Source organism: Micromonospora sp. NBC_00860 (assembly GCF_045207375.1).
In the GTDB taxonomy this organism is placed as follows: domain Bacteria; phylum Actinomycetota; class Actinomycetes; order Mycobacteriales; family Micromonosporaceae; genus Micromonospora; species Micromonospora vinacea.
Window position 1 is genome coordinate 5,550,218 of sequence record NZ_CP108825.1, and the last position, 55,739, is coordinate 5,605,956.

Annotated in this window: 56 protein-coding genes and 1 pseudogene (1 of these 57 cut by a window edge); 22 read left to right on the forward strand and 35 right to left on the reverse strand. The window is 71.6% G+C overall.

Annotated features, from left to right (window positions below; translation table 11 throughout):
• From OH804_RS25490 to OH804_RS25520, 7 genes are all read left to right on the forward strand, one after another.
• Positions 1-260 carry the 3' portion of a hypothetical protein gene (locus OH804_RS25490; protein ID WP_231392493.1) on the forward strand. 151 nt of this gene lie to the left of the window's left edge, so only the last 260 of its 411 coding nucleotides appear in the window; its start codon lies off the left edge, out of view; its stop codon occupies positions 258-260.
• Entirely contained in the window at positions 253-1,545 is a 1,293-nt protein-coding gene (locus OH804_RS25495) for a WXG100 family type VII secretion target (protein ID WP_406059986.1), read from the forward strand. Before OH804_RS25490 ends, OH804_RS25495 begins: the two co-directional genes overlap by 8 nt.
• 206 nt (positions 1,546-1,751) lie before the next feature.
• Entirely contained in the window at positions 1,752-2,126 is a 375-nt protein-coding gene (locus tag OH804_RS25500) for a hypothetical protein (protein ID WP_406059988.1), read from the forward strand.
• Between the two features lie 159 nt (positions 2,127-2,285).
• On the forward strand, positions 2,286-3,104 hold the full coding sequence (locus OH804_RS25505; RefSeq protein WP_406059990.1) for a hypothetical protein: 819 nt from the start codon (positions 2,286-2,288) through the stop codon (positions 3,102-3,104).
• 33 nt (positions 3,105-3,137) lie between these two features.
• A complete protein-coding gene (locus tag OH804_RS25510; protein ID WP_196920781.1) occupies positions 3,138-3,479 on the forward strand; it encodes a YkvA family protein in 342 nt (113 codons plus the stop codon).
• Positions 3,480-3,511: 32 nt separating this feature from the next.
• The gene (locus OH804_RS25515) at positions 3,512-3,919 is read left to right on the forward strand and encodes a pyridoxamine 5'-phosphate oxidase family protein (RefSeq protein WP_196920780.1); all 408 of its coding nucleotides are present in this window, start codon (positions 3,512-3,514) and stop codon (positions 3,917-3,919) included.
• A gap of 223 nt (positions 3,920-4,142) precedes the next feature.
• Positions 4,143-4,787 (forward strand): C39 family peptidase, encoded by a 645-nt coding sequence (locus OH804_RS25520; protein WP_196920779.1) that lies wholly within the window; start codon positions 4,143-4,145, stop codon positions 4,785-4,787.
• Positions 4,788-4,797: 10 nt separating this feature from the next.
• Here the strand turns inward: OH804_RS25520 and OH804_RS25525 are convergent, their stop codons facing one another.
• A complete protein-coding gene (locus OH804_RS25525) occupies positions 4,798-6,192 on the reverse strand; it encodes a terpene synthase family protein (RefSeq protein ID WP_231392492.1) in 1,395 nt (464 codons plus the stop codon).
• Positions 6,193-6,285: 93 nt separating this feature from the next.
• Here OH804_RS25525 and OH804_RS25530 point away from each other — a divergent pair, with 93 nt between their 5' ends.
• Positions 6,286-6,891, forward strand: coding sequence for a hemerythrin domain-containing protein (locus OH804_RS25530; RefSeq protein WP_406059993.1), 606 nt, complete (start codon positions 6,286-6,288; stop codon positions 6,889-6,891).
• A gap of 69 nt (positions 6,892-6,960) precedes the next feature.
• Here the strand turns inward: OH804_RS25530 and OH804_RS25535 are convergent, their stop codons facing one another.
• Entirely contained in the window at positions 6,961-7,131 is a 171-nt protein-coding gene (locus tag OH804_RS25535) for an antitoxin (RefSeq protein WP_231393380.1), read from the reverse strand.
• A 213-nt stretch (positions 7,132-7,344) separates the two neighbouring features.
• Between OH804_RS25535 and OH804_RS25540 the strand changes: the two genes are divergently transcribed.
• Entirely contained in the window at positions 7,345-8,445 is a 1,101-nt protein-coding gene (locus tag OH804_RS25540; RefSeq protein WP_196920777.1) for an AI-2E family transporter, read from the forward strand.
• On the opposite strand, the gene OH804_RS25545 is transcribed toward OH804_RS25540, so the two are convergent.
• Positions 8,446-9,099, reverse strand: coding sequence for a dienelactone hydrolase family protein (locus OH804_RS25545; RefSeq protein ID WP_196920776.1), 654 nt, complete (start codon positions 9,097-9,099; stop codon positions 8,446-8,448). It lies immediately after the preceding gene.
• A gap of 190 nt (positions 9,100-9,289) precedes the next feature.
• On the opposite strand from OH804_RS25545, the gene OH804_RS25550 reads away from it, so the two are divergent.
• Positions 9,290-9,484, forward strand: a complete 195-nt coding sequence (locus OH804_RS25550) for a hypothetical protein (protein ID WP_091395197.1) — start codon at positions 9,290-9,292, stop codon at positions 9,482-9,484.
• A gap of 72 nt (positions 9,485-9,556) precedes the next feature.
• Here OH804_RS25550 and OH804_RS25555 read toward each other — a convergent pair whose 3' ends face one another.
• From OH804_RS25555 to OH804_RS25600, 10 genes and pseudogenes are all read right to left on the reverse strand, one after another.
• Positions 9,557-11,929, reverse strand: a complete 2,373-nt coding sequence (locus tag OH804_RS25555; RefSeq protein WP_196920775.1) for a glycoside hydrolase family 65 protein — start codon at positions 11,927-11,929, stop codon at positions 9,557-9,559.
• A complete protein-coding gene (locus OH804_RS25560) occupies positions 11,926-12,729 on the reverse strand; it encodes a beta-phosphoglucomutase family hydrolase (RefSeq protein WP_406059996.1) in 804 nt (267 codons plus the stop codon). Before OH804_RS25560 ends, OH804_RS25555 begins: the two co-directional genes overlap by 4 nt.
• Before the next feature lie 59 nt (positions 12,730-12,788).
• On the reverse strand, positions 12,789-13,253 hold the full coding sequence (locus OH804_RS25565) for a DUF4442 domain-containing protein (protein ID WP_406059998.1): 465 nt from the start codon (positions 13,251-13,253) through the stop codon (positions 12,789-12,791).
• Positions 13,254-13,314: 61 nt separating this feature from the next.
• Positions 13,315-14,325 carry a hypothetical protein gene (locus OH804_RS25570; RefSeq protein WP_196920772.1) on the reverse strand — a complete coding sequence of 337 codons (1,011 nt, stop codon included), beginning with the start codon at positions 14,323-14,325 and terminating at the stop codon, positions 13,315-13,317.
• 94 nt (positions 14,326-14,419) lie between these two features.
• Entirely contained in the window at positions 14,420-15,775 is a 1,356-nt protein-coding gene (locus tag OH804_RS25575; protein ID WP_231392490.1) for an ABC transporter ATP-binding protein, read from the reverse strand.
• Between the two features lie 70 nt (positions 15,776-15,845).
• Positions 15,846-18,056 (reverse strand): CDP-glycerol glycerophosphotransferase family protein, encoded by a 2,211-nt coding sequence (locus OH804_RS25580; protein ID WP_406060001.1) that lies wholly within the window; start codon positions 18,054-18,056, stop codon positions 15,846-15,848.
• 14 nt (positions 18,057-18,070) lie between these two features.
• On the reverse strand, positions 18,071-20,131 hold the full coding sequence (locus OH804_RS25585; protein WP_196920770.1) for a DUF5941 domain-containing protein: 2,061 nt from the start codon (positions 20,129-20,131) through the stop codon (positions 18,071-18,073).
• Positions 20,128-20,733 (reverse strand): annotated as a pseudogene (locus OH804_RS25590) (ABC transporter ATP-binding protein); the annotation flags it as partial. The pseudogene OH804_RS25590 and the gene OH804_RS25585, both read right to left, overlap by 4 nt.
• Positions 20,734-20,875: 142 nt before the next feature.
• A complete protein-coding gene (locus OH804_RS25595; protein WP_091395221.1) occupies positions 20,876-21,703 on the reverse strand; it encodes an ABC transporter permease in 828 nt (275 codons plus the stop codon).
• 71 nt (positions 21,704-21,774) lie between these two features.
• Positions 21,775-23,145 (reverse strand): L-serine ammonia-lyase, encoded by a 1,371-nt coding sequence (locus tag OH804_RS25600; RefSeq protein ID WP_196920768.1) that lies wholly within the window; start codon positions 23,143-23,145, stop codon positions 21,775-21,777.
• Between the two features lie 645 nt (positions 23,146-23,790).
• Between OH804_RS25600 and OH804_RS25605 the strand changes: the two genes are divergently transcribed.
• The gene (locus OH804_RS25605) at positions 23,791-24,000 is read left to right on the forward strand and encodes a PspC domain-containing protein (RefSeq protein ID WP_030486383.1); all 210 of its coding nucleotides are present in this window, start codon (positions 23,791-23,793) and stop codon (positions 23,998-24,000) included.
• 382 nt (positions 24,001-24,382) lie between these two features.
• Here OH804_RS25605 and OH804_RS25610 read toward each other — a convergent pair whose 3' ends face one another.
• The 7 genes from OH804_RS25610 to pdxH all read right to left on the reverse strand — a co-directional run bounded on the left by OH804_RS25610 (position 24,383) and on the right by pdxH (position 30,505).
• Positions 24,383-25,231 (reverse strand): DUF4230 domain-containing protein, encoded by an 849-nt coding sequence (locus tag OH804_RS25610; protein ID WP_406060005.1) that lies wholly within the window; start codon positions 25,229-25,231, stop codon positions 24,383-24,385.
• A 99-nt stretch (positions 25,232-25,330) separates the two neighbouring features.
• Entirely contained in the window at positions 25,331-26,494 is a 1,164-nt protein-coding gene (locus OH804_RS25615) for an acyl-CoA dehydrogenase family protein (protein WP_406060007.1), read from the reverse strand.
• A 44-nt stretch (positions 26,495-26,538) separates the two neighbouring features.
• Entirely contained in the window at positions 26,539-26,844 is a 306-nt protein-coding gene (locus OH804_RS25620) for a type II toxin-antitoxin system VapB family antitoxin (protein WP_030329612.1), read from the reverse strand.
• 189 nt (positions 26,845-27,033) lie between these two features.
• Positions 27,034-27,636: a nitroreductase family protein gene (locus tag OH804_RS25625; RefSeq protein WP_196920765.1), complete on the reverse strand. Its 603-nt coding sequence runs from the start codon at positions 27,634-27,636 to the stop codon at positions 27,034-27,036.
• Positions 27,636-28,565: an aldose 1-epimerase family protein gene (locus OH804_RS25630; protein ID WP_406060009.1), complete on the reverse strand. Its 930-nt coding sequence runs from the start codon at positions 28,563-28,565 to the stop codon at positions 27,636-27,638. The genes OH804_RS25625 and OH804_RS25630 overlap by 1 nt, the downstream gene beginning before the upstream one ends.
• An 18-nt stretch (positions 28,566-28,583) precedes the next feature.
• Positions 28,584-29,879 (reverse strand): MFS transporter, encoded by a 1,296-nt coding sequence (locus tag OH804_RS25635; protein ID WP_406060011.1) that lies wholly within the window; start codon positions 29,877-29,879, stop codon positions 28,584-28,586.
• On the reverse strand, positions 29,876-30,505 hold the full coding sequence (gene pdxH, locus OH804_RS25640) for a pyridoxamine 5'-phosphate oxidase (protein WP_406066665.1): 630 nt from the start codon (positions 30,503-30,505) through the stop codon (positions 29,876-29,878). The genes OH804_RS25635 and pdxH overlap by 4 nt, the downstream gene beginning before the upstream one ends.
• Before the next feature lie 279 nt (positions 30,506-30,784).
• On the opposite strand from pdxH, the gene OH804_RS25645 reads away from it, so the two are divergent.
• The 3 genes from OH804_RS25645 (at position 30,785) to sepH (ending at position 34,478) form a co-directional block, all read left to right on the forward strand.
• Positions 30,785-31,891, forward strand: coding sequence for a citrate synthase 2 (locus OH804_RS25645; protein ID WP_091395245.1), 1,107 nt, complete (start codon positions 30,785-30,787; stop codon positions 31,889-31,891).
• A gap of 194 nt (positions 31,892-32,085) precedes the next feature.
• Positions 32,086-33,213 carry a phosphoserine transaminase gene (serC, locus tag OH804_RS25650; RefSeq protein WP_196920762.1) on the forward strand — a complete coding sequence of 376 codons (1,128 nt, stop codon included), beginning with the start codon at positions 32,086-32,088 and terminating at the stop codon, positions 33,211-33,213.
• A gap of 185 nt (positions 33,214-33,398) precedes the next feature.
• A complete protein-coding gene (gene sepH, locus OH804_RS25655; RefSeq protein ID WP_196920761.1) occupies positions 33,399-34,478 on the forward strand; it encodes a septation protein SepH in 1,080 nt (359 codons plus the stop codon).
• A gap of 53 nt (positions 34,479-34,531) precedes the next feature.
• Here the strand turns inward: sepH and OH804_RS25660 are convergent, their stop codons facing one another.
• Positions 34,532-35,353, reverse strand: a complete 822-nt coding sequence (locus OH804_RS25660) for an alpha/beta fold hydrolase (protein ID WP_406060014.1) — start codon at positions 35,351-35,353, stop codon at positions 34,532-34,534.
• A gap of 15 nt (positions 35,354-35,368) precedes the next feature.
• A complete protein-coding gene (locus tag OH804_RS25665; protein WP_406060016.1) occupies positions 35,369-36,034 on the reverse strand; it encodes a DUF4097 family beta strand repeat-containing protein in 666 nt (221 codons plus the stop codon).
• A gap of 238 nt (positions 36,035-36,272) precedes the next feature.
• Between OH804_RS25665 and OH804_RS25670 the strand changes: the two genes are divergently transcribed.
• Positions 36,273-37,040, forward strand: coding sequence for a helix-turn-helix domain-containing protein (locus OH804_RS25670; RefSeq protein ID WP_196920758.1), 768 nt, complete (start codon positions 36,273-36,275; stop codon positions 37,038-37,040).
• On the opposite strand, the gene thpR is transcribed toward OH804_RS25670, so the two are convergent.
• The 5 genes from thpR to OH804_RS25695 form a co-directional block, all read right to left on the reverse strand.
• Positions 37,010-37,588, reverse strand: a complete 579-nt coding sequence (gene thpR, locus OH804_RS25675) for an RNA 2',3'-cyclic phosphodiesterase (protein WP_406060018.1) — start codon at positions 37,586-37,588, stop codon at positions 37,010-37,012. The two genes, OH804_RS25670 and thpR, sit on opposite strands and share 31 nt — an antisense overlap.
• Before the next feature lie 13 nt (positions 37,589-37,601).
• On the reverse strand, positions 37,602-38,111 hold the full coding sequence (locus OH804_RS25680; RefSeq protein WP_196920756.1) for a hypothetical protein: 510 nt from the start codon (positions 38,109-38,111) through the stop codon (positions 37,602-37,604).
• Positions 38,112-38,209: 98 nt separating this feature from the next.
• A complete protein-coding gene (locus OH804_RS25685) occupies positions 38,210-39,493 on the reverse strand; it encodes an MFS transporter (RefSeq protein WP_406060020.1) in 1,284 nt (427 codons plus the stop codon).
• 72 nt (positions 39,494-39,565) lie between these two features.
• Complete coding sequence (locus tag OH804_RS25690; RefSeq protein WP_030486369.1) at positions 39,566-40,015, reverse strand: MarR family winged helix-turn-helix transcriptional regulator; 450 nt, start codon at positions 40,013-40,015, stop codon at positions 39,566-39,568.
• 119 nt (positions 40,016-40,134) lie between these two features.
• A complete protein-coding gene (locus tag OH804_RS25695; RefSeq protein WP_196920754.1) occupies positions 40,135-41,613 on the reverse strand; it encodes an NCS2 family permease in 1,479 nt (492 codons plus the stop codon).
• 88 nt (positions 41,614-41,701) lie between these two features.
• Here OH804_RS25695 and OH804_RS25700 point away from each other — a divergent pair, with 88 nt between their 5' ends.
• Positions 41,702-41,947: a DUF2530 domain-containing protein gene (locus tag OH804_RS25700; RefSeq protein ID WP_196920753.1), complete on the forward strand. Its 246-nt coding sequence runs from the start codon at positions 41,702-41,704 to the stop codon at positions 41,945-41,947.
• 36 nt (positions 41,948-41,983) lie between these two features.
• Here OH804_RS25700 and OH804_RS25705 read toward each other — a convergent pair whose 3' ends face one another.
• Positions 41,984-42,823: a DUF3027 domain-containing protein gene (locus OH804_RS25705; protein WP_231392488.1), complete on the reverse strand. Its 840-nt coding sequence runs from the start codon at positions 42,821-42,823 to the stop codon at positions 41,984-41,986.
• Positions 42,824-42,911: 88 nt separating this feature from the next.
• Between OH804_RS25705 and OH804_RS25710 the strand changes: the two genes are divergently transcribed.
• Positions 42,912-44,513, forward strand: coding sequence for an MFS transporter (locus OH804_RS25710; RefSeq protein WP_406060023.1), 1,602 nt, complete (start codon positions 42,912-42,914; stop codon positions 44,511-44,513).
• Positions 44,510-45,160 carry a futalosine hydrolase gene (locus OH804_RS25715; RefSeq protein ID WP_406060025.1) on the forward strand — a complete coding sequence of 217 codons (651 nt, stop codon included), beginning with the start codon at positions 44,510-44,512 and terminating at the stop codon, positions 45,158-45,160. The genes OH804_RS25710 and OH804_RS25715 overlap by 4 nt, the downstream gene beginning before the upstream one ends.
• A gap of 43 nt (positions 45,161-45,203) precedes the next feature.
• On the opposite strand, the gene OH804_RS25720 is transcribed toward OH804_RS25715, so the two are convergent.
• The gene (locus tag OH804_RS25720) at positions 45,204-46,073 is read right to left on the reverse strand and encodes a helix-turn-helix domain-containing protein (protein ID WP_406060027.1); all 870 of its coding nucleotides are present in this window, start codon (positions 46,071-46,073) and stop codon (positions 45,204-45,206) included.
• A 333-nt stretch (positions 46,074-46,406) separates the two neighbouring features.
• On the opposite strand from OH804_RS25720, the gene OH804_RS25725 reads away from it, so the two are divergent.
• Entirely contained in the window at positions 46,407-47,255 is an 849-nt protein-coding gene (locus OH804_RS25725) for a 1,4-dihydroxy-6-naphthoate synthase (protein WP_196920748.1), read from the forward strand.
• Here the strand turns inward: OH804_RS25725 and OH804_RS25730 are convergent.
• The gene (locus OH804_RS25730) at positions 47,216-47,602 is read right to left on the reverse strand and encodes a cold-shock protein (RefSeq protein ID WP_196920747.1); all 387 of its coding nucleotides are present in this window, start codon (positions 47,600-47,602) and stop codon (positions 47,216-47,218) included. The two genes, OH804_RS25725 and OH804_RS25730, sit on opposite strands and share 40 nt — an antisense overlap.
• A gap of 27 nt (positions 47,603-47,629) precedes the next feature.
• Entirely contained in the window at positions 47,630-48,253 is a 624-nt protein-coding gene (locus OH804_RS25735) for an HAD family hydrolase (RefSeq protein WP_196920746.1), read from the reverse strand.
• Between the two features lie 83 nt (positions 48,254-48,336).
• Here OH804_RS25735 and OH804_RS25740 point away from each other — a divergent pair, with 83 nt between their 5' ends.
• The gene (locus tag OH804_RS25740; protein ID WP_196920745.1) at positions 48,337-50,820 is read left to right on the forward strand and encodes a helicase-associated domain-containing protein; all 2,484 of its coding nucleotides are present in this window, start codon (positions 48,337-48,339) and stop codon (positions 50,818-50,820) included.
• A gap of 30 nt (positions 50,821-50,850) precedes the next feature.
• Here the strand turns inward: OH804_RS25740 and OH804_RS25745 are convergent, their stop codons facing one another.
• Both OH804_RS25745 and OH804_RS25750 read right to left on the reverse strand, forming a co-directional pair.
• Entirely contained in the window at positions 50,851-51,087 is a 237-nt protein-coding gene (locus OH804_RS25745; protein ID WP_357709610.1) for a hypothetical protein, read from the reverse strand.
• 97 nt (positions 51,088-51,184) lie between these two features.
• The gene (locus OH804_RS25750) at positions 51,185-52,063 is read right to left on the reverse strand and encodes a L,D-transpeptidase family protein (RefSeq protein ID WP_196920743.1); all 879 of its coding nucleotides are present in this window, start codon (positions 52,061-52,063) and stop codon (positions 51,185-51,187) included.
• A gap of 172 nt (positions 52,064-52,235) precedes the next feature.
• On the opposite strand from OH804_RS25750, the gene OH804_RS25755 reads away from it, so the two are divergent.
• On the forward strand, positions 52,236-53,915 hold the full coding sequence (locus tag OH804_RS25755) for a DNA repair helicase XPB (protein ID WP_091395299.1): 1,680 nt from the start codon (positions 52,236-52,238) through the stop codon (positions 53,913-53,915).
• Between the two features lie 293 nt (positions 53,916-54,208).
• On the opposite strand, the gene OH804_RS25760 is transcribed toward OH804_RS25755, so the two are convergent.
• Positions 54,209-54,418, reverse strand: coding sequence for a winged helix-turn-helix domain-containing protein (locus OH804_RS25760; RefSeq protein ID WP_196920742.1), 210 nt, complete (start codon positions 54,416-54,418; stop codon positions 54,209-54,211).
• Between the two features lie 447 nt (positions 54,419-54,865).
• On the opposite strand from OH804_RS25760, the gene OH804_RS25765 reads away from it, so the two are divergent.
• Complete coding sequence (locus tag OH804_RS25765; RefSeq protein WP_406060032.1) at positions 54,866-55,123, forward strand: hypothetical protein; 258 nt, start codon at positions 54,866-54,868, stop codon at positions 55,121-55,123.
• 10 nt (positions 55,124-55,133) lie between these two features.
• Here the strand turns inward: OH804_RS25765 and OH804_RS25770 are convergent, their stop codons facing one another.
• Positions 55,134-55,706: a TetR/AcrR family transcriptional regulator gene (locus OH804_RS25770; protein ID WP_406060034.1), complete on the reverse strand. Its 573-nt coding sequence runs from the start codon at positions 55,704-55,706 to the stop codon at positions 55,134-55,136.
• Positions 55,707-55,739 lie beyond the last annotated feature (33 nt).

Below are 55,739 nucleotides of genomic sequence, written 5' to 3' on the forward strand. Positions count from 1 at the left end.
TGCAGTGCCGACCGCCGGCGCTGGGCTCGTTCTTCGACGCCACCGACAAGGCGCGTCGCTACAGCGAGGTGCACCAGTCCTATGTCGACCAGGCCGAACGGATCCGGCAGGCGGTGCTGGCGGCGCAGCAGGCGACCAGCACGATCCTGAGCAACTACCGCACCGCCGAGGCGCGTAACGCGGCCAATGCCGACGACGTCACCGCCGCGCTGACCCCTGTCGACCGGGCGTTGCAGCCGAAGGAGGACGGGCGTGTCTGAATACACCCAGCGCTACCAGGGCAACAGCCACCAGCAGCTGTACGACGGCCTGATGGCGGGCAAGCCGGAGCAGATCGAGGGCGTGGCCACCCAGTGGGCCGAGCTCAAGGGCATCCTCGACGGCCTCGGCCGGGAGTTGAGCGGCGACCTCGACAAGCTGGCCAACACCTGGACGGGTTCGGCAGGTCGGGAGTTCCACCGGCGACTCAGCTTCATCGTCGCCCACACCGACGCGTTGGGTGAGGGGATGGCCGGCATCAAGCAGGGGTTGACCATGATGGCCGACCATCTGCGCGCCGCCCACAAGCAGGCCGAGAGCCCTGAGGAGACCGACGACAACGACAAGGCGATCGGCGGCGCGATCAAGGGTGGCGCGGTCTTCGGTCTGACCGGTCTGATCGTCGGGGGGATCGCGGGTCACCAGCAGGACAAAGCCGAGCAGGAGAAGGCCCACCAGCGGATGGTGAACCTGGTGGCCGATCTGGCCAGCAGTTACGACATCTCCGCCTACGACCGGGTGGTCGAGCCGCCCCCGCCCGACCCGGATACTCCGAGCACCGCCAGCAAGGATCCGACGACGCCGCAGAGTGTCTCGGCCATCGCCAGGGTGAGCGGCGGCCCCGGCACCGGCACCGACACCGGTCGCACCGGTGACGCGACAATCTCGACGCCCGACAGCGTTTCCCAACTGCCGGGCGACGGTTCGACGTCGGACGAGGTCGGCTCGGGCCCCGGTGGCAGCCCGGCTGTCGTCACCGGCCCGATCGGTGCTGGCAGCGACCCCACCAACCGGGGCACCTCGCTGGCCGGGGCGGCCCCACTGCTCGGCGGCGCGCTGCTCGGCGGCGGTGCCGCCGGGCTTGTCGGCCTGTCCGGGCCGGGCGGCGCACCCGCCCCGGCGAGCACCGGTCCCGGCCTGCTCTACGGAGGACAGGGCGGGTCGCCGGCCGGCGGGGTGTTGCGCAGCGGCGCGCTCGCGGGCTCGGGCAACGCGGCCCCCGCCTCTGCGCGGCCGACCGGTGGTGGTGCCGCTCCGGCGGAGAGCCGCGCCGCCAACGGGGTCGGGCGCAGCATCGACGGCCAGCGCGGTGGGGGCGGCGGCCGTGCGGCCGTGGCCGGTGGCAACGCGCGGCCGGGGTCCGGCGGCCGTCCCGGGGTGCTCGGCGGGCACGGTCGCGCGCAGGACGACGACTCCGACGATCGGCTGACCTGGTTGACCGAGGACGAGATGGTGTGGCAGGGCGACGACAAGGCCGCACCACCGGTGCTCGGCACCGGCGACTGACCACTGTCCGCCGCTGGCGAGGCCGCACCACCGGCGGAGCCACCAGGACGATGTGCGGTGCCCCCGATCGGACGTGATCCGGTCGGGGGCATCACCGTCTTCGGGCCCTGGTCGGCGGCGTCCACAGTGCGCATGGTGGTGGCGGTCACGCCCGGGCGGCCTCTCGCCGTGCTGCGGTGGGCAGGAACGGGCGATAGGTTGGTCGGGTGTCGTCCGTAGCGTCCGTCCGCCCAGCCCGGTGGGTTGTGCTGCGGTCACTGCGGGAGCTGACCCGCCTGGCGATCACCGCGCTGGTGCTCGCGGTCGGCCTCGGTGCCGCCCTCGCCGCGACCCCACCGCCCGCCCCCACGCAGCTGCGGCCCAGTGCCGTGAGCAGCCGGGTGGCAAGTGTCCGGCCCGACGCCGGCCCGGCCATCGAGCGGGCCGGGCAGCCGGCTGTCGCCCCGCCGGCTGGCACGCGCGAAACCGCCACGGCTGATACCGCCACGGCGACCGGTCTGGTCGCGGCGAGCCCGGTGCACGTCCCGGCCATCGATCCCGGCCGTGGCACTCCCGCGCGACGCGGCCCGCCCGCCAGCTGAGCCAGGCCCGGTGACCCCCGGGGCCCGATCCGGCTGATCCTCCCGCACCGCACCTGACGTTCGCCGTCGACGGGACGACCCCGGCCCCGGGCCGACCGGCGCTACCGGGCCCTTCTGCCGCCCGTCGATACCCGCCTTCGACCGCGAGGTGCTGATCTCATGCAAACCGTCCTCTCCGCCGTCCTGCCGGACCTCTCCCGGGCCGCCGTCATCTGGCTGAGCCTGCTCGGGGTGGTCGCCGTCGCCGTCTCCGCTCTCCTGCTGCGGCCCGGCCGGCTCCGCTTCGACCCCGGCGCCCGGATCCGTCGCGCGGCCATGCCGAGCCAACTCGAGCAGGCGCAGGAGGAGCGGGAGCAGAGCCGCTACGCGCAGGAGGTCGCTGTGGCCGCGGAGCGGGCGACCACCACAGTGCGGCGTCGCCGGGCGGAGTGGGTGGCCGCGCAGGAGGCGGTCGAGGCGGCCTGGCTGGCGTACGAGGCGGCTGAGGCTGGCGTACGGCGGCTCGACGCTGCGGCCGCGATGCCGCTGCCGCACACCGCACGGACCCCCGCCGAGTACGCGGACCGCGAGCGCTACCTGCACCGGGCCGCGCTGGATGCGTACTGGCGGCGGGAACTGTCGGTGGAGCAGCTCAGCGACGTCTTCGCGCACCGCGACGGTTGGGACCCGCGACTGCACCCGGTCGAGCAGGAGTTGGTGCTCCAGCGGGCGATCCGGGACAACCTGGCGGCCAGGCACACCGCAGCTCGCGAGCGGGAGCAGGCCGCGTGGCGGGCCGCGGAGTTGGCGGTGGCCGCGGCTCGCAGTCTGCGCGAGGAGGCGCACGCCGCGACCGGACGACGGGTCGCCGAGTCGGCGTCGGTGCTGCCGCTGAGCGAGGTTGCCCGACCGTTGGGCGTACCGGCCCGGGAGAACGTCGAGCAGACCCGGGAGAACAAGGTGACCGCTCGCGGCCGGGCGACGGTGCCCGCGTTCTGAGCCCCACGGTGTCGGGTGGGTTAGCGTGACGGCATGTCCCGACAGGCGTGGGTCCTCGTGGTGATCGCCGGCATCCTGGCGCTCGCCACACTGGTGGGTGCCGTGGTGCTGGCGGTGCGGGTGGTGCGGACGCGGCGGCTGCTGACCGGGCTGGGCGCGGGCGGCAAGGTCGCCTTCTACGGGGCGCTGATCTACACGATCTTCCCTGTCGACGTGCTGCCGGACCCGATCTACCTGGACGACATGGGGGTCCTGGCCGCCGCGCTGATCTACCTGACCCGGCTGGTGCACCAACGTCGGGCGGCGGGTCGCCAACTGCCCGGTCAGCCGGACGCCCCGCCGGATCGGGACCGGGTGCGCCGCCGCGTGCCATGATCGAGGTCGGTTCGGCGGACAGGGGACGGGCAATGGCGGGCGATCATCGGTTGGACGTGCACGATGAGCGTGTTGTCGCCTTCTGCACGGAACGACACCTCGCGACGCTGACCACACTGCGGGCGGACGGCACCCCGCACGTCGTACCGGTCGGGGTGACTCTCGACCCGGCGGCCGGACTGGCCCGGGTCATCACCTCGGGCGCCTCCCGCAAGGCCCGTCAGGTGGCGGCGGCCGGCGCGGCGGGCGCGGCCGTGGCCGTGTGCCACGTGGATGGCCGCCGCTGGTTGACGATCGAGGGTCGCGCGGTGCTGCGGTCGGATCCGGCCGCGGTGGCGGAGGCGGAGCGGCGCTACGCCGAGCGGTATCGGACCCCGCGTCCGAATCCGGAGCGAGTGGTCATCGAGATCACCGTGACCAGGCTGCTGGGGAGCCTCTGAGCTGACCGCGTGTCCCCGCTGACCGGTTCGATCCGGGCCGGGATGCCGCGCACCCCCGGTGCCCCCGGCCGGCGGAATTCTCGGTGGAGCAGAGCGGTTACGCCCTCGGTACGCCCAGGGCCGAGACCACCGATGGTCGGCCCCCGTGTTGCGCCGAGCGCCATTCCCGGTGCTGCCGCCCTCCGCTGGCCGGAGGCGCCAACCCCCGAACGGAGACTCGACCATGAACCCGATCGTCCAGAAGAGCGGTCTGTCCGTCGTCGGCCTGCTCGTCGCCGGCGGTTGCGCCCTCGGCCCGGCGGTTGCCGCACAGGCCGCCCCGGCAGTGGCCACCCCGACCTCGTCGAGCCAGAACGACCGGCACGCCGAACGGATCCTCGGCGTCGACTACCAGGCCCAGCCGAACTTCTACTACTGCGGCCCTGCCGCCACCCGGATCGCGTTGTCCGCCCAGGGCAAGGCGCTCTCCCAGGACGAGGTGGCCCGACTGCTCGGCACCACCGAGGCGGGTACCCCGTCGGCCCTGGACACCACCCGGGTGTTGAACGAGCTGACCGGCGGCAAGTACCGGACCACCGAGATCCGTGATTCGGTGGCCCGCCCCGACCAGGTCGAGCAACTGCGCCGCGACGTGTTGGCCGCTGTGGACGCCGGCCGGCCGGTGGTGGCCAACATCAAGGGCACGACAGTGGACACCGACGGCAACCCGCACTCGTACGAGGGCGGCCACTACCTGACCCTCGTCGGCTACCGCGACGGTGGTGACCTGATCCGGGTCGCCGACCCGGCCGACCCGGCGTTGGGCGAGTACTGGATGAGCCTGCCGAAGGTCGCCAACTGGATCGCCGAGCGCGGCTACTCCTCCTGAGCAGAACGGTTCACCGGGCCGGCCTCTCCCGTGCGGGGAGGCCGGCCCGACCGTCGTTACGGGCCCGGGCGGCGATGTGGGCGCGTCGACGGGCTCGGGCGGCCCGCGTCGGTCGGGCCCGGTGCAGCTGTCGGCGGACCGGCGGGTGGATCTCCGCCTCGCCGGCCCCGGCCGCCCGGCGCACGATCCGGTTCGCGTCCTCGGGTTCGGAACCGGCTGCCCGGAGCAGGTCGCTGGCCGCGGTGCGCAGTCCGGTGACAAGGGATTCGCCGAACGATTTGACCCCTCTCGCGGCGGCCCGCCCGGCCAGCTCGGCGCACTCCTCGACCAACCGGCGGGTGCGCCGGGGGTCGTCACCGACCCTGCACTCCACCCGCATCTCCGCCACCGCCTGACCCAACCGGCCCATCGCATCCGGAAGCTCCGGCGGAATCGGCTCGTCGTACTGCAGGGCGGTGGTCGACCAACGGGCCATGGCGCGGGTGTCCAGCAACAACCGCTCCAGGTGACCCGCGCTGCGGGCGTAACGGTGGTACTGCTGCCGGCGGTGCCAGCGCACCGGGGCGATCGTCACCACCTCCTCGGCACCGCTGAGCGCGTCGTGCAACCGGCCCAGATCGTCCTCGGTGCCGCGGAGCCGCTCCAGGACGCCCATGGTCCGGGCGCCGTCGCGCTCGCGCATCGCACGCGCCAGCTCGGCGAGTTGCTCGCAGAGGACCGCGAAGATCGGTGCAGCGGCACGGTCCAGCACCCGCATCGGGTTGATCGGCAACAGGAGCGCGACCACCACCAGGCCGACCACCCCGCCGACGAGCGCGTCGAAGATCCGGGGCACCTCCAGGCCATGTTCCATCGGGGCCAGCGTGGCGATCAGCACGGCGGTACCGCCGGCCTGACCGACCAGCGGACCACCCTTCCCGGCCACCAGCAACGCGGCGGCGATGGCCAACGCGACCACCACGCCGGTCTGCCACGGGCCCGAGCCGAGCAGGAATCGCAGCGTGTCGCCGATGACGATGCCCAGGCCCACGCCGCCCAACAGCTCGAAGGTCCGGCGGGCCCGCTGCCCGATTGCGGTGGCGATCGTACCGACGGCGGCGGCGGGCGCGAAGACGTGCGATCCGGGGCCGAGCAGGTTCTTGGCGAGCAGGGCGGCGATCGCAGCGGCCAACCCGGCCTGGATGGAGATAACCAGGGTGACCTCCCACTGCCGGGCCCGAATCCGGCCGGCCTGCCCACCACGGTGCCGCACCCGACGAACCGTCCGCTCAGCGCTCTCGTCGAGCCGCGACTGACCGTGGTCGGCGGGTGGGCGGTCGTCGGCCATGGCGGCGGTTACCCCGGCATCGGCCGAGCAATCGCCGTGGCTCGGCAGCACCGCCACCGCAGACACCACCGTCCCCATGGAACACATCGTCAACCGTGGGTTCGTGCAGGCCCGTGGGGGTACCACAGCCACACACCTCCCACCGATCCGCAACCGGTAAGGGGCCGTGACATGACCAATCCACCGACCGATCACGACCACGATGCCGTCGACATCCTGATCTCTGATCACCGTGGGATCGAGGCAGTCCTCGTCGAGTTGGCGACCCGGCAGGGCACCCCCGAGCACCGCCGGCGCCTCGCCGACGTGGTGATCGCCGAACTCGTCCGCCACTCGGTGGCCGAGGAGGCGTACGTGTATCCGATCGCCCGCAAGGTGCTGCCCGACGGCGACCAGATCGCCGACCGGGAGATCGCGGAGCACGCCGACGCCGAGCGGACCATGAAGGAGTTGGAGTCCGCCGACCCGGCCGACCCCCGCTTCGACGAGCTGCTCGCCCAGCTGACCAGCACCGTCCGACACCACGTAACGGAAGAGGAGAAGGAGCTCTTTCCCCGGCTGCGCGCGGCGACGGCCCGGGAGGAGTTGGTCGAGGCGGCCGCCCGGGTGACGGCGATCAAGGAGATCGGGCCGACCCGGCCACATCCGGGAAGCCCGGAGCATCCGCCGATGAACAAGTTGCTCGCCCCCGGCATCGGTCTGGTCGACCGGCTGCGCGACGCGTTGAGCGGCCGACCCACCTCGATGGACGAGCTGACCGACGAGCGACAGCGCTGACCCGCGCACCATCCGGACCGGGACTCCCGGGTCGCCGACGCCACGGCGGCCCGGGAGGAGCACGACGGGTCAGCGAACCTGGTCGCCCTCACCGGTGCGCGCCTGGGCCTGGTCCACGCCCTTGTCGATCTGATCGCCGTACTTGCCGCCGGTGCGCTTGTCGGCCATGTCGCCTGCCTTCTCCGCACCCTGGTCGACCTGCTTGTCATGCTTGTCCGCGAAGTCCTTGGCCTTGTCCATGAAGTCACCCACGGCGTTCCTCCTCAGTCCGGTCCGTCCCCTTCGCGTTCCCTCGGCCCGACCGGGCAAACGCCGTCGTCGCGGATGCGATTCGCGAACCTTCACCCGCCTCACTGCGGTCGGCGTACGATCCGCGCGGGTGATGGCCAGCGAATCGGGTGTCGGGGGACGACCGACCGGGTACCGACCTCGTCGACATCGAGGAGGACCGACATGGCCGCAGAGGAACCCGGACCGACAGGCGGCACCGGGCCGCGCCAGACCTGGGCGGCGCTGCCCTGGCTGGTCCGAACCGCTGTGTTGTGGAGCGCCTGCCTGGTGGTGATCGCCGCGGGGCTCTACCTGCTCGGCCGGATCGCCGTCCTGCTGGCGCCGCTGGCCATCGCGCTGGCCGCCACCATCTTCCTCACCGCGTTGCTCGATCCGGTCCTGCTGCTGCTGCGCCGGTTGCGCCTGCCGGCGGCGCTGGCAGCGCTCTGCACCGTACTGCTGCTGCTGGGCATCCTGGTCGGCGTCGGCGCCCTGGTGTGGAACCTGACCGCCAGCCAGTTCGATCAGCTCAGCCAGGAGTTGACGCAGGGGGTCGAACGCAGCCGGGACTTCGTGACGTCCACGCTGCCGGTCACCGAGGCGCAACTGGACCGGCTTGTCGACCAGGCCCGGGAGGGGCTCAGTGGCAGCTCTCCGGACCCGGTGGCCGGCGCCCGGACCGCGACGGAGGTGTTCGGCTCCGCACTGCTCGCGCTGGTGCTGCTCTTCTTCCTCCTCAAGGATGGCCGGTCGATGTGGCACTGGGTGCTGTCCCGGGCGTCCGGCCCGAACCAGCCAGTGCTGGCCGAGGCCGGTCGCAACGGTTGGCAGACGTTGGGCGCGTACAGCCGGGGCACCATGTTCATCGCGGCAATCGACGCGCTGGGCATCGGGCTGGCTCTGGTGGTGCTGCGGGTGCCACTCGCCCTGCCACTGGCGTTGATCACGTTCCTCGGCGGGTTCGTGCCGATCATCGGGGCGACGGTGGCCGGCGCGGTGGCGGTGCTGGTGGCGCTGGCCGCGAACGGTCCCACCACCGCGCTGCTCACCCTCGCGGCGGTGATCGCCGTACAGCAGATCGAGGGCAACCTGCTGGAACCGCTGGTGATGAAGCGGCAGGTCCGACTGCACCCGGCGGTGATCCTGGTGGCGGTCACCGCGGGCACGCTCATCGCGGGGATCGCCGGCGCCTTCGTCAGCGTCCCGATCACCGCAGTCCTCTGGCGCGTCATCGACACCGTCCAACAGCGCCGCGCCGCCTCGACCCTCCTGCCCACGGAGTGATCACCGACTGAGGTGCGTGGTGAACCAGTTGCCAGCCTGGTCGGCGACCTGCTCAAGGGTGCCGGGTTCCTCGAAGAGGTGGGTGGCCCCGGGGATCACCCGCAGCTCACCGACCTCGCCCAACTCGGCCAGCGCCCGCTCGTTGAGGGTGATCACCTCTTCGTCCAGCCCACCCACCAGAAGCAACGTGGGGGTACGCACCTGGGCCAGCGCGTCGTCGGCCAGGTCCGGCCGACCGCCCCGGCTGACCACGGCAGCCACCCGGTCGGCACGGGACGCCGCCGCGACCAGGGCGGCGGCAGCACCGGTGCTGGCCCCGAACAGGCCGATCGGCACGTCACCGGCAGGCCGCTCGACGGCCAGCCAGTCGATGATCCCGGCCAACCGGCTGGCCAGCAGCCCGATGTCGAAGCGCAGTTCGGCGGTTCGGGCGTCCACCTCGTCCTCGGCCGGGGTGAGCAGGTCCGCCAGCACCGTTCCGAGCCCACTGTCGTTCAGCGTCCGGGCCACCGCCACGTTGCGCGGGCTGTGCCGGGAACTGCCGCTGCCGTGCGCGAACAGCACCACGCCGACCGGTTGGGCGGGCAGCGTCAGGTCGGCGGGGAGTTGGGCGTCCCCGACCGGAATCGTCACAGTGCCGCGCTGCTCGTCCATGCCCCACCTCCGCGTGCTCGCCGGTGGTCCGGGTACCCCGCCCGCCGCCCGGCACGCCCGCCGACGGCCGCTTCACCCCGGGCCGTGGGCACCCCGCCGGGCCGCGTTTGCCCGATAGGGCGTCGGGTACGCGACGAGCGACCGCAGACCGTGTCGGCGCAACGCGCCCCGACGGATCGCGAGGATCGCCATGGCCAAGCAGCAGATTTCCCGGCAGCAGCAGCTGACCGAGCGGACCCAGCGTGAACAGGACGCCGAGCGCAACCAGGACGTCGGGGATCAGGATTTCGGCGACCAGGCCGCCTCGGCCCGGCTGCCCGACGATCCGAAGGCGGCGGCGCCCCGGGACGCGATCGGGCGTCCGTCGACCGGCGAGCCGGTCTGACCAGCGAGACCGGCGAGCCGGTCTGACCCATCCGCAGGGGCGGGCGGGGCGGGAGCACTCCCGCCCCGCCCGTCACTGTTCCCGTTCGGGCAACCGCAGCAGCGGAGACCGACCCGGTGGTTGCTCGGGCGGCGGGCCGGTCGGCTCGGCCGGCGGCACCGGCACCGTCACCGGCTCGTCGCAGGTCACCCGCAGCACCTGGTCGTGGTGGCGCAACTCCACCACGTCGTCCGGGCCGCCGTGCCGCAGCGAGTACGTCGTCTGGTGCGGCCGGACGTCCACCCGCAGCGACAGCCCTCTCCACTGCAACGAGAACTCCAACCGGCTGAGGCGGCTGGAGAGCCGGGGGGCGAAGGACAACTCGCCGTCGTGGTCCCGCAGACCGCCGAACCCACTGACCAGGGCGAGCCACGCGCCGGCCAGCGACGCCATGTGTACGCCGTCGCGGGTGTTCTCGTTGAGGTCGTGCAGGTCCATCAGCGCTGCCTCACGCAGGTAGGTGTGCGCGAGTTCGGGGTGGCCCACCTCGGCGGCGAGCACGGACTGGGTGCAGGCCGACAGCGACGAGTCGCGCACGGTGCGGCGCTCGTAGTAGAGGAAGTTGCGTACCTTCTCCTCCGGGGTGAAGGCATCCCCCCGCCAGTGCATGGCGAGGACCAGGTCGGCCTGCTTCACCACCTGCTTGCGGTACAGCTCGAAGTACGGGTAATGCAGCAGCAACGGGTACTTCTCCGCAGGGGTGTGCGTGAAGTCCCATTCCTGGAGGCGGGTGAAGTCCTCCACCTGCTGGTGGACGTCGAGTTCCTCGTCGTACGGGATGTGCATGGAGGCGGCGGCGTCCCGCCAGCTCGCGGCCTCCTCGTCGGTGACACCGAGGTGGAACGCCTCGTCCCGGTAGCGCATGACCACGTCGGCGGCGGCGAGCAGATTCCGCTGCGCCATCAGGTTGGTGTAGATGTTGTCGTTCTTCACGGCGGTGTACTCGTCCGGGCCGGTGACGCCGTCGATGTGGAACCGCCCGTGCCGGTCGTGGTGGCCGATCGAGCGCCACAGCCGGGCGGTCTCCACCAGCAGCTCCAGCCCGATCTCCCGTTCCGTCTGAGTGTCGCCGGTGACCATCACGTAGCGGCGCACGGCGTCGGCGATGTCGGCGGCGATGTGGAACGCCGCCGTACCGGCCGGCCAGTATCCGGATGATTCCGGACCCTCGATGGTCCGCCAGGGGAAGGCGGCGCCCCGGAGGTTGAGCGTCTCGGCCCGTTCCCGCGCCGATTCCAGCGTGCTGTGCCGCCACTGCAACGCGCTGCGCACCGCGCTCGGCTGGGTGTACGTGAGCACCGGCAGGACGAACATCTCGGTGTCCCAGAAGGCGTGACCGTCGTAACCGGGGCCGGTCAGCCCCTTCGCCGAGATCGGCCGTTGCTCGGCCCGCGCGCCGGCCTGCAACACGTGGAAGAGACCGAAGCGGACCGCCTGCTGCACCTCCGGGTCGCCCTCGACCAGCACGTCGGCGGCGTCCCAGAACGCGTCGAGGTAGTTGCGCTGCTCCCGGTGGAGCCCGTCCCAGCCGTCGAGCCGGGCGCCGGCCAGTGCCGCGCCGACCTGGTCGCGCAGCGCCGGCAGGGACCGGCGGCTCGACCAGCTGTAGGTCAGATATTTGATCACCCGCAGCTTCTCGCCGGGCTGAAGTACGCAGGCGATGGTGGTCCGCACCCAGTCCTGGTATCCCTCGGACTCGATGGTGGTGTGGTCCGGGCCGTGCACCTCGTGCTCCATGGCGGCGGCGACCCGCAGACCGGAGACCTTGGTGCGGTGGATCAGCTGCCCGCCGTCGGGGGTGGTCAGCTCCTCCTCGGCCAGGAGCGGCGACTCCAGCACCGCCGCGACCCGGGGATCCTTGCTCTGCGCGGGCAGCGACTCGTTGGCCACCAACTCGGACTGCACGATCAACCGCAGCGGGCCGTCGACCGCCTCCACCTCGTAGCTGATGGCTGCCACGGAACGCTGGGTGAACGAGACGAGACGGGTGCTGCGCACCTTGACCTCGCGGCCGGCGGGCGAACGCCAGTGCAGCTCCCGGTGCAGCGTGCCGGCCCGCAGGTCGAGGATCCGCTCGTGGGCGAGCAGCTCCCCGTAACGCACGTCGAGCGGTTCGTCGTCGACCAGCAGCCGCATCAGCTTGCCGTTGGTGACGTTGACGATGGTCTGCCCCGACTCGGGGAAGCCGTAGCCCGCCTCCGCGTACGGCAAGGGACGCAGCTCGTAGAACGAGTTGAGGTAGGTGCCGGGCAGGCCGTGCGGCTCGCCCTCGTCGAGGTTGCCCCGCAGGCCGACGTGCCCGTTGGAGAGCGCGAAGACCGACTCGGACTGGGCCAGCACGTCCATGTCCAGCCGGGTCTCCCGGACGTGCCACGGCTCGACCGGATAGGCGCGCTCCCGAATCATCCGGAGCCTCGTTCGGCGGCCAGCGGGTCGGTCGCGGCGCGGGTCGGCGCCGGCGGGTCGGCGGCGTCGAGCAGGTCGGCGAGGTCCGTCACCACGACGTCGGCCCCGTGGGCGAGCAGCTCGTCGGCCTGTCCGACCCGGTCGACGCCGACCACGTAGCCGAAGCCACCGGCGCGGCCGGCGGCCACTCCGGAGAGCGCGTCCTCGAAGACGGCGGCCTGTGTCGGGTCGACGCCGAGCAGCCTGGCTCCGGCGAGGAAGGTGTCGGGGTGTGGTTTGCCACGCAGCCCCTGCGCACGGGCGACCAGCCCGTCCACCCGGGCCTCCAGCAGCGGCTCGATCCCGGCGGCTCTGACCACCTCGCCCCCGTTCGCGCTGGCGGTGACCACGGCTCGACGGAGCCCGGCGGCGGTCGCCGCCTTCAGATACCGCACCGAACCGGGGTAGACCTCCACGCCGGCGGTGCGCAGACGGTGCAGCAGCAGGACGTTCTTGCGGTTGCCCAGCCCGTTGACGGTTTCGGCCTCCGGCGGGTCGTCCGGGCTGCCTTCGGGCAGCACGATCCCCCGGGAGGCGAGGAACGACCGGACACCGTCGGCCCGGGGTCGGCCGTCGACGTAGCGGTTGTAGTCCGGGCCCGGATCGAACGGTTGGAACGGTTCGCCGGAGAGCGTGGCGCGCTGGCGGAGGAACTCGTCGAACGTCTGCTTCCAGGCGGCGTTGTGTACGCGGGCGGTCTGCGTCAGCACACCGTCCAGATCGAAGAGACAGGCGGTCACGTGAGCAGGTAGGCCCAGCACGGTACGAATCTATCCACCCTGCTGGGCCCGCAAACCCGTTTCGGCCGCCCTGAGGCGTTTCAGTTCGGTCGCAGCGTCCAGATCACTGTCATTTCCGAGGTCGGCTTACCGTCCTCGGTGGCGATCTGAACCGTGACGGGGAATTCCGGGCGTCGACCGGCCGCCAACTCCTCGACCACCTCGTCCGCCGGCCGACCGAGTCGTGCGGTGGCCAGCACCGGGCCCATGGCGAGTTTCCGGTAGGCGATCTCGGCTCGGACGGCCAACGGCACGGCACGGTCGAGCAGTTGCCCGAAGGCAGCCAGCACGACCGCGCCGGAGGCCGTCTCGCCGAGGGTGAACATGGCGCCGGCGTGCGGCCCGCCGATGTGGTTGTGGGCGGCCGGCGAGTCGGGCAGCCGGACGACGGCCCGCACGCCGCCCTCCGCCTCGGGCGCCACCTCGACGAACTCGATGCCGAGCGTACGAGCGAACGGCACCGCTTCCAGCATGCCGGCCGCCACCTGGCGGGAGTCGATAGTCATGACCTGACGTTACTCATCAGTAACCAGGCCGGCAACCAGCGATTTTGCCGACGGGACACGCTCAGAGGTTGGCGATGGTGCGCAGGATCTCCGCGTAGAAGTTGCCGTCGATGCTGCGGAAGAAGGCGAAATCCTGGCCGGGGTCGCCGAAGAACGGCCGCAGCGTCCAGGCCAGCTGGGTGCCGACGAAACCGAAGAGCAGGATCCAGATGTAGAGCAGGGTCATACTGGCCGGCCGCTGCGTCGGCTCGCCGCGTCGGGCCGTACGGCCGTCCCCCGGGCGCTGCGCCACGTAACCGGGCGGCAGCATGCCGGGCGGGAACGAGGCACCGGCCGGCTGCCCGGGCCACTGCGCCGGCACCTGAGCCGGGGCTGGCGCTGTGGTCACGGCACCGTTCGCTGTCGGCTCGGCCACCGCGACACCGGCCGGCACGGCGACCGGTTCGGCGCTCTCACCGGCGGCCGCCGCAGCGACCGGCGTCGCCCCGACGGGCACCGCGGCCGGCACGGCCTGGACCGGCGTCGGGGCGTTGGCCGGCACGTCGACCGTGGCATTGGCGGCCTCCGGCGCGAGCAGGCCGTGGTCGTTGAGCACCTGCATCCCGCTGGTCAGAAAGCGCAACCCGACGAGCGCCGACAGGGTCAGGATCGCCACGTTGAGCAGCTTGAAGAACCCGTAGTCGTTGGCGGTGATCAGGAAGAAGAGGCTGATCGGCGCGAACGCCACCGCCAGCATCGAGGTGACCGTGATCGCCACCATCACCAACGCCAACGACTGCCGCACCGAGAGCCGGGCGCCGAAGACCAGGTTGAACAGGTAGAGCGTGGGCAGGCAGATGGCAAGCGTGACCAGGAACAGCAGTGGCAGCTTCAACGCCGAGGTCAGCGCCATCAGCGGGCTGTGGAAGAAGCCCAGCACCGCCCCGTAGCAGGCCAACGCGATGGCCGAGCTGGTCAGCATCCGTCCGGTCAGGACGTTGAGGTCACGCTCGGCAACGATCTGCTGCCAGATGCTGTCGCGATCCCGCAGGATGCGCTCGATGACGAGCGGACTGGGACGGTCACCCGACACGGGTGCACCCCTCTCGGTGGTCATTCATAGTGGACTGGGTGGGCAGACCGTAGGGCACCGGGTGGCAGGCCCGCCACCCCGCTCCGGCACGTCGTCAGCGCCAACCCACGTCGATCCGGGCGCCCCGCTCGTCGAAGAAGTGCAGCGCGTCCATCCGGACCGAGACGGCGAGCGGGTGACCGGCGCTGACAGCCGGGTACGGCGCCAGCCGCACCGCCAGCTCCGCCGGGCGGCGGTGGTGCCGGCCCGGATCGGGAAGCACGCTGGTCTGGGTGCCGCCGCCACTCGGAGCCTCCTGCGGCTCCACCGGCTTGCCGGTGAGGCGCTGCATCACCGAGCCGAACCGACGCAGGCCGCGCTGACCGACCGGTGGCGATTCGAGCGGCGCGCCCATCTCGTCGACCACCACCGCTGTCGCGCCGATGTCGAGGAACGCCAACGACTCGTGCCCGTGGTGCTCCAGGTAGCGGATCCGCCCGCGCAGCACGTCGCCGGGGCTGTCCGGGGCGACCGGGGTGAGCGCCTCGGCCCGCATGCCGACCACGATCCGCTCACCGTGGTAGTGCGCCACCGCACGACTGCGGATGTCGTTCCAGGGCAGGTAGAGCGACTGGTCGCCGAGGTTGAGCGTGACGTACCGGTCGAGGTGGACGTAGACAGACGCCTCCAGCAGGTTCATCCGGGGGCTGCCCAGGAACGCCGCCACGTAGAGCGTCGCCGGCCGGCCGTACACCTGGGTCGGGGTGCCCACGTCCTGGAGAACGCCGCGGCGCATGATGGCCACCCGGTCGGCCATGGTGAGCGCCTCGGCCTGGTCGTGCGTGACGTAGACGGTGGTGACGCCCAGTTCCCGGGTCAGGCCCGAGATCTCCGCGCGCAACTCGGCCCGCAGGCCGCTGTCCAGGTTGGACAGCGGCTCATCCATCAGGAACAGGCCGGGCCGGCGGACGATCGCCCGGCCCATCGCCACCCGCTGTCGTTGCCCGCCGGAGAGCTGACCTGGCTTGCGGGCCAGCACGTCACCGATGCCCAGCGCGCTCGCCACGTCACTGACCCGTTCGCCCCGCGGCTCGGGCTCGATCCCGGCCAGCCGCAGTGGAAACGCGATGTTGTCGCCAACAGTCATGTGCGGGTAGAGCGCGAAGTCCTGGAAGACCATGGCGATCTTGCGGTCCCGCGGGGGGAGGTCGTTCGCCAATTCCCCGTCGAGCATGACCGCACCGGTGGTCGGGTCCTCCAACCCGGCGATCATGCGCAGAACCGTCGACTTGCCGCACCCGGACGGCCCAAGCAGCACCATGAACTCGCCGTCGTTCACATCCAGGTTGATGCTGTCGACGGCCAGCGTGCCGTCCCGGAAAACCTTGGTCACATCCTTGAGCGTGACGGTGCTCACCGTCTTCCCCCCCAGCGCGTCGGCCGAACCCCAGACGACTGTGACCAGGATCATGGGTTTAGGACATCGGGTAAACGTCTCATGTTCGATCGATGACACTGCTATTACACGACAGAAGTGTCGATCAGCAGTGCGTGGACCGCTCGCCCGGCTCCCCGAGGAACACCTGACGCACCACGCGCTCCGCCGCCCGCCCGTCGTCCAAAGTGCAGAATCGGGCCCGGAAATGCTCGCGGGCCTTCGTCGCCGCGTCCGAACGCACCCCGTCGGCACGAAACAGGTCGAGCAGATCGGCGAAAGTGGAGGCTACCGCGCCCGGCGGTTCGGCGGTGACATCGAAGTAGACCCCCCGTGCCAGCCGGTACGCCTCCCAGTCCGGGGTGTAGAGCACGATCGGCCGGTCCAGCACCGCGTAGTCGAACATGGCCGACGAGTAGTCGGTGACCAGCACGTCCGCCACCAGATAGAGATCCTCCACCCGCTGATGGCCGCTGACGTCGCGAACCCGCTCCCAGTCCTTCGGCCGCCCGGGACGTCGGTCCCGGTCGTGGAAGTAGTGGCTGCGCATCAGCAACCGGCCCGAACCACCCAGCGCCTGCACGAACCGGTCCGGGTCGAACGGCGGCCGGTAGCCGGGCAGGTGCTCGCGGTGCGTCGGGGCGTACAGGACGACAGGCTCGTCGGGGTCGAGGCCGAACTCCGCGCGGAGCCGGCGCACCTCGTCCGGACCGGCCGTGACCAGGCGGTCGTTGCGCGGATACCCCACCTCCAGCGTGGTGTACGAGGCCGGATAGGCCCGGTCCCACATCTGGGTGGAGAAGCTGTTGGCGCTGACGCTGTAGTCCCAGCGGTCCACCCGGCGCAGCAGCCCGGCGAAGTCCATCCGGCCCGCGCCGATCGGGTAGCGCTGCTGATCCAGCCCCATCACCTTGACCGGGGTGCCGTGGTGGGTCTGCAGGTGCACCTGTTCCGGTCGCTTGCGGACGAAGTCCGGGAAGTTGACGTTGTTGACCAGCCATCGGGCGCGGGCCAGTACCCGGTAGTACGCGGGCGTGCCGGCCACCACGTACTCCACCCCGGCCGGCACGGAGTCCACCCGGTCCCGGCGCACCACCCACACCCCGCGCACCCCCGGCGCCAACCGGCGGGCTACCTCGTAGATGGCCGCCGGGTTGCAGGAGTAACCCCGGTACCAGTACGCGGCGTACACAGCGAGCGTCGGGTCGACCGGCCGCCGCAACTCGGCCCGGTAGTACTCGCGCAGCAGCCCGTCGCGGGTCAGCCGGGCACCGCGCCGGGCGACCGGCCCGACAGTGCGCCGCACGGTGCGGGCCCGCCGGCGGGCGGCGTCCTTGGCCCGGCTGGCGGCCCGCAACGCGCTGAAGGTGCGCCACCGGCCGGTCGCGACCAGCTTGTGTTTGATCCCCTCGACCCCGTCCGGCACCGGATAGCCGCCGGGCGGCAGCCAGCGCTCGTAGTCGGCGGTGATCTGCGCGAAGAACGCCTCCCGCAGCTCCGGCGCGATCCGCTGACCGTTGCCGAGCACCGTCAGGTAGTGCCAGATCATCCGTTCGAAGACCGCCGGCCGCAGGGCCTCCGTCGCCGGCCCCCACGAATCCATCAGGTGGAACACCCGGTGCCACTGCGGGAAGACCTCGAAGTGCCGGTCACCCCGGGTCCTGGTGATCGCGCCGGCGCGGCGTTGGCGGTAGTTCACGCAGACCCGATCCAGTACGCCGATCCGCCGCGCGGCCATCAGCACCGGGTAGCTGAACGAGACGTCCTCGTACCAGCCGGGCGCGAAACGCAGCCCCAGGTCGGCGAGGAACTCCCGACGGACCAGCCGGTTCCACGCGGTGTGCAGCAGGTGCATCGCCTGCGGCCGGTCCCGCAACCGGAAGGTGTCCGGGCCCGGCGACTCCGGGAACACCTCGGCCATCGCACTGCGGGTGGCGGTGTCGTTCCAGTGGGTGCGGACGTGGTCGACCAGCAGGACGTCCGGGCGGGTGACCCGCAACCGCTCGGCGACCTCGGTCAGGCACTCCGGGGCCAGCCAGTCGTCGCCGTCGAGAAACCACACGTACTCGCCGACGGCCCGGTCCAGCCCGATGTTCCGGGCCGGACCGAGGCCGACGTTCTCCGACAGCCGGACCGAGCGGACCCGCTGGTCGCGGGCCGCGTACTCGTCGATGATGTCGCCGCTGGCGTCCGGCGAGCAGTCGTCGACGGCGATCACCTCGATGTCGGTCTCCGGCTGACCGAGGATGGAATCCAGGCATTCCCGGAGGTAACCCTGCACCCGGAAGGCCGGCACCACGAAGCTGATCAGAGTCATCCGGCCGCCCTCCGTCAGCGCGGCGCGGCACCTCCAGCGCCCGCCGGCGCCACCGACGCCCGCGCGCTACGGGCCGGTCGCACGAACCAGGCCAGGACGACGCTCACCACGAAAACCACGAGAAGGTACGCACCGAGTGTAGCCAGTCCGATACCCGCAATACCGGCGATCGCCGCGAGGGCCAACAGCACCGAGCGCCCGTCCCAGCCCAGCGTCGCCGCGTGCAGGGGCGGTGCCGCCTGTCGCTTCTCCAGCCGGGCCGTCAGGTCGTAGTGGTGCACGGTCAGCACGAAGACGTACCCGAAGATCAGCCAGCCGGGCGCCGCGCCAACCACCCCGACCGCGATGGCGAACAGGTACTCGGCGGCCCGCAACGCCGCCGGCACCAGCCAGTCCAGCGGACCGTTGTGCGCCGCCCCGGCGCCCAGGCCACCTACCAGCAGCACCAGCAGCGCCACCGGCACCGCCCAACGCAGCCCATCGGGCGCGTCACTCAGCAGCGCCCCGACCAGCAGCACCGCCGGTCCGAGCGCGGCGATCACCGCCAGGGTCAGCGGCCCCATCGGGCGGACCACCGGCAACCAGCGGGCCAGCGGCCCGTCGTCGCGGTGCAGGGTGGCGTCGACGGTGTCCAGCACCGGCACCCACATCCAGCGGGCCCGCAGCGTCCGCAGCGCCCCGGTGTACGCGAACGCCAGCACCCCCCAGACCAGCACGGCGATCAGGCTCACCAGCGGGTTGAACAGCGCCACGGTCAGCGCGATCAGCGCCCACCGCTCACCGATCGGGAAGACCACTGTCCGCTTCAGCCAGTACGACACCGACCCGGTGTCCGCCTGCACCCTGGTCGACGCCGCGTTGAGCCGGTCACCGATCCCGCCGCTGGCGTTCGTCGCCGTACGCGGCCGGCGGGCCGCCTCGTCGTGCAGCACCCCGTACCAGGTGTCGGTCATGTGCCGGACGGTCTGCAACGTCATCGCGGCGATCGCGAGCGCCCACCCGTTGCCCAGCCCGGCGTGGCTCACCCCGAAGCCCAGCCCGGCGTAGACCAGGTACTCCTTGGCCCGGTCCGCCATCGTGTCCAGCCAGCCACCCCAGGCGCTGAAGTGCCGGGTGTAACGGGCCAACTGCCCGTCCACGCAGTCCAGCACGAAGCCCAGGTAGAGCAGCACCGCGCCACCGACCAGCGCGGGCCGCCCACCGACCCCGAACAGCACCGCCGCGCCCAACGCGAAGAGCACCGAGATCACCGTCACCCCGGTCGGGGTGAGCCGGAGCCGGGCCGAGAGCTGGACCACGTACGGCGACCAGGTGCTGACGAAGTAGGTGGAGAAGAAGTCGTCCTTCTCCTTCACCGACAGCCGCAGCTCCGCCCGGTCCTCGTCGACAGCGGTCACCGCCGCCTCGGCAGCGGTCAGCCCGGCCTGGTCCTCGATCCGGTGGGCGACGAGCAGGCGTACCCGCTGGGCGAAGATCAGGGTGCCGAGCGCCGCGAGACCCGCGAAGAGCCGGTCCACGGCGGACCCGGGGCCACCGGCCGCGACCGATCCCCCGGACCCGGCGCCGCCGGTCGCCGGCAGCGGCGCCACGTCGCCGGCCGGGCCGATCGGGGCGGCCACGGGGAGCATCCCGGACGCGGCGGCCCGGGCGGCGGCCGCGAGGGTCGGCAGGTCGTCCACGCCGACCCGCAGCGCGCCGCCGAACACGCCGGTGGCGGCCCCGTCGAGGGCGTCCAACGCGCCCGCGTCGACCACCTGGCCGCGCTCTTCCCGCACGGCGGTCCGACCGGGCACCGGCGGGTCGCCGAGCACCAGCGCCACGGTGGGGCCCACCGGGCTGGTGGCCAGGTGCCGCAGTACGGCGGTGTGCGCCACCAGGTCGGTGCCGGTGATCAGCACGGGGGCGGTAGCGGTGGCGACCAGGTCGGTCAGCTCGTCGAGGTTGGCGGCGAAGCGCACCTCGTCCGCCCCGGCCAGGCGCAACTGGGCGGCCAGGCGGTCGGCCAGCGGCTCACCGTTCGCAGTGGTCAGGCCCGCCGCGGGCGTCCCGGCGGCGAGCACGATCGCGAGCGTCACCGCGGAACCGCGGCGTGGTACGCGTCGAGCGCCTCGGCGATGGTGCCGTCGAGCGTCAACCGGCCCGCGTCGAGGTACAACCCCCGACGGCAGAACCGGGTCAGGTCCTTTTCGTTGTGTGACACCAGCACCAGCGTGCGCCCCTCCCCGAGCAGACGATCAATAGTCGCGTAACACTTCTTGCGGAACTCCGCGTCCCCGACCGCGGTCACCTCGTCCATCAGCAGGATCGGGTGCGGCAGGTGCGAGATGATCGCGAAACCCAGCCGCACCTTCATTCCCGACGAGTAGTGCCGGACCGACGTGTCGATGGCCCGTTCCACCTGTTCACCGGCGAACTCGACGATCTCGTCGAAGTGCCGTTTCAGGTAGCTCGTCGACAGTCCGTGCAGCCCACCGACCAGGTGCAGGTTCTCCCGCCCGGTCAGGTCGTTGGAGAAACCGGCTGACAACTCCAGCAGCGGCGCCACCGCGCCGTGCACCCGGATGCCGCCCTCGTCCGGAATGAGCACCCCGGCGATGAGCCGCAGCAGTGTGCTCTTGCCGGTGCCGTTGCGGCCGATCACCCCGACGGTCTCGCCGGGCTCGATGCTGAACGACACGTCCCGCAGCGGCCAGAACTGGCCGGGCAACGCACCACGGGCGCCCCGGTGGATGAACAACTCGCGCAGCCGCAGTTGGCGGCGACGGTTGCGGACGAACCGGATGCCCAGGCCGTCCGCCTCGATGATCGGCGCGGCCACGTCAGAGCTCCTTGAGCACGGCTGGCTCCAACCGGCGGAACGACCACCAACCGGCGGCCAGCACCAGCACACTTCCGACGATCGTGGTGGCGAGCAGCCGGGCGTCCGGGAACTCGTCCGGGTACCAGATCGCGTGGTGCAGCTGGAAGATCCCGACCAGCGGGTTCAGCTCGTACACCACCTTCAACCAGCCGGGCAGCCCTGACTCCCGGACCAGGCTCAGCGGATAGATGATCGGCGTGGCGTAGAAGAGCACCCGGATGATCAGCCGCATCAACCGTTCCACGTCGCGCATCAGCACGTTCCACGCGGACAGCAGCAGGGCGAGCCCGGTCAACAGGACCGCTTGGACGGCCACCGCGAGCGGCAGGGAGAGCAGCGACCAGCCGGGGTGGATCCGACCGTGCACCGCGTAGATCACCGCGATGGCGATCAGGATCGGAAGGCCGGCCGCGTACTCGGCGAACCGGCCCGTGACCCGGCCGATCGGAAAGACCTGACGCGGCACGTTCATCGTGGTGATCAGCCGGGACTGGCCGGTCAGCGCGTTCGTCGCCTCGCTCAGCGCCGAACTGGTCCACATCCAGGCGAAGATGCCGGTGATCAGGAACAACGGGTACGACCCGGCCGCCTCACCGAGGTGCCGACCGGTGTCCCGGGAGTAGAGCACCCCGAAGACGAACCAGTAGATGGCGCCCATGCCGAGCGGCTCGATCAACGACCAGAAGTAGCCCAGCACGGACTGCTGGTACTTGACCGCAAGATCGCGCCTGACCAGGATGCGCAGCGAGTTGCGGTGCGACCACAACGCCGCGACGCCAGAGGTCACCGCAGCCTCCCGCCTCCTGAAACGGACGACAGGTTAGCAGTCGGTGAACGATTGCCCCGAATCGACCGGACTCAGCACTCGATCACGTTGACGGCCAGACCGCCACGCGCCGTCTCCTTGTACTTGACCTTCATGTCGGCGCCCGTCTCCCGCATGGTCTTGATGACCTTGTCCAGCGACACCTTGTGCACCCCGTCGCCGCGCAGCGCCAACCGGGCAGCCGTGATCGCCTTGATGCTAGCCACCGCGTTCCGCTCGATGCAGGGGATCTGCACCAGGCCACCCACCGGGTCACACGTCAACCCGAGGTTGTGCTCCATCCCGATCTCGGCCGCGTTCTCCACCTGCTCCGGGGTGCCACCGAGCGCCTCGGCCAGCCCCGCCGCCGCCATCGAACACGCCGAACCGACCTCGCCCTGGCAACCCACCTCGGCGCCCGAGATCGAGGCGTTCTCCTTGAACAACACGCCGATCGCCCCGGCCGTCAGCAGGAACCGCACCACGCCCTCGTCATCGGCGCCCGGCACGAACCGGGTGTAGTAGTGCAGCACCGCCGGAATGATCCCGGCCGCGCCGTTCGTCGGCGCGGTGACCACCCGGCCACCCGCGGCGTTCTCCTCGTTGACGGCGAGCGCGAACAACGTCACCCAGTCCATGGCGTGCAGCGGGTCGGCCGTCCCGACCTCCGCCTCCAGGCCGCGCCGCAGCTCCGCCGCGCGCCGCCGGACCTTCAACCCCCCGGGGAGTACGCCGTCCCGCTCGCAGCCGCGCTCCACGCACTCCTGCATCACCCGCCAGATCTCCAGCAGACCGGCCCGGATGTCCGCCTCGCTGCGCCAGGAACGCTCGTTGGCCAACATCACCTCGCTGATCGACAACCCGGTGCGGGTGGTGACGTCGAGCAGCTGCGCCCCGGTCAGGAAGGGGTACCGCACCACTGTGCTGTCCGGCTTGATCCGGTCCGCCCCCGCCGCCGCCTCGTCCACCACGAACCCGCCACCGACGGAGTAGTAGGTGCGGCTGCGCAGCACGGCACCGGCCCGGTCGTACGCCACGAAGGTCATCCCGTTCGGGTGGTACGGCAACGACCGGCGGCGGTGCAGCGTCAGGTCCCGGTCCGGGTCGAAGTCGATCTCATGCGCGTCGAGGATGTCGATCCGCCGCTCGGCCCGGATCCGCTCGACCCGAGGACCAACGGTGTCCGTGTCGACCGTCTCCGGGGACTCCCCGGCCAACCCCAGCAGCACCGCCCGGTCACTGCCGTGGCCATGCCCTGTGGCACCCAGCGAACCGAACAACTCGGCCTGCACCCGCGCCGTGTCCGTGAGCAGCCCGTCGGCCTTCAACCCACCGACGAACGTACGCGCGGCCCGCATCGGCCCCACCGTGTGCGAGCTGGACGGCCCGATACCGACGCTGAAGAGGTCGAAAACACTGATCATGGCTGCGCTTCCTCGCCGTCGTCCCGGCGTACGGGACCCGGACGGGTCGTGACCACCGATCTGGCGGCCCCGATGGTGACCGTCCGGGGTATGGGGTACCGGCCCTCCGGGGTGTGGAAGGCCGATCAGCCAGCCTACCTGCCCAGCTCACCGCCCACCCGGTCCGGGACGTGAACACCCGACCACCGTCTCCCCCCGCCCGGCGCACGCCTCCCCCACCCCGCCCCGCGCCCCGCGCCCCGCCCCGCGCCGCTCGGCGCCCGGCGCGGCCCTGGCCGCCCGGCGCCGCCTCGCCCGCCCCAGTCGCCCGCTCGCTCCGCAAGATCGTGCTCGATCCAGGATGTAGTGGTGTCCGCCCGTTCTCGATGCCACTACAACCAGGATCGAGCACGATCTCCGCCCGGCTGCGGCGGGCGAGGCTGGCCGGGAGGGGGCGGGGGGCGGGCGCGGAGCGGAGCAGGCGCGGAGCGGGGAGCGGGGAGCGGGCGGGGAGCGGCGCGAGGAGGCGTCAGCGGAGGGTTGCCCGGGTAAAGCACCTACGGGTCCACGGGTCGCCGCTCCTCCTCGGGACCGAGGGCGAGGTGGCCATCCCTTTCTACCGTGGATTGCAGACGCGGCGCACCGCCGCAGAGTGGGAGTACGACGATGAGTCGCAAACTGGTCCGGCCCCGCGAGGGGCGCATGATCGCCGGTGTCTGCGCCGGCCTCGGACGGCGGTTCGGCATGTCGGCCGGAATGGTCCGGCTGCTGTTCCTGCTGTCGCTGCTGCTGCCCGGCACGCAGGTGATCGTCTACCTGATCCTGTGGGTGCTGATGCCGAACGAGGACCGCTACCTGGCCTCCACCGGCCACTGACCCCTCCCCGCGCACCTGACGTAATCGCAGATCTTGGACAGTTTCCGTTAGCTGCTAACGGAAACTGTCCAAGTTTGCTCGGTCCGCCACCGCGACGATGCGTCATATCCGGCGAATCGGCCGCGCGCCTACGCGGGGGGCCTCCGGACCCTTGGCTGCCGTTCCTCACGCCCCATCCGTGCCCACAGGCCCCCTCGTCCGGCTCCCCCAGCGTCGGGCTCGGCCGAGGGCTCATGGCCAACACAACGACGTGCAACAGGGCCGAGGGTGCGGCACTGCCCAGACGCCGAGGGCGAAGGGGCAACACGGGAATCGAGGGGCAAGACGGAAGCGCCCGCTCCGACGGACGTCGGGGGCGGGCGCTTCGGCGTACGGGGGCAGGTCAGGGAGCTATGTAGGTGACAGTGATCTGTTGGTAGCCGAGGGAGCGGAGCAGCCCCTCCAGCATCTTGCGGGTGTTCTCCTCGGCGCGGGCGGAGAGCCCGCTGTCTCGGGCGGCGGCGGTGATCCGGTCCTCGGCGAGCTGGTAGACCTGCTGCTGCCGGTTGGGGTCGTTGCCGACCAGGTCACCGAGTCGGTTGAGCAGACCGCGCTGCTCGGCGAAGACGTAGCTCTTCTCCATGTCGAGGTTGGTCTCGCCGAGCTGCGGCGCGGGCAGCTTGATCTCGACGGACTTGCCGTCGGCGGACTGGACGATGGCACCCTCACCGATCTTGGTGAAGTCGACGTACGCCTCGACGCTGCCGGCCCCGACGAACAGGGTGCGCTCGTTGAGCAGGAAGTCCGGAACGTTGCGCCGGTCGTTCTGGGTGTCGACAACGACCTGGAAGTTGCCTTCGGCGGCCACGTAGCGGCTGAGGTCCTGGATCGACTTCAGCAGCGGTGGCTGACTGCGGTCGGTCTGCTCCTTGGCGAACGGGTTGCGGAACTCCGGCAGGATGCCGGTCGCCTGAATGCCGAGTAGCACGACCACTGCCAGCGCGGCGGCGCCGAGCAGCAGGAGCAGACCGCGGGCCGCCCCACCGCCACCACCGGAGCCGTCGCCACCGCTCGTCGGGCCACCGGGCCCGCCGGGGCCACCAGGACCAGCGGGACCACCAGGATCAGCGGGACCACCCGGCGTGTCGGTGCTCCACTCGGGTGTCGCGCTCGACCGCGCCTTGAGATCGTCACCGGTCGGGTAACCGGGGAACTCTCTCGTGGGCTCGTTGCTGCCAGCGTCGCGGGCCATCACCCTCACCGTCCTCGTCAGACACGTCGTCTGTCAATGACGGTACGGCCCCGATACGACAGTCGCTCGGCGAGCGCCAGGAAGCGACAAACGGGCAGGTCAGGCGAACGCGGAGAGCCCGGTCAGCCGCTGCCCGATGACCAGTTGGTGGATTTCGGAGGTGCCCTCGTAGGTCAGCACGCTCTCCAGGTTGTTGGCGTGCCGCATCACCGGGTACTCGCCGGAGACGCCGTTGGCGCCGAGGATGGTGCGGCACTGCCGGGCGATGGCCAGGGCCTCCCGTACGTTGTTCAGTTTGCCCACGCTGACCTGCTCGGGCCGCAGCCGTCGGGCGTCGGCGAGCCGGCCCAGGTGCAGCGCGAGCAACTGCCCCTTCACCAGCTCGACGGCCATGTCGGCGAGCTTCGCCTGGGTGAGCTGGAAGCCGGCCAGTGGGCGACCGAACTGGGTGCGGGTCGTCGCGTACGCCAGGGCGGTTTCCAGGCAGTCGCGGGCCGCGCCGACAGCGCCCCAGACGATGCCGTAGCGGGCCTCGGTGAGGCAGCTCAGCGGCGCCTTGAGCCCGACCGCCTCGGGCAGTTGGGCGTCGGCCGGGAGCCGGACGTCGTCGAGCACGATCTCGCCGGTCACCGACGCGCGCAGCGACATCTTGCGGTGGATCTCCCGGGCCGTGACGCCGGGTGTGTCCATGGGTACGGCGAAACCCCGCACGCCCTCGTCGGTGCGCGCCCAGATCACCGCGACGTCCGCGATCGGGGCGTTGGTGATCCACATTTTCCCGCCGTTGAGCACCCAGTCGTCGCCGTCGCGGCGGGCCCGGGTGGCCATCGAGGCGGGGTCGGAGCCGTGGTCCGGCTCGGTCAGGCCGAAGCACCCGATCGCCTCACCGGTGGCCATCGACGGCAGCCAGCGTTGCTTCTGCTCCTCGCTGCCGTAGCGCCAGATGGCGTACATGGCGAGCGATCCCTGCACCGAGACCAGGGAGCGGAGGCCGGAGTCACCGGCTTCCAGCTCCTGGCAGGCCAGCCCGTAGGCGACCGCTGATGCGCCGGCGCAGCCGTAGCCGGTCAGGTGCATGCCGAGCAGGCCGAGCTTGCCGAACTCGCGGGCCAGCTCCCGGGCGGGCACCTTGCCGTCCTCGTACCAGTCGGCGACGTGGGGTCGCACCCGGTCGTCGACGAGTTGGCGGACGACGTCGCGGATCTGCCGCTCCTCCTCGCTGAGCGACGGGTCCAGGTCGAGCAGGTCCAGCGCAGCGGTCATGGACGCCACCCTAACGAAGGTTCAGTGCGGGAAAGAAGGGCTCGTCACTCGATGGGCTCGGAGAGCACCAGCACCCGCGCGTGGATCTGGTTGCGCTGCTGGAGGGCGGCGCGCAGCGCCCGGTGCAGCCCGTCCTCCAGGTAGAGCCCGCCGTTCCACTGCACGACGTGTGGGAAGAGGTCACCGTAGAAGGTGGAGTCCTCGGCGAGGAGCTTGTCCAGCGCCAACTCGCGCTTGGTGGTGATCATCTGATCCAGGCGCAGTGGTCGCGGCGGGATCTCCGCCCACTGCTTGAGCGTCAGATTGTGCTCCGGATAGGGACGCCCGTCCCGGACCGCTCTGAAGATCACGACGGCTCGCTCCCCTCCCCGTGGCCGGGCCGACCGACGGCGCCGAGCCGGGCCGCGGCGAGCACCGCGCGGCGCGGCACCCCGATGACCGTGCCAGCCTAGCCGCCCAGCGCACGCTGCGTTCTGCTCCCTGATGTCAGTTTCGCTATCGCTCGTCCGATCCTCAACCGGACGAACGGGACGTCGACCTCAGTTCCACCGGCCGCGCCGCACGACCTCGTCCATCGGACGACGCCCCCGGCGCAACGACGGTGACCGATGGTCGGCTGCCCGGTAACCGATTGTGACGGCACCGATGGGTTGGTACTCCGCCGGCACGCCGAACGCGTCCCGGTAGGCGGCGAGCCGCTGCGGCGGAATGCCGAAGAAGCACGCCCCCAGCCCCTCGTCCACGGCGGTGAGCAGCATCAGCAACGCCGCGAACCCGGCGTCCACATGCCAGTACGGCACCGGCCACCGGTCCGTTGACTGATCCGTCCAGCCCTTGTCCGGCTCCGCGTACCGCCGCAGGTAGGCCGACTCGTTGGCGTGCGGCACCACGATCAGGGGTGCCCGGCGCATGCCGGCGAGCCAGCGCTCCCGCCCACCGCCCTCGGGGGTGGTGGCGGCCCAGAACCGTTCCCGATCGGCCGGCTCCTCCACCACCAGGAAACCCCAGCCCTGGGCGAAGCCGGCAGACGGCGCGCGGACCGCGTGGTCGAGCAGCCGGTCCACCACGTCGGGCGGGACCGGGCGGTCCGGGTCGTAGTTGCGCACCATCCGCCGACGGCGGACGACCTCGGCGAACTCCATCAGGCACCGGGGCGGATGCCCCAGGCACCTCGCCAGGTGGTTCCGGGCTTGAGCGTGAGCAGGTCCTTGCCGGACCGGAACGCGTCCGGTGGGCAGGTCATCGGCTCGATCGCCACCGAGCGGCGGTGCCGCTCACCGGTGAGCGCGTCCCCGGTGAACACCTGCCACCAGCCGAACTCGGCGTCCGCCCAGATACTCACAGCGGTCGCGCCGTCCGGCGCGGAGAGGCTCACCGACGAACCACCGTCGGCGTCCCGGATCACCTCGCCGAAGCAGGCGTCCAGCACGGCCGCGCCGATCCGGCGCGGGCTGGTCCAGTCGTACTCGGTGCCGGCCACCGGGGTCACCCCCACCGGCAGCAACCGACCGTCCACCACCACCCGGCTCCGGGTGGGCAGCCGCAGCACCAGGTCGTCAACGGCCACGCCCGGCAGTTGCAGGTACGGGTGCACGGAGAAGCCGAACGGGGCCAACTCCCCGCCGATGTTCGTCACCTCGTGCGCGGCGCGCAGCCCGTCCGCGTCGACGCTCCACCGGCTGCGCAACCGCAGCGGCCACGGGTAGCCGGGCTGCGGCGGCAGGTCGTAGCCGACCGTCACGGCGTCATCCGACTGCTCCAGCAACTGCCAGGGCACCCAGTTGACCAGCCCGTGGATGGCCACGTGTCGCTCCGGCTCGGTCAGTGCGAGCTGGTGCGTCCGCCCGTTGAACGGGTAGCGGCCATCGCGGATCCGGTTCGGCCAGGGTGCCAGCACCTGCCCGGTGCAACCGGGGCAGACCTCGTCGGTCTGGTACCCGTCGACCAGGTCGACACCGTCGTGCCGGTACGTCCGGAGCCCACCGCCGACCTCCACGATGACGGCCTCGTGGCCGGCGGCGGAGATGGTCCACTGGGCGCCGGAGAACGGGCGCGGATCGGGGCTTTCCATGCCGGCGACCCTAACCGGTCAGGTCCGGTCGCCGCTCGACGCCGCCGCCCGGTAGCGCAGCAGCGCCGGGAACGCGACAGCGAGCACCACCACGAGCACCGCGGAGGCGAGCCCACCGGCCACCCAGGCCACCCCGCCACCGAACCCGGCGGCCATGGTGCCGGCGCGCAGGTCACCCAGGCGCGGGCCACCCGCCACCACCACCGTGTTCACGCCCTGGAGTCGGCCGCGCATCCGGTCCGGTGCGTAGACCAGCAGCATCGACTGACGCAGCACCGCGCTGATCAGGTCGGCGGCGCCGGCCACGGCGAGCAGCACGACCATCAGCCAGAGCTGGTGGGCCAACCCGGCTGCGGCGATCGCCAGGCCCCAGCCGACCACAGCGAGCACCAGGCCGAGCCCCTGCCGCCGGAGCCGGCCGATCCAGCCGGACGTCAGCCCACCGATCATCGAGCCGATCGCGATGGCGCTGTAGAGCAGGCCGACCGAGCCACCGCCGCCGAACCGCTCGTGCGCGATCTCCGGGAAGAGGGCCCGTGGCATGGCGAGGATCATCGCGATCAGGTCCACCCCGAAGGACAGCAGCAGGACCGGGGTGGTGGCCAGGTAGCGGAACCCGTCGACGACGCTGGCCAGACCGGCACGCCGGGCCTGGCCGTCGGCGGTGGGCTCGGGCGGGAGCGAGGGCAACCGCAGCGCGGCCCAGAGCATCGCGGTGAACAGCACCGCGTCCAGCCCGTAGGCGATCGGCAGGACCACAGTGGTGTCCGGCGAGGCGGAGAGGATCAGGCCGGCGGCGAGCGGGCCGGCGACCGAGGCGGCGGTGAAGGTCGTGTAGTTCAGTGTGGTGGCGGACGCCACCAGGTCCTCCGGCACCAGCCGGGGCAGCATGGCGCTGCGGGCCGGCGAACTGATCGCGAAGGCCACCGACTGCAACGCCATCAACGCCAGCAGCAGCACCGGGCTGCCCACGTCCAGCAGTGCCTGGAGCAGCAGCCCGAGAGTGGATGCCCAGAGCAACAATGAGCCGCCGAGCAGCACCGCACGCCGGTCGCGGGCGTCGGCGACCGCGCCGCCCCAGAGCCCGAAGATCAGCAGCGGTACGAAGGCGGCCACTCCCAGCAGGCCCACCCAGAACGAGTCCCGGGTCAGGGCGTACATCTCCACCGGCACCGCGACGGCGGTGAACTGGAAGCCGAACATCGCCACCGTGTTGCCGAGCCAGAGCCGGCGGTACGCCGGAACCCGCAGCGGGCGCACGTCGATCGCCCAGCGGCGCGCGGCGCGCGGCCGGGACTCCTGCACACCCGTCACGGCGCCAACCGCTCGACGATCCAGCCACCCGCGTCGAGGCGACGGAAACGGAGCCGGTCGTGCAACCGGCTGGCCCGGCCCTGCCAGAACTCCACCGACTCGGGTTGGACCCGCAGCCCGCCCCAGTGCGACGGGGTCGGGATCTCGGCCTGGTCGGCGAACCGGCCGGCCGCCTCCTGGTACCGCTCCTCCAGCGCCGCCCGGCCCGACACGACCTGGGACTGCGGGCTGGCCCAGGCACCCAGTTGGGAGCCGCGCGGCCGACTGGCGAAGTACGCCTCGCTCGTGGCGCGGTCGACGGGCGCGATCCGCCCGGCGACCACCACCTGACGCTGCATGGGAAACCACGGAAAGACGAGGCTGGCGTACGGGTTGGCGGTCGCCTCGACGCCCTTGCGCGACAGGTGGTTGGTGAAGAAGACGAAGCCCTCCCTGTCGTACCCCTTCAGCAGCACCGTCCGCCCGCTCGGCCGGCCGGCCGTGTCGGCGGTGCCCACCACCATGGCGTTCGGTTCGGGTAGCCCGAAGGCCACCGCGTCGGCGAACCACCTGTCGAACTGGGTGTGCCAGTCGACGGCCAGGTCAGCCTCGGTCAGGCCCAGGTCCGCGGCGTACTCGTTACGCATCGCGGCCGGGGCGGGTGTGTCGCCCGTCACGTCCCCACTCCTTTTCGCAGGCCCCGCCAGCACCCTCCCGCGCTGACCAGCCCGCCCTGCCCCAGTCTCACCGAGCCGGGCGGAGAATGCGCGTCCGGGGATGTCGCGTGCAGCACAGTCGCAGCGGGTCGCGTATCCCTTACTCAGCAGGCAGTATGTTCCGAACACATCCCTGAGGGTCGCCTAAGGCGCTCGGCCGATCGGGCCGGATGAGCGATCGGGCGCACCGACCAGATCCAGGAGAGCGACATGGCCGATTTCAAACCCGGGCTGGAGGGCGTCGTCGCCTTCGAGACCGAGATCGCCGAACCTGACCGTGAGGGCGGTGCGCTGCGCTATCGCGGAGTCGACATCGAGGATCTGATCGGCCAGGTGTCGTTCGGCAACGTGTGGGCACTGCTGGTCGACGGCCGGTTCGGGCCGGGCCTGCCGCCGGCGGAGCCGTTCCCGGTGCCGGTGCACTCCGGTGACATCCGCGTCGACGTGCAGTCCGCGGTCGCCATGCTGGCCCCGTACTGGGGTCTCAACCAGCTGCTGGACATCTCCGACGAGCAGGCCCGTGAGGATCTCGCCCGGGTCTCGGTGACGGCGCTCTCCTTCGTCGCCCAGTCCGCTCGCGGCCTCGGCCTGCCGGCGGTGCCGCAGAAGGAGATCGACAAGGCGCAGACCATCGTCGAGCGCTTCATGAAGCGCTGGCGCGGCGAGCCCGACCCGCGGCACGTCAAGGCCGTCGACGCGTACTTCATCTCGGCCGCCGAGCACGGCCTGAACGCGTCCACCTTCACCGCTCGCATCGTCGCCTCCACCGGGGCGGACGCGGCTGCCTGCATCTCGTCGGGCATCGGCGCCCTCTCCGGTCCGCTGCACGGCGGCGCCCCGTCCCGGGTGCTCAGCATGCTGGAGGCGGTGGAGCGCAGCGGCGACGCGGAGGGCTACGTCAAGGGCGTCCTCGACCGCGGCGAGCGGTTGATGGGCTTCGGCCACCGCGTCTACCGTGCCGAGGACCCGCGCGCCCGAGTGCTCCGGCGCACGGCCAAGGAGCTGGGCGCACCGCGCTTCGAGATCGCCGAGGCGTTGGAGAAGGCCGCCCTCGCCGAGCTTCAGGCCCGTCGCCCGGACCGGGTGCTGGCCACCAACGTCGAGTTCTGGTCGGCCGTGGTGCTGGACTTCGCCGAGGTGCCGGCGCACATGTTCACCTCGATGTTCACCTGCGCCCGGATGGGCGGCTGGAGCGCGCACATCCTGGAGCAGAAGCGCCTCCAGCGGCTGGTCCGCCCGTCCGCCCGCTACATGGGCCCGGAGACCCGCAAGCCGTCCGACGTCGAGGGCTGGGCGGCCATCCCGCACGGCGTCTGAGCGATAGGCAGGGCCCCTTCTCGACGCCGCGCGTCGGGGAGGGGCCCTTCTCGACGACTGCCGGGGCCGACTGTGGCGAAGGACTCAGACCGACGGCCGGGACCCCGCCCATCGCCGTCCGGCCCGGGTGCGAGGATGGGGGCCGGCAGTGTCGCCGGGCCCGCCCTCGCCCTTGCGGAAGGATCTTCAAGACCGTGGCTGACGCACCGATCATCCGGATTCCCGATGAGATCAAGCCCGCCGACGGACGTTTCGGCTGCGGCCCGTCCAAGGTCCGCCCGGCGGCGGTGTCCGCTCTCGCCGAGGTCGCGACCAGCTACCTGGGCACCTCGCACCGGCAGAAGACGGTCCGTGACCAGGTGGCCCGGCTGCGTTCCGGCATCGCCGAGTTCTTCTCGCTGCCCGAGGGCTACGAGGTGGTGATCGGCAACGGTGGCACCACGGCGTTCTGGGAGGTCGCCACCTTCGGCCTGATTCGCGACCGGGCCCAGTTCGCCAGTTTCGGCGAGTTCGGCGCCAAGTTCGCCAAGTCGGTCAAGGACGCCCCGTTCCTGGGTGACCCGACCGTCCGCAAGGCCGACGCGGGCAGCGCACCGACCCTGGTCGCCGAGTCCGGCGTGGACGCGTACGCGACGCCGCAGAACGAGACCTCGACCGGTGTGGCCGTCCCGATCAGCCGGGTGGCCGGGGCCGACGAGGGCGCGCTGCTGCTTGTCGACGCGACGTCCGGCGCGGGTGGCCTGGAGGTCAACGTCGGCGAGACCGACGTCTACTACTTCGCCCCGCAGAAGTGCTTCGGCTCCGACGGTGGTCTCTGGCTGGCCCTGATGTCCCCGGCCGCACTGGACCGGGCCGCCGAGATCAAGGCGTCCGGGCGTTACATCCCGGCCTTCCTCGACCTGGTCACCGCGATCGACAACTCGCGGCTGGAGCAGACCTACAACACCCCGGCGCTGGCCACCATCTTCCTGGCCGCCGAGCAGACCGACTGGATGAATGCGCAGGGCGGTCTGGCCTGGGCGGCGAAGCGCACCGCCGAGAGCGCCGCCACCGTCTACGGCTGGGCCGAGCGGTCCAGCGTGGCCACCCCGTTCGTCACCGACCCGGCGCTGCGCTCCAACGTGGTCGCCACCATCGACTTCGCCGACGGGGTGGACGCCACGGCGATCGCCAAGGCGCTGCGCGCGAACGGCATCGTGGACACCGAGCCCTACCGCAAGCTCGGTCGCAACCAGCTGCGGGTGGCGCTGTTCCCGGCCGTCGAGCCGGCCGATGTCGAGGCGCTGACCGCGTCCATCGACTACGTGGTCGAGCGACTCTGACGTTCGTCACGGTCGGTGTCCGTTGGGCCCTCCACGGACACCGACCGTAGTCATCGCCGCAGCTCAGTCACGACATGCGGGGTGTCGCTTCCCCCACCCCGAGGCAGATGCGCGTACGGTGGTCCGAGACGCCTGGGTGGCCGACTCGTGGCGTGCGGCCAGCGAAGCGGGACGGAGGCAACGCTATGCGCCCAGTACGCTTCGTCGCCCTCTCCGAGGACGGCCATGCCCTGGTTCTCGCCGACGAGGTTGGGCGGCTGCTCGCCCTGCCGATCGACGAACGGATCTCCGGTGCGCTGCACGCCGAGCCCGGCGCGCCGCCGCTCGCTGTGGCGCCGACCGCGGCCGACCCGGTTCCGTCACTGTCTCCTCGGGACATTCAGGCCCGCATCCGCTCCGGTGAGTCCGCGGAGGATGTCGCCCGGATCGCCGGGGTGCCGGTCGACCGGGTGCTGCGCTATGCCGGCCCGGTGCTGCAGGAGCGGGCGATGCTCGCCCAGCACGCCCGCCGCACCCGCCTCAAGGGCGCGGAGAAGCCCACCCCGCTCGCCGAGGTGGTCAACGGTCGGCTGAGCCAGCACGGCATCGACACCGAGAAGATCTCCTGGGACGCGTACCGGCGTGACGACGGCACCTGGCGGATCATCGCCACCTGGCCGTCGGGCAAGGCCACCGCGCAGGCCATCTGGGATCTCGACAAGACCCGGCAGTCGGTCGCCCCGCACGACGACATGGCGCAGTACCTGTGCGCCGAGCGGCCCACGCCGATCCTCGGCCAGGAGCCGGCGCCGGAGCGGGGCGGGCATGCCCTGCCTGGTCCGTCGCGTGGCGAGCCGAGTCGTGGTGGGCACGGGTTGCCGGCGGCGTCCGAGCACCCGCGCCCTGGCCGCGATCCGATCCGCGCCGGCCGGGACGCGCTACTAGCTTCCCTGGACCGCCCGCTCGGCGCCTCGTCGGGTCGCGGGCTGGAGCCGCGTACCCCGGCTGCCCTTGCCGGTTCGGACGCGCCCCGGCAGCGGCCGGTCGGTGGGGGTGCCGCCGCGTTGCTCGGCGGTGGCCAGGGCTCGGCCTTCGACGACGATTCGGACGCGCCCAAGGAGGTGCCGGCCGTGCCGTCGCTGGCGGTGCTGCGGCCCCGCCGGACGGGCGCCGCGGCGGCCGCCGGCGGCGAGTCCACCGACGCCAACGGCAAGCCCCGCAAGCGGCTGCCGAGCTGGGACGACGTGCTCTTCGGCAGCGGCCCGGCCGCCCGCGAGTCTTCCTGACGCCTCGCGTCGACGGGTGACAGTGTGCACCCGTCGACGCGAGCGTCCGGACCTCACCGAATGCCGTTGCGATGAGGGGCGGCGACCCCGCGTACGGCGTCGGCGACGGCGGCGAAGTCCTTCTTGAGGATCGCTCCGTGGTTGCTGGCGACCTTCGCGCCGATCGTGATGTGCGGGTTGCGGGCGGTCACCGCGTCGAGGCTGGTCCGGATCTGCTCCTGCTCGTCCCCACGGCTGCCGAGGGACGTTCCGGAGGCGACCACGTACCGCACGGGGACGGTGATGGCGTCCAGCACCGGGCCGAGTTCCCGCTCGCGGGAGAGTTCGCCGAGTTCGATGTTGCTGTCCGCCATCTGGTCGGCGCTCATCCGGGGGGTCAGGCCTGTGGGGCGCAGCAGCGGCATGAACAGGTTCATCCGTCGGAACATCTTGCGGATCCGCTGCGCCATGGCCTCGTCGAGCCAGTCGTGGGGGAACGCGCCGTCGACAAGGACCGCGCCCAGGGCCCGCTCCGGGTTCCGGTTGACCCAGTGCGCTCCGACCACCGCGCCGTAGGACCAGCCCACCAGCACCGCCTGGTGCACCCCTCGGGCGGCGAGAACGGCGTCGACGTCCCGGACGGCAGCCTCGAACGAGTAGTCGGCTGAGCGCTTCGACTTCCTGCCGCGAGCCCGCTCGTCGTAGGTGATGTGCCGGAACCCGGTGCCGAGGTCGGCGATGACGCGCCGCCAGTACCCCTGGGTGGCGAACTGGCCGTTGAGGTAGACCACGGGGATGCCGGGACCGCCGGTGTCGGTGACGGCCAGGGCCGTGTCGTCGACCGGCACCATGCCGGTCCACGCCGAGCTGGTCGAGGTCATGCTGTTGTTCGTCATCTCGATCCGTCCTTTTCAGAGGCTGCGGGCGTTGATGTCGCCCTGCATGGTGCTGGCGTGGATGTCGAGCTCGATGGTGCCGTCGTTCTTGAGGGAGTTGCTGACACGGCCGTGGCCGGTGCCGGCGTCCAGGGCGGCCGAGACGCCGGCCGCCGCCACGACCGAGATGTCGCCGGACTGGGTACGGAGGACGACTGTGCCGCGCATGGCCTCGGCGACGGTGATGTCACCCCGGGCGGTGCTGATTTCGGCGGGGCCGTTGAGCCGGCCGACCTCGACGTCGCCGTCGATGGCGGTGAGGCGGACACTCGCGGCCTCGTCGATCTTGATTTCCCGGTACGCCCCGTCGACGGCGACGTCGCCGAGGCGGCCGACGCCCCGAAGTTCGGCGCTGGCGGCCCTGGCCTGGACGTGGGAGCCGGCGGGCACCTGGACGGTGACCTCCAGGGAGCCGGAGGGGCCGAAGAGCTTGTTGATGGGACGTGCTGTCGTGATTCGCAGGACGCTGTCGGCGTAGGTGACAGTGGTCTGCTCGGCGGCCCTGGTGTCGCTGCTCTTGGCGGGGTCGGCAGGGAGGACCTCGACGGTGGTGTCGGAGCGGTCCGCGGCGATGAGCTGGATGCGTCCGGCGGGGATGTCCAGGACGGCGGAGATGGGGGCGGGTGTGGCGAACGTCTGCATCGTGCTCTCCCAGGTCGGTGCTTGTTTCTGATGTGGGAAACGCTACGTTGCTTTCCAGTTTTTGCAACACCCTTGTTGCAGCTAAGCAGAGTTTTAGCTGTTCAAAGCCATGAAGTTGTTGCAACAGCCCTAGATCTAATGCAACGTCGCTGACGTTTACGTTGCATTGGCGTGTGAGTTAACGCTATGGTGGCGGGGTCTGGGGCCACCGCCCTACGAGACCACGAGGGAGATCGCGATGCCGGGAGGCAGGCTCACCCAGCAGGAACGCCAGCAGATCGCGCTGGGGCTGGCCGACAGCCTCCCCTACGCCGAGATCGCCCGACGCCTCGACCGTCCCACCTCGACTGTCACGCGCGAGGTGATGCGCAACGGCGGCCCCACCGGCTACCGCGCCGATCTGGCCCACCGCGCGACCGAGCGCCGCGCCCACCGGCGCAAGCCCGCCCCCTCCCGTGGGGTCGAGGCGGCCGGCCGCCCAGACGGACGCGACGCCCAGGCCGTGGCCGACTACGAGGAGACGTTCACCACCGTCCTCATGGCCTCCGGTCTGAACAAGATGGGTGCCCGAGTGTTGACCAACCTGTTCCTCACCGACTCGGGCAGTCTCACCGCGTCCGAGCTCGCCCAGCGCCTCCAGGTCAGCCCGGCGTCGATCTCCAAGGCGATCACCTTCCTGGAGAGCCAGAGCCTCGTCCGCCGCGAACGCGACGAACGCCGCCGCGACCGCTACGTCATCGACGACGAGCTCTTCTACCAGGCGACGATCGCCAGTGCTCGGGCCAACGACCATCTCGTCGCGACCGCACGCCAGGGCGTCGCTCTCCTCGGCGCGCACACCCCCGCCGCCGCCCGGCTGGAGAACATCGCCCGCTTCCTCGACTTCATCAGCGAGAGCATCACCCGCGCCGCCGGACAGGCCCGCGAGGTTCTCCGCAGCAGGCCTTCCACAGCGACCAGCGACGTGCCGCCGGGTCACAGCGACCAGGCGGCGATCCGTTCGTAGCGCGGTCGGCCGCCGAGGTAGCTGCGCACCAGCACCAGCTCCGACGCCGGCCACGATGGCCCTTCGTACCCGTCCAGGCTGGCCCGGTCGGCCTCGACGTCGGCCGGGTCCATCCGGTCGCCGGGCCGGGCGACGGTCAGGTGCGGCCGAAATGGCCTGTCGTCGCACGGCAGCCGGCCGTGGCTCAGCCGGGACCGAATCAGCCCGGCCAGCACGTGCAACGCCTCGACCTCCCCCCGCAGGTCCACCCACAGCACTGTGGATCGACCCCGACCGAACCGGCCACCGCCGCCGAGACTCAACCGGGGTGCGGCGTTCCGGCCGTCCCGGAACCGCTCGGCGGCCAGGCCGAGCGCACTCTCCACCTCGACCAGCCGGTCAGACTCGACGCTGCCGAGGAACGCCACTGTGAGATGCAGGTCGGCCGGCTCGGCGAGCCGGACGTTGACGCCAGCGGCGGTCGCCGCCGCGACGCGCAGACGGGCGACCTGTGCGCCAAGGTGATTGACCGCCTGGACGGACGGGCGGACCGCGACGAAGAGTCGCACAGTGTGCGGCCGCTCAGCGGTGCCGCTGCCGGAGCCCAGCTCGGGCCGCCGGCAGGGCCAGCCCGGCGGCGTGCAGAACGCCCTCCACCCGGACCCGCTCGATCTCCTGATCGACGCCCTCCAGCTCGGCGAGGTGCTCGGCGATGCCGAGGGCGCGGCAGGCGAGGCGAAGCCGGTCGTCGTACGCCTGGAGCAGTGCGCTGTGCCAGACCATCGAGCGACCGCTGCCGCCGACCCGCTGACCGCCGAGACGGCGCAGGTCGGCGGCGAGCTGCTCCAGCGGCCGGCGGTCAGCGCTGTCGAACTCGCTGAGGTCGATGTCCCGGGTCAGCGCGTCGGCCTCGATGGCCCGGTCGAGACGGGCGATGGTGCGTTTCTCCCGGCGGCGGTCACGCCACTCGGACCAGCCGCAGACCACCCGGTCGAGGATCTCGTCGTAGCAGAAGAGCAGGGCGAACGCCGCCGGCAGAGTGGCCACGGCGAGGAACGCCAGGGCCAGCATCAGCGCGCGTCCGACTCCCACGTATCGACGCTAAGCCCCACCGTGCCACCCCGCCACCGGTTTCGCCGCATCCGCGCGATCCGCGCAACCGGACGCGGCCGGCGCCGGTGGTAAACCTCTCAGCAGTCGGCGGAGGTGACGTAGAAACGGGGCATCGGCAGAACCCGGAACCGCAGCCGGGCACCGGAGTGGCGGAGCTGCCAGGTGAGGGCGATCACCGCGGCGGCCAGCGAGATGAGCCCGCCCATCCAGATGCTGGCACCGGCACCGTAGTGCTCCGCGACCCAGCCGATGAGCGGCGCGCCGACCGGGTTGGTGCCCAGGAACACCAGCACCCACAGGGCCATCACCCGTCCCCGGAAGGCCGCGTCGACGCCCATCTGGATCCGCTGGTTGGCGGCCTGGGCGAAGAAGACCATGCAGAAGCCGGTCGGCACCAGCAGCACCACGACCAGCCAGTACGCCGTGGAGAGGCCGACCAGGGTGCCGAAGCTGGCGCAGGCGATCGCCGCGCCGAGCACCAGCCACACCGACGGGCGGCTACGCCGACCGGTGCCGCTGAGCGCGCCGCCGAGCGCGCCGACGGCCAGTGCCGTGCTGAACAGGCCGAAGGAGGCGGCACCGGTGTGGAAGACCGTCTTCGCCAGCGCGGCCAGGGTGAGCTGGAAGTTGAACAGCGACATGCCGATCACCGACATGATCGCCATTGGCAGCAGCAGGTCGGGGCGACGCCACACGTACCGCAGGCCGTCGACGACCCGGGCGGACGCCCGCTCGTCGCGGGGCAGCAGGGCATCGCGGTGCAGCTCGGCCGTACGCATCCGGACCACGTTGACCAGGGGCGCGATGGAGCTGACAGCGGTGAAGAGGAAGACCGGGCCCACGTCGAACGCGGCGATGGCCAGGCCGGCCACAGCCGGGCCGACGATCCGGGCGGAGTTGAACACGGCGGCGTTCAGCGACAGCGCGTTGGGCAGCAGCGGCGTGCCGACCAGTTCGGAGACGAACGCCTGCCGGACCGGGGTCTCCACCGCGTTGGCAGTGCCGAGCAGCGCGGCGAAGGCGAAGACGTGCCAGAGCTGCACCAGATCGGTGAGGACCAGCAGCGACATGCCGAGCGCCAGGAGGCTCCAGAAGGCGTTGGCGGCGAAGAGCAACACCCGCTTGTCGTACCGGTCGGCGAGCCGACCGGAGAGCAGGGTGAGCAGGAGCACCGGGGTGAACTGGCAGGCGGTGACCACGCCGAGCGCGGTCGCCGAGTTGTTGGAGAGCTCGAGGACGAGCCAGTCCTGGGCGATGAACATCATCCAGACGCCGATCAACTTGATCAGCTGCCCGGATGCGAAGAGGCGGTAGTTGCGGACCTGTAGGGACTGGAACATCGTGCTCAGCTTCGCCTGCACTCTTGGTGCGCCTCCTCCGGACGTACGCGTCATCGACAGGTGACGGCACGGACCCGGTGGCGCGGGTGCGGCTCAGGCGCGAGCGAGCTGCTGAAGAATCTCGGCGGCCCTCTGCAGGGTCTCCCGTTCGTCCTCGTCGAGTGCGGCCAGCCGGTGGGCCAGCCACTCGTCGCGGGCCCGCTCGAACTGGTCGAGCACGGCCTGCCCTCCTTCGGTCGCCGCGAGGATGACCTGCCGCCCGTCGGTCGGATGGGGGGTCCGCCGCACGAGGCCGCGGTCCTCCAACTTCCCGACGATCTTGGTCATCGTCGGCGGCTGCACCCGCTCCACGTCGGCCAGTTCCCGGGGGGTCATCGCGCCCGCCAGCCGCAGGCTGGTGAGCGCGGAGACCTGGGTGACCGTGAGGTCGCCGACCGGTCGGGCCTGTCGGACCCGCCGGTTGAGTCGGGTGATCGCATCACGCAGCTGGGGAGCCAGCTGCGCCGGTGGCACGCGTTCCGCCGTCACCGTCCGCTCCGTCACAGTAGTTAGCTTAACTAATGAGCATGGCTAACGACATCCGTTATGACCAGGCTCACGAGGGGATTCAGATGGTACGGGCGGGGAATCCCGATCGACTCCCCGCCCGGACGCAGCTCAGCTCAGAGCACCAGGGACTCGATCGGCCCACGCAGGAAGTACAGCACGAAGAGCGCGGCCACCCCGTACAGCAACGGGTGGATCTCCCGGGCCTTGCCCCGCGCCAGCTTGACCACCACGAAGGTGATCAGACCGGCGCCGATCCCGTTGGAGATCGAGTAGGTGAACGGCATCAGCACGATCGTGAGGAACGCCGGGATGGCGATCTCGTAGTCGGACCAGTCGATCGTCCGCACCGCTGTCATCATCAGGAACCCGACCACCACCAGGGCCGTCGATGCCGCCTCGAACGGCACGATCACGACCAGCGGCGCCAGGAACATCGCGAGCAGGAAGAGCGCGCCGGTGACCAGGTTGGCCACACCGGTCCGCGCACCCTCCGCGACACCGGCGGCGCTCTCGATGTACGACGTGTTGCTGGAGGTGCTGGCCGCACCGCCGGCCGCCGCCGCGATCGAGTCGACCAGCAGGATCTCCTTGGCCTTCGGCGGGGTGCCCTGCTCGTCGAGCAGCCCACCCTCCTGGCCGACCGCGACCATCGTGCCCATCGTGTCGAAGAAGTCCGTGATCAACAGCGTGAAGATGAACATCAGCACGACCAGCCAACCGGCCCTGCCCCACGAGTCGAGCACGTTGAACTTGCCGAGAAGCGACAGGTCCGGCAGGTCGACCACCGACTTGGGCAGCTCCGGCACGTTCAGCGACCAGCCCTTCGGGTTGGGCTGACCGTTGACGAACGACGGGCCGATGTTGCCGATCGCCTCCACGATCACCGCGAGCACCGTCGAGGCGAGGATGCCGATCAGGATCGCGCCCCTCACCCGCCGGACCACCAGCACCAGGGTGATCAGCAGGCCCACCACGAAGACCAGCATCGGCCAGCTCACCAGCTTGCCGCCGATGCCCAGGCCGACCGGAACTGTGGTGTTGGCGGCGTCCGGGATGCGCCGGACGAAGCCGGCGTCCACCAGGCCGATGATGGTCAGGAACAGGCCGATGCCCACGCCGATGGCGGTCTTCATCTGGGTCGGCACCGAGCGGAACACAGCGGTCCGCAGACCGGTCAGCACCAGCACCGCGATGATCAGGCCCTCGATCACCACCAGGCCCATCGCGTCGGCCCAGGTCATCTCGGGAGCGATCTCGTACGCCACCAGGGCGTTGACGCCCAGACCGGCGGCGAGCGCCAGCGGGAACCGGCCGACCACGCCCATCAGGATGGTCATCAGGCCGGCGACCAGCGCGGTCGCCGCAGCCAGCGCGGGAATCGGGAGACTCTTGCCGTCACCGTCGACGGCGCCACCCAGGATCAGCGGGTTGAGCACCACGATGTACGCCATCGTGAAGAAGGTCGCCAGGCCACCGCGTACCTCACGGCTCAACGTCGAGCCGCGGGCCGAAATCTCGAAGAACCGGTCGAAACCGTTACGCGGATGAGCGGGGTTGGGAGGTGTGCCGTTCTCGGGCGGCGCTACTGCCATCAGGTCCTCGCAGGTGATCTTCCGGTTGTCGCGCGCATCGTCCCAGATCGTCGACGGGCAGGGGAAGTAGATCCCGTACGCTTGCCGAATGCCGAACGAGCAGCCACCGCGGCCCGCGCCCCTGGACCCGCCGATGGTGCCGTTCGCCCTCGCCGGGTTGGTCGCGTGGGCGGTGGCCGGGCTGGTCCTGCTGATCTTCTTCCGGGGTTGGCTGACCGACCACGGTCACCAGAACTGGCTCTGGACCTGCCTCGCCGGCTTCCTGTGGGGCTTTCCGGGCCTCGCCGTGATGATGCGGCACGACGCCAACCGACGTCGCCGCCGCGCGAGGTGAGCTGGGCACCGCGCCGGAGCACACCGGCGCGGACGATCAGGAGTGCCCGTACGGCTCCGCCGGCTCAGCCGCCTCCACCGAGCCCGCGGCCCGGCTGACCGACATGGCCTCCACCGCGCTGTCGTCGTACACCGTGGGCAGCTCGTCGACAGCGGTCTCGGCCGCCTCGATCAACGTCTCGGAGTGGGCACCGCACCCGTGATCGGCGCTCACCACCCGGCCGTCGTCGGGGGCGTAGAAGTTGCCGCACGCCCCGAAGGCCTGCCGCATCGCGCCGGCCAGCGGCAGGTAGAAGCCGCAGGTGCCGCAGCGGGCGGCGGCCGGAGCGGCGGTCGAGATGGCCGCGGCGGGGCCGTGGTCACCGTCGTACCAACGCTGCGCCGTGTCGATGCGGCCCTCCCGGGAGAGCACGCGGGCGCGCCCGAGGCCCAGCTCCCACGCCGTCTCCTCGACCGCCGGGTCGTCGGAGAGCAGGTAGCCGGGGACCAGTCGATCGTCGTCGGGCGAGGTCGGGAGCAGGTCGCCCGGACCCAGGTCGCCCGGCTTCAGCCGCTCCTGCCAGGGCAGCCAGCCGGGCGCGAGCAGCGCGTCCGGGCCGGGCAGCAACACCGTCTCGCAGATGGTGACCGTCTTGCTGCGCGGCACCCGGGTGACGGTGACCGCCCAGCGCCACCCGTTGTAGCCGGCGAGGCGACATTCGAAGTAGTGGGTGACCAGTCGATCACCCTCGGCCACGACCTGCAGGTGGTCGCCGACATCGTCGGCGTCCACCTCGGTGATGCCGGCGCGGGCCACCTCGACGGCGGCGGCGCAGACCTGGTCGAGACGGGCGGCACGGGTGGAGGCGGGCCTGGTCACCCGACCATTGTTCCCCATGCGCCTCGCAGGGGTGACAGGGACTCCCGGGGAACCTTTCCCAGCAGTGGTGGGGCGTACCCGGATCAGATGGGCGAGGATGGTGGACATGCCGTCGTACTCCCGCTCCGGGCGTTCCGTCCTCGGGCGGACCGTCGGCACCGGCATTCGCGCCATTCGTCTGCTGTTGCGCGGTTCGCTGGGCAGTGGCCGCTGGGTGACCCGCCGGGCCGGTCGGGCCCGGGCCCGGGGTGCCGGTGGCGAGGTCGGCATGGTTCGCCTGTTCGACCTGCACGCGCTCTCCTGTGCCGGCGACACTCTGATCGCCATCGGTCTGGCCGGCACGATCTTCTTCAACGTGCCGCTCGGTGAGGCGCGCAGCAAGGTCGCGCTCTACCTGCTGGTGACCATGGTCCCGTTCGCGATGCTCGCCCCGGTGGTGGGCCCGCTGCTGGATCACTTCCGGCACGGCCGGCGGTACGCCCTGGCCGCGACGATGCTCGGCCGCGCCTTCCTGGCCTGGTTGATCTCCGACTACATCCACGGCTTCGGGCTCTATCCGGCCGCGTTCGGGGTGCTCGCGCTCTCCCGGGCGTACGGAGTGGCCCGCTCCGCGGCGGTGCCCCGGTTGTTGCCGGAGGGCCTCGGCCTGTCCCAGGTGGGTGCCCGGGCCAGCGTCTACGGCACTGTCGCGGGTGCGCTGGTGGCGCCGATCGGGTTGGCCGCGTTCTGGTTCGGGCCGCAGTGGCCGCTACGGGTCGCGTCGGTGATCTTCCTGGTCGGCATGGTGATCTCCCTGCGGCTGCCACCGAAGGCCGACTCGGAGCCACCGGAGCGGGTCCCTCGGCCACTGCGCGCGCTGGGCCGCCGCGGTGGCGATCGACCCCTGGGCCGGGGCCGACCGTCCGGCCGGCTGGTGATCGCGACCCTGATCGGCGCCGCGACGCTGCGCGCGCTCTACGGCTTCCTGTTGCTCTTCCTCGCCTTCGCGATCAAGAAGGGCGACCTGACCACAGTGGTGTTCGGCCGGGATCTGGGCGCCGAGTGGGCGTTGGGCGTGGTCGGCGGCGCGCTCGCGGTCGGCACCTTCCTGGCCACCGCCATCGGCACCCGACTGCGCATCCACCGGCCGACCGCCATCCAGTCCAGCAGCATGATCATCGTGGCCGGGGTGGCGGTGCTCGCCGTCATCCAGTTCTCGCTGGTGATGGTCGCCCTGCTCTGCCTGGTCGCCGCAATGGTCAGCGGGATAGCGAAGCTGGCCGTGGACGCCTCGATCCAGGAGCGCATCCCGGAACGGTTGCGGGCCAGTTCCTTCGCCCACTCCGAGACGGTGCTGATGCTCGCCTTCGTCGCCGGCGGCGGGCTCGGGCTGGTGCCGTTCGACGGTCGGATGGGCATCGCCGTCGCCGCCGGGGTGGGCGTCCTGGCCGCGATCCGGGGTGTGCTGGCCGCCGCCCGGCTGCGCGGCGAGAAGCTGGCCGGCCGGCCGCTCGGCGACGACGAGTTGACCGAGGACGAGTTGACCGACGAGCCCGGCGATCCCGCCCCCACCTCACCGGCACCGGCCCAGACCAGCTCACCGCAGTACGACGACCCGAGCCTCGCCCCGCCGGGCTACCACATCTACCGCCCGTCGTCGGCGGTTGGCGGCCCGGGTGGCGGGGCCGACGACGACACCCGCCGCGAGTCCCCCGGCCCGCTCTCATGACCGGCCTGCTGGTGGTGACGGCGGTCCCAGCCGAGGCGGACGCGGTCCGCGCCGGGCTGACCGACCCCACAGTGACCGTCACCCCGATCGGTGTGGGCCCGGCCGTCGCCGGCGCCGCCACCGCCCGGCTGTTGGCGCTGGCCGAGGCCGCCGGTCGCCCGTACCGCGCGGTGGTCAGCGCCGGCGTGGCCGGCGGCTTCACCGGGCGGGCCGAGGTCGGCGACACGGTGCTCGGCACCGCCAGCATCGCCGCCGACCTGGGCGCCGAGTCGCCCGACGGCTTCATCCCCGTCGACGAGTTGGGCATGCCGCCCGCGCTGCTCGGCGCCGGCGGCAGGGTGCCGGCGGACACGGGCCTGCTGGCGGCGCTGCGGACCGCCCTCCCGATGGCCACGGTCGGTCCGGTGCTCACTGTCAGCACCGTCACCGGCACCGCCGCCAGCACCGACGAGCTGCGCCGGAGGCATCCGGAAGCGGTCGCCGAGGCCATGGAGGGGTACGGGGTGGCGGTCGCCGCGGCGCAGGCTGGGGTGCCCTTCGCCGAGCTGCGCACCATCTCCAACCCGATCGGCCCGCGCGACCGGGACGCCTGGCGGCTGCGCGAAGCCCTGGCCGCCCTGACCGCGGCAGCCCCGGCACTGCGCTGACCGGCCTCCGCCGACCCGGCGCGGCGCTGACCCGGCGGCGCGCTCAGGAGAACCAGCGTTTGTCACGGTGGCCCAGCCGCAGTGCGGCTGCTCGGCGTGCCTCGATCTCGAAGCCGCACGCCAACAGCAGGTCGGTGCCGAAACCCTCGGCGACTGCGGCCGCGTCGTCGATGCCCGCCTCGCGCATCCCGGTCAGCAGTGCGGTCACCAGCCGACGCCCGAGCCCCAACCGCCGGTACCGGGGATCAACGAGCACGCCGTCGAGCACCATCTCCCGCTCCGGCTGGTCCTGATGCCACTCCCCGTACTCCAGGAATGGGCTCCGCTCGTGGGCCCGCAGCTCACCGACCAGTTTCCCGTCGGGAAGTTCGGCGACGTACCGCCAGCAGGTGGCCGGCAGGTCGCTGCCGACCACCCGGCGCACCTGCGTGGTCCGCCGGATCTCGGCGGCCCACCGCCGGTTGTCCCGATAACGCCGGTTCAGCTCATACGCGGCTGGTGGCAGCGGAAGTGGATACCGCTCAGGCGGCAACCTGTACCACTCCGCCCACCAGGCGCCGGGCCAGTCCCGAGGCTCGTGGACCGGCCAGACGTCCAGGTGAGCCGGGTACCGACGGTCTGCCCCGTCCCGCATGTCGTCGTGCGGAACCGGCGTGGGCTCGGTAACGCCGGAGACGGATGGTGGAACGCCGATGGCCAACTGCCCACCCGCCGCCTGGACGAGGCGTTCCACCGTCCGGAATCGGGGATCGACCGACCGCCCCGACTCGATCCGGGCCAGCGTCGGCTGCGGCACCCCGGATTTCTCGGCCAACTGCCGTTGACTCAGGTCGGCTCGCCGACGCAGCGCGCGGAGCACCGGGCCGAGATCGGCGCCGTCGGCCTCGTCGCTGTGGTCACTCGCCTCGGTCACAGTCCGATGTTCCCGGCTGTTCAGCGAGCTATCAACACCCTGCGCCGAGCTGTGGATAACGCTGTGGACAACCTCGCCGACCGGTGGATGAACTAACTCCCGCGATCCCTTTGGAGCTGAATCGTTTGCGACATCACCAACCTCTGTCGTTGCGGCCTCACCACTCTCTCGGAGCCCACAGTCACCGAATCTGGGCGCGATTCGTCTACGACATCAGCTCCAAAGGAAGACTGGGTCAGGTGCTCGACCTTGCTGGGCCGATCGTCCCGGTCGCGGATCACAGTCGCGGGGTGGGCGCGAACCCTGGGCGGAGGGCGGGGCTACCGTGAGGGTGTGGCGCTCTCCCTGGCGATCTCGCCCTGCCCCAACGACACGTTCGTCTTTCACGCGCTGGTGCACGGGCGGGTGCCCGGCGCGCCGCCGGTCGAGGTGACCTACGCCGACGTGGACGTCACCAACACGGCGGCCGAGCAGGGCGCGTTCGACCTGGTGAAGGTGAGCTTCGCGGCGCTGCCCTGGCTGCTCGACGACTACCACCTGCTGCCCTGCGGCGGCGCGCTCGGTCGCGGTTGTGGCCCGCTGGTGCTCACCCGGGGCGACCGTGACGGCGGGCCGGACCGCACCGACCTGACCGGTGCCACGGTGGCGGTGCCGGGTGACCGGACCACCGCGTACCTGCTGTTCCGGCTCTGGTCGGCCGGGCGGCCACCGGCCCGGATCGAGGTGGTCCCGTTCCACGAGATCATGCCGGGCGTGGCTGCTGGGCGCTACGACGCTGGGCTGGTCATCCACGAGGCCCGGTTCACCTACCACCGGCACGGCCTGAGCGCCCTTGTCGACCTCGGCGAATGGTGGGAGGCCGACACCGGCCTGCCCATCCCCCTCGGCGCGATCCTGGCCCGACGTGGGGCGGTCGACCCGGAGGCGGCGGCCGGCTGGGTCCGCGAGTCGGTCCGGCAGGCCTGGGCGGACCCGGCGGCAAGCCGCGAGTACGTGCTGGCGCACGCCCAGGAGATGGAGCTCGACGTGGTGGACCGGCACATCGGCCTCTACGTCAACGAGTTCACCGCGGACCTGGGCGAGGCCGGTTTCGCCGCGGTGGCGGCACTGCTCGACCGGGCCGCCACCGCCGGTCTGGTGCCTCAGACCTCCAGCTCGCGGGCCACCGCGTGGACCAGCTGAGCGATCTTCTGCGCGGCCTTCTTGTCCGGGTACCGACCCCGGCGCAGGTCCGGCTGGACCTTGGCCTCCAGCACCTTGATCATGTCTTCGACCAGGCCGTGCAGTTCCTCGGCCGGCCGACGGCGCAGCTCCGACATCGACGGCGGCGCGTCCAGCAGCTTGACCCCCATGGCCTGCGCGCCCCGGCGGCTGTCCACCACGCTGAAGTCGACCCGCTGGCCACCCTTGAGGTCGGTGACACCCGCCGGCAGCGCCCCCTTGGGCAGGAACACGTCGCCACCCTCGTCACTCGTGACGAAGCCGTATCCCTTGGCCGTGTCGTACCACTTCACTCGACCCGTAGGCACCTGAAAACCCCTGCTTCACTTGAGCCGCTACTGCTCCAAGGCTAGCTGGATCATCCGGTCGAGCGCCGCTGGGAATTCGGTGAGCTCGTCCAGCACCACTTCCGCCCCGGCCGCGCGCAGCTCATCGGAGGAGCAGGGGCCGGTCGCCACACCGATGCCGGGCACCCCGGCCGCTGCCGCCGCCACCATGTCCGCGACGTGATCGCCGACGTAGTGGGTCGCGCCGTGCTCCCGCAGAGCTGTCGCCTTCTGCTCGGCGAACAGGTCGCCGGCCAACTCGTCGACAGCGAGACCGAGGTGGTCCAGGTGCAACCGGGCCAGCCGGCCGATCTTGGATGTGACGACCAGCACCCGGCCACCCCGCGCACGGATAGCCTCGATGGCCTCCCGCGCGCCGGGCAGCAGGAGCGTCGGGGTGATCGCGTACGCCGGGTACAGCTCGCGATACACCCGCACGGCCGACTCGACCTGCTCCGGCGGGAACCAGTGCGCGATCTCGGTCCGCAGCGGCGGCCCGAGCCGAGACACCGCCAGCTCGGCGTCGACCGGCACACCGGTCCTCGCGGTCAGCGCCCGGTACGCCGCAGCGATGCCAGGGCGGGAATCCACCAGGGTCATGTCGAGGTCGAATCCGACGGTCAGTGCGGGCATGTCGAGAAACGTACCGGCTACTGCCAGTCGGCCGGACGTCCGAGGGGCGCGGAAGCCCGGTGCCGGGCTAGCGTGGAAAGACGATGACCACCTCACTCGCCGACCACCTGCGGTCGCTGCCCGACGAGTCACTGGCCGCGCTCCTCCAACTGCGGCCCGACCTCGTCGTGCCCGTGCCGGCCGACGTCTCCGCCCTGGCCATCCGGGCCCAGTCCCGGGTCTCCGTGGCCCGCGCGCTGGACGGTCTGGACCAGTTCACCCTCCAGATCCTCGACGCCGCCCGCCTCACCCGGAATCCGGACGACGCCACCACGGCCACCGACACAGTGCTCGCGATGGCGACCTCCGGGCCGCAACCGCCGGCGCCGACGGCCGTCCGGGCCGCCGTGGGCCGACTGCGTGCGCTCTTCCTGCTGTACGGCCCGGAGCACGCACTCCAGGTGGTGCCCGCCGTCGACGAAGTCGCCCCGTACCCCGCTGGGCTCGGCCGGCCGGCCGCGGAGCTGGACCCGCGCACGGCCGCGCTCTGCGCGGACCCGGCGAAGCTCCGACGGACGGTGCTCGCCGCCCCGCCCTCGGCCCGGGCGATCCTGGACCGGTTGGCGGCCGGCCCGCCGGTGGGCAGCGTGCCGCCCGGGGCGTTGCAGGCGCCGCCGCTCGGCGCGGAGGACCCGGTCCTCTCCGACCCGACCAACGGGGGCGCCCCGGCCGGCTCCCCGGTGCGGTGGCTCGTCGACAACCGGCTGCTGGTCCCGGTGACGACCGGCTCGTCAACGGCCAGCGGAACTGTGGAGCTGCCCCGCGAGGTCGGCCTGCTGCTGCGCCGCGACAGCGGCCCGCTCGGGCCACTGCGTACCAGCCCGCCGCCGGTGGCCGCCGCGCCGCGGGAGCCGAAGGCTGTCGACTCGGCCGGGGCCGGGCAGACCATGGAGGTGGTCCGGAACACCGAAGGGCTGCTGGAGCAGCTCGCCGACGAACCCGCGCCGGTGCTGCGGTCGGGCGGCATCGGGGTGCGGGATCTGCGCCGGTTGGCGCGTACCGCCGGACTGGACGAACCGACGACTGCGCTGCTGCTGGAGGTCGCGTACGCGGCGGGCATCCTCGGTGAGCTGGAGATGCCCGGCGCGACCACCGGCCGGTACGGCGCGGATCAGCAGGTGCTGCCGACCGGCGGGTACGAGGTGTGGCGGGCCGCCTCGCTGGCCCAACGGTGGGAACAGCTCGCCCGTGCGTGGCTGACCATGACCCGGCAGGTGGGGCTGGTGGGCCGACGTGACGACCGGGACCGGCCGATCACCGCGCTCTCCGCCGAGGCCGAACGGGCCAGCGTGCCGGCCACCCGACGGGCGGTGCTCGGCGTACTCGCCGACCTGGAACCGGCGACGGCGCCCACCCCGCAGGAGGTGCAGGACCTGCTGGACTGGCGGGCCCCGCGCCGCAGCCGGGGCCGGGACGCCGCCCACCGGGAGGTGCTGGCCGAGGCCGCGCAGCTGGGCGTGACGGGGCTGGGGGCGCTCACCTCGTACGGTCGGTTGCTGCTGGGTGACCTGACGTCGACCGACGAGCGGGGTGACGACCCGCTGGGCGTGCACGCGGACGTCGAGAGCGGCGACCCGTCCGGTGCCGCGCGGGCGCTGGACGCTCTGCTGCCCGCCCCGGTCGACCATTTCCTGGTGCAGGCCGACCTGACAGTGGTGGTGCCCGGTCCACCCGAGCCGGCACTCTCGGTCGAGTTGGAGGCGATGACCGAGCTCGAGTCGGCCGGAGGGGCCAGCGTGCACCGGGTCACCACGGCCAGCGTGCGGCGGGCACTGGATTCCGGCTACACGGCCGACGACCTGCACGACGTGTTCCGGCGTCGGTCGCGTACCCCGGTGCCGCAGGGGCTCACCTACCTGATCGACGACGTGGCCCGTAAGCACGGCGGGTTGCGGGTCGGCCTGGCCGGGGCGTACCTGCGCAGCGACGACGAGACTCTGATCAGCGAGGTGCTGGCCGACCGGCGGTTGGAGTCGTTGGCGCTGCGCCGGCTCGCGCCGACGGTGCTGTGTACCCAGTACCAGGTTGGTCGGTTGCTGGGCGCGCTCCGCGACGCGGGGTACGCGCCGGTGCAGGAGGACGGCACCGGCAGCACGGTGCTGGCCCGGCCGCGAATCCGGCGGGCACCGGCCCGGGGGACGGTGACCACCCGGACGCTGGATCCGCTGGCCGCCCCGAAGCTGCCCATGCCCCGGCTGCTCGGCGTCGTGGAGCACATCCGGCGGGGTGACGCGGCGGCGCGGGCCGCCCGGCGGGCACCGGCGGTGGTGCGCGGCGGAGCGCCAGGGCTGGGCGGCGGCCCGGTGCCGGCGCACACCCACAGCGAGGCCCTGGCGGTGCTCCAGCAGGCGGTCCGGGACAAGGCGCTGGTCTGGGTGGGTTACGTCGACGCGCACGGGGCTACCGCGTCACGCCTGCTCAAGCCGGTGTCCATCGGTGCCGGCTATCTGCGGGCCGAGGACGAACGGACCGAGATGCTGCACACGTTCGCCCTGCACCGGATCACCGCGGCGGTAGTGGCGGACTGACCGGCGGCGCCACCGCGCGGGCGCTGTTGGTCAGCGGCGGCTGCGGCGTACGGTGCCGACCACCGAGATGATCAGCAGCAGCGCGAAGCCGGCACCGGCGGACTCCCCGACCGAGTCGACGAAGCCCTGCTGGAGCACCAGCCAACCGAAGAGGAACCAGCCGAGGAGGAGCGTCGCCGCGACGGCGTACGCGATCACGGTCGCCCGGGACACCTCGTCGGGTGGTGCTTGCTCGTGCTCCGCGATCACGTCACGGTCGACCGTCATACCCAGCCTCCCCGCCCGGTCCGGCCCTGGACTCCAAGGGTGACACTCGTTGGTCCGGTCGGACAGGGGGTTATCGCCCCGATTCGCTGCGTGTCGCTCAGGTGCCGGGGCGTCGACCGATCAGCACCACCCGGGTGCCGACCTTGCCGAGTTCCCACATCCGGACGGCGTCGGCGTGCAGGAGGTTGACGCACCCGTGCGAGCCGATCGACTTCTCGTGCAGGTAGGTGGTGGTCTCGTGGAAGCCCATCCCCTGGGTGAAGTGCTGCCAGTACGGCAGCCACACCTCGTACGGGTCGGACCACTCCTTGGGGTTGCGGTAGTTGACGGTGTACGTGCCGGCCGGGGTGCGGTAGCCGGACATGCCGGTGCGGGTCACCGTCGGCGCCATGATCACCTTGCCGCCGCGGAGCGCCCAGACGGTCTGCCGGGTCAGGTCGACGCAGAACGTGGTGCCGGTGCCGGCCTTGCACCGGGCCGTGTCGGTGGTGGCGAGGCGCTGGGCCACGTCGAGGGTGGTCGGTCCGGCGCGGCCCTCGACGGGGCGAATGCCGTACCTCTTCTGGAACTTCTTGATCGCGGCGCAGTCGGCGGCGGACTGCCGGCCGTCCACTGTCACCGCCCCGAACCCACCCAACCGGGCCAGGTGGGTCTCCACCGCGCGCTGGTGCTGACCCTGGGGGCAGCCGGCGACGGTGGGCGTACCGGTGCCGGGGGTTTTCGTGGGTGCCGGGCGGGTCGGCTTCGGCGTGGGTTTCCGGGTGGGTTTCGGGGTGGGCGCGGCCGGCGTGGGCCGGCCGCGCTGGTCGGGCCCGGGCGTGTCGCTCGCCCCCGTTGCCTGTTCCGCCGCACCGGCTGGGGCGGCTCCCCCGCCACCACTCCCGCCGGACTGCGGTTCGAACGCGCACGCACCCGCGCCGACCAGCACGACCACCCCAAGGGCGACCAGCCGGGAAGTGATCCGGACATGCTTCATGGGACCTCCCCAGACAGTCGTCCCTTTACTAGACGTTCGTGAGTGCCATCACGGTTGCGCCCGGTGAGCATCTTTCTTCTGCAGTCCCGCATCGTGCAACACTGGATGGTCGGCCAGCGGCGGGTATGCGACCCGTTCAGGCCGGTCGGCCAACCGAGGAGAGGACGCTGGCGTGAGCGGTGGACCACTGATCGTGCAGTCGGACAAGACCCTGCTGCTGGAGATCGACCACCCCGACGCGCAGGCCTGCCGGATGGCGATCGCGCCGTTCGCGGAGCTGGAACGCTCGCCGGAGCACGTGCACACCTATCGCCTGACCCCGCTGGGTCTGTGGAACGCCCGCGCGGCGGGCCACGACGCCGAGGGTGTCGTGGATTCGCTGCTCAAGTACTCCCGCTACCCGGTGCCGCACGCGCTGCTGGTGGACGTGGCCGAGACGATGGACCGGTACGGCCGGCTCCAGCTCGCCAATGACCCGGCGTACGGGCTGGTGCTGCGCGCACTGGACCGGCTGGTGCTGATCGAGGTGGCCAAGAGCAAGAAGCTCGCCGGGATGCTCGGCGACAAGATCGACGACGACACCATCCGGGTGCACCCGTCCGAGCGCGGCCGGCTCAAGCAGGCGCTGCTCAAGCTGGGCTGGCCGGCGGAGGACCTGGCCGGTTACGTCGACGGTGAGGCGCACCCGATCGAGCTGGCCGAGGCCGGCAAGGACGGGCGTAAGCCGTGGACGCTGCGCTCGTACCAGCGGGAAGCCGTCGAGGCGTTCTGGGCCGGCGGGTCGGGGGTGGTGGTGCTGCCCTGCGGCGCGGGCAAGACCCTTGTCGGCGCGGCGGCGATGGCCGAGGCGAAGGCGACCACACTGATCCTGGTCACCAACACGGTCGCCGGCCGGCAGTGGAAGCGGGAGCTGATCGCCCGCACGTCGCTGACCGAGGAGGAGATCGGCGAATACTCGGGCGAGCGCAAGGAGATCCGCCCGGTCACCATCGCCACGTACCAGGTGCTCACCTCGCGGCGCGGCGGCGCGTTCACCCACCTGGACCTCTTCGGGGCCCGCGACTGGGGCCTGGTCGTCTACGACGAGGTGCACCTGCTGCCCGCGCCGATCTTCCGGTTCACCGCGGACCTCCAGGCCCGCCGCCGGCTGGGCCTGACTGCGACCCTGGTACGCGAGGACGGCCGCGAGGGTGACGTGTTCAGCCTCATCGGGCCGAAGCGGTACGACGCGCCGTGGAAGGACATCGAGTCGCAGGGCTGGATCGCCCCGGCCGAGTGCACCGAGGTCCGGGTGACGCTGACCGACGCGGAGCGGATGTCGTACGCGACGGCGGAGGCCGAGGAGCGTTACCGGATGGCGGCGACCGCCCGCACCAAGCTGCCGGTGGTCAAGGCGCTTGTCGACAGGCACCCGGACGACCAGGTGCTGGTGATCGGTGCGTACATCGACCAGTTGCACCAGCTCGGCGAATACCTCGACGCGCCGATCATCCAGGGCTCGACCACCAACAAGGAGCGGGAGCGGCTCTTCGACGCGTTCCGGTCCGGTGAGTTGCGGACCCTGGTGATCTCGAAGGTCGGCAACTTCTCGATCGACCTGCCGGAGGCGGCGGTGGCGATCCAGGTGTCCGGGACGTTCGGGTCGCGTCAGGAGGAGGCGCAGCGGCTCGGTCGGGTGCTGCGGCCGAAGGCCGACGGCCGGCAGGCGCACTTCTACACGGTGGTGTCCCGGGACACGATCGACACGGAGTACGCGGCGCACCGGCAACGCTTCCTCGCCGAGCAGGGCTACGCGTACACGATCGTCGACGCCGACGACGTCCTCGGCCCGAAGCTGCCGACCGTCGACTGACGCCCACGCGGCCTTGACCGACTCGGTTTGCGGCCTTGACCGACTCGGTTATCAGGAAGTCGCGGTGTCCCGGACGCTCTGATGCCCCGGTTGCCTGAAAGCCGAGTCGATCAGCGCGGTGGACGCGGGTGCGGGGCGGGAACGGGTGTCTCTCGCGCTCGCTATCGAGCTGATGTCGTAGACGAGTCAACCGTCCGGCCTGGACGGCGGCCACCGGCAACGCCAGGCAACTCACGCCTCGTGCAACGCGCTCCACACGCCCCGGGCACCGCGCTCCGGGCAGGGAGCGAGCGTCAGCGCTTGCGGGACTCCGCGACGAAGACCCCGCGCCCCGGACGCCCGACGAGCACGTCCTGTTGCCGCAGCTTCGCCACCGCACGGCTGATCGTGGACTGCGAGACGTCGTATTCGTCCGCCAGCACGCGCCCGGACGGAAGCTGTGACCCCGGCGGATAGGTCCCGTCCTTGATCTTCTTCAGAAGATCGTCGAGCAGCTCGTCCATCGTGGGCGGGATAGGCACGTGGAGCCCCTTGCAGTCGGTTGGCTCGCCCAGTATTGATCAGCCGCTTCGACGCAGGCAACGTATGTAGCGCGAGTGACGTAGGTGGGTAGATGACTCGAAGACGTGCTTGACATAGGTGACTCAGTATCGGTAGCGTCGCTCTCGGTGATGCGGTGCTGCTGCGGTCGGTTGGCGCCTCTCGTACCGGCCTCGCATCGCCGCCGAGATCCGACCCGTCGAGACCCCACTCGCCGCGCTCCACCGGCGCGGCCCTGCTGCCGTACCCCCCGGACGGCCGCGGGCGGGCGGTCTCCGCCGAACGCAACCGGCGGAGACCGCCCCTGCACGTCGATCCCATCCGACGAAGGGCAGCCACGTGCGCAACCAGACGAGAAGGCGGGAAGAGTCGCCGCAGCCCTGGCAGCTCCTCGAACAGTGCCGCCACCGATGAGCGACCGTTGGGTGATCCACCTGCCGATCACCGCGCCTGACCTGCTGCGCGCCCGGATCTTCGCGCGTACCGCCGCTCGGGTGTTGGTCCGGCTCAGCGCGCGGGTCGAGCCGGGCGGGGTGACCGTCTCTGCGGAGGACCAGCAGGGCGTACGACATTGGGTCTTCTGTGATCGGCCACTGCCCGGCGGCGCGCGGTTCGCCCTGCCGGTCGACCACCTCGCGCCCTGCGCGCGACGAACGCGTCAGCCCTGACCGGCGACGCTCACGGGGAGAAGCGGTCCACCAGCACTGCCAGCCGGCGGTCGTGGCCGGGGCGGCGGAGCCGGCCGCTGCGCATCAGCGTGACCAGTCCGTGCAGGCCGCTCCAGAACGTCTCGGTGAGCGTCTCCAGGTCGTCGTCCCCCGCCACTGGGCGCACCGTCTCGGCCAGTTCGGCGAAGCCTCGGGCCAGGTCCGTCGGGACGGCCTGGGTGGCGAACGGCAGGTCTACGGCGAGGGTGAACATCGCGTCGTAGATCGCGGGACGTTGCTCGGCGAACGCGACGTATGCCGCCGCGACGTCGGCGACCGCCTGCCGGGGAGTGGCGGCCGAGGCCCGGGCCGTGGCCAGGGCGTCGGCCAGCTCGGCGAAGCCCTCGACGGCTACCGCCGCCATGATGGCGTCCTTGCCCTTGAAGTGGCTGTAGAGGACGGGCTGGCTGTACTCGATCTCGGCGGCGAGTCGGCGGGTGGTCACCGCGTCCCAGCCTTCCGCCAGGGCCAGGTCGCGTGCCGCGGTGATGATCGCCTGTTCCCGTTCCGCCCGCTCGCGCTCCCGGCGTCCCTGTGTCGACATGACAGCAATCCTAGCAGCGCTAGCGTTCCTGTC

Coding starts and splice junctions, on each gene's coding strand:
- OH804_RS25505 (WP_406059990.1), top strand. CDS start 2,286: ATGCAAACCGTCCTCTCCGCCGTCCTGCCGGACCTCTCCCGGGCCGCC.
- OH804_RS25510 (WP_196920781.1), top strand. CDS start 3,138: ATGTCCCGACAGGCGTGGGTCCTCGTGGTGATCGCCGGCATCCTGGCG.
- OH804_RS25515 (WP_196920780.1), top strand. CDS start 3,512: ATGGCGGGCGATCATCGGTTGGACGTGCACGATGAGCGTGTTGTCGCC.
- OH804_RS25520 (WP_196920779.1), top strand. CDS start 4,143: ATGAACCCGATCGTCCAGAAGAGCGGTCTGTCCGTCGTCGGCCTGCTC.
- OH804_RS25525 (WP_231392492.1), bottom strand. CDS start 6,192: ATGGGGACGGTGGTGTCTGCGGTGGCGGTGCTGCCGAGCCACGGCGAT.
- OH804_RS25530 (WP_406059993.1), top strand. CDS start 6,286: ATGACCAATCCACCGACCGATCACGACCACGATGCCGTCGACATCCTG.
- OH804_RS25535 (WP_231393380.1), bottom strand. CDS start 7,131: ATGGACAAGGCCAAGGACTTCGCGGACAAGCATGACAAGCAGGTCGAC.
- OH804_RS25540 (WP_196920777.1), top strand. CDS start 7,345: ATGGCCGCAGAGGAACCCGGACCGACAGGCGGCACCGGGCCGCGCCAG.
- OH804_RS25545 (WP_196920776.1), bottom strand. CDS start 9,099: ATGGACGAGCAGCGCGGCACTGTGACGATTCCGGTCGGGGACGCCCAA.
- OH804_RS25550 (WP_091395197.1), top strand. CDS start 9,290: ATGGCCAAGCAGCAGATTTCCCGGCAGCAGCAGCTGACCGAGCGGACC.
- OH804_RS25555 (WP_196920775.1), bottom strand. CDS start 11,929: ATGATTCGGGAGCGCGCCTATCCGGTCGAGCCGTGGCACGTCCGGGAG.
- OH804_RS25565 (WP_406059998.1), bottom strand. CDS start 13,253: ATGACTATCGACTCCCGCCAGGTGGCGGCCGGCATGCTGGAAGCGGTG.
- OH804_RS25575 (WP_231392490.1), bottom strand. CDS start 15,775: ATGATCCTGGTCACAGTCGTCTGGGGTTCGGCCGACGCGCTGGGGGGG.
- OH804_RS25580 (WP_406060001.1), bottom strand. CDS start 18,056: ATGACTCTGATCAGCTTCGTGGTGCCGGCCTTCCGGGTGCAGGGTTAC.
- OH804_RS25600 (WP_196920768.1), bottom strand. CDS start 23,145: ATGATCAGTGTTTTCGACCTCTTCAGCGTCGGTATCGGGCCGTCCAGC.
- OH804_RS25605 (WP_030486383.1), top strand. CDS start 23,791: ATGAGTCGCAAACTGGTCCGGCCCCGCGAGGGGCGCATGATCGCCGGT.
- OH804_RS25610 (WP_406060005.1), bottom strand. CDS start 25,231: ATGGCCCGCGACGCTGGCAGCAACGAGCCCACGAGAGAGTTCCCCGGT.
- OH804_RS25615 (WP_406060007.1), bottom strand. CDS start 26,494: ATGACCGCTGCGCTGGACCTGCTCGACCTGGACCCGTCGCTCAGCGAG.
- OH804_RS25625 (WP_196920765.1), bottom strand. CDS start 27,636: ATGGAGTTCGCCGAGGTCGTCCGCCGTCGGCGGATGGTGCGCAACTAC.
- OH804_RS25630 (WP_406060009.1), bottom strand. CDS start 28,565: ATGGAAAGCCCCGATCCGCGCCCGTTCTCCGGCGCCCAGTGGACCATC.
- pdxH (WP_406066665.1), bottom strand. CDS start 30,505: ATGCGTAACGAGTACGCCGCGGACCTGGGCCTGACCGAGGCTGACCTG.
- OH804_RS25645 (WP_091395245.1), top strand. CDS start 30,785: ATGGCCGATTTCAAACCCGGGCTGGAGGGCGTCGTCGCCTTCGAGACC.
- sepH (WP_196920761.1), top strand. CDS start 33,399: ATGCGCCCAGTACGCTTCGTCGCCCTCTCCGAGGACGGCCATGCCCTG.
- OH804_RS25660 (WP_406060014.1), bottom strand. CDS start 35,353: ATGACGAACAACAGCATGACCTCGACCAGCTCGGCGTGGACCGGCATG.
- OH804_RS25665 (WP_406060016.1), bottom strand. CDS start 36,034: ATGCAGACGTTCGCCACACCCGCCCCCATCTCCGCCGTCCTGGACATC.
- OH804_RS25670 (WP_196920758.1), top strand. CDS start 36,273: ATGCCGGGAGGCAGGCTCACCCAGCAGGAACGCCAGCAGATCGCGCTG.
- OH804_RS25695 (WP_196920754.1), bottom strand. CDS start 41,613: ATGGCAGTAGCGCCGCCCGAGAACGGCACACCTCCCAACCCCGCTCAT.
- OH804_RS25700 (WP_196920753.1), top strand. CDS start 41,702: ATGCCGAACGAGCAGCCACCGCGGCCCGCGCCCCTGGACCCGCCGATG.
- OH804_RS25705 (WP_231392488.1), bottom strand. CDS start 42,823: ATGGGGAACAATGGTCGGGTGACCAGGCCCGCCTCCACCCGTGCCGCC.
- OH804_RS25710 (WP_406060023.1), top strand. CDS start 42,912: ATGCCGTCGTACTCCCGCTCCGGGCGTTCCGTCCTCGGGCGGACCGTC.
- OH804_RS25715 (WP_406060025.1), top strand. CDS start 44,510: ATGACCGGCCTGCTGGTGGTGACGGCGGTCCCAGCCGAGGCGGACGCG.
- OH804_RS25735 (WP_196920746.1), bottom strand. CDS start 48,253: ATGCCCGCACTGACCGTCGGATTCGACCTCGACATGACCCTGGTGGAT.
- OH804_RS25740 (WP_196920745.1), top strand. CDS start 48,337: ATGACCACCTCACTCGCCGACCACCTGCGGTCGCTGCCCGACGAGTCA.
- OH804_RS25745 (WP_357709610.1), bottom strand. CDS start 51,087: ATGACGGTCGACCGTGACGTGATCGCGGAGCACGAGCAAGCACCACCC.
- OH804_RS25750 (WP_196920743.1), bottom strand. CDS start 52,063: ATGAAGCATGTCCGGATCACTTCCCGGCTGGTCGCCCTTGGGGTGGTC.
- OH804_RS25760 (WP_196920742.1), bottom strand. CDS start 54,418: ATGGACGAGCTGCTCGACGATCTTCTGAAGAAGATCAAGGACGGGACC.
- OH804_RS25765 (WP_406060032.1), top strand. CDS start 54,866: ATGAGCGACCGTTGGGTGATCCACCTGCCGATCACCGCGCCTGACCTG.
- OH804_RS25770 (WP_406060034.1), bottom strand. CDS start 55,706: ATGTCGACACAGGGACGCCGGGAGCGCGAGCGGGCGGAACGGGAACAG.